This window comes from Ruegeria sp. ABV4_181, assembly GCF_056158465.1.
On the sequence record NZ_JBSWTI010000002.1, the window covers coordinates 3,562,095 to 3,614,459 of the forward strand.

Annotated in this window: 69 protein-coding genes and 1 pseudogene (1 of these 70 cut by a window edge); 36 read left to right on the forward strand and 34 right to left on the reverse strand. The window is 60.4% G+C overall.

Annotated features, from left to right (window positions below; genetic code table 11):
* On the forward strand, positions 1-313 hold the 3' portion of the coding sequence (locus tag ACXAC3_RS17715) for a tetratricopeptide repeat protein (RefSeq protein WP_475162962.1). The gene continues 1,187 nt to the left of window position 1, outside the view; the window shows 313 of its 1,500 coding nt (coding positions 1,188-1,500); the start codon falls outside the window, past its left edge; its stop codon occupies positions 311-313.
* Positions 314-484: 171 nt separating this feature from the next.
* Positions 485-790 carry a hypothetical protein gene (locus ACXAC3_RS17720; RefSeq protein ID WP_475162964.1) on the forward strand — a complete coding sequence of 102 codons (306 nt, stop codon included), beginning with the start codon at positions 485-487 and terminating at the stop codon, positions 788-790.
* Positions 791-792: 2 nt separating this feature from the next.
* On the opposite strand, the gene ACXAC3_RS17725 is transcribed toward ACXAC3_RS17720, so the two are convergent.
* Positions 793-1,122, reverse strand: a complete 330-nt coding sequence (locus ACXAC3_RS17725; RefSeq protein WP_475162966.1) for a DUF1491 family protein — start codon at positions 1,120-1,122, stop codon at positions 793-795.
* Positions 1,123-1,165: 43 nt separating this feature from the next.
* Positions 1,166-2,074, reverse strand: a complete 909-nt coding sequence (gene era, locus ACXAC3_RS17730; protein ID WP_475162969.1) for a GTPase Era — start codon at positions 2,072-2,074, stop codon at positions 1,166-1,168.
* 158 nt (positions 2,075-2,232) lie between these two features.
* On the opposite strand from era, the gene ACXAC3_RS17735 reads away from it, so the two are divergent.
* On the forward strand, positions 2,233-3,609 hold the full coding sequence (locus ACXAC3_RS17735) for a multicopper oxidase family protein (RefSeq protein ID WP_475162973.1): 1,377 nt from the start codon (positions 2,233-2,235) through the stop codon (positions 3,607-3,609).
* Here ACXAC3_RS17735 and rnc read toward each other — a convergent pair.
* From rnc to folK, 9 genes are all read right to left on the reverse strand, one after another.
* Positions 3,602-4,285: a ribonuclease III gene (gene rnc, locus ACXAC3_RS17740; RefSeq protein WP_475162976.1), complete on the reverse strand. Its 684-nt coding sequence runs from the start codon at positions 4,283-4,285 to the stop codon at positions 3,602-3,604. The genes ACXAC3_RS17735 and rnc overlap by 8 nt on opposite strands.
* Positions 4,282-5,121, reverse strand: coding sequence for a signal peptidase I (gene lepB, locus ACXAC3_RS17745; RefSeq protein ID WP_475162977.1), 840 nt, complete (start codon positions 5,119-5,121; stop codon positions 4,282-4,284). The genes rnc and lepB overlap by 4 nt, the downstream gene beginning before the upstream one ends.
* Positions 5,122-5,178: 57 nt before the next feature.
* Entirely contained in the window at positions 5,179-5,598 is a 420-nt protein-coding gene (gene acpS / locus ACXAC3_RS17750) for a holo-ACP synthase (RefSeq protein WP_475162979.1), read from the reverse strand.
* Positions 5,595-6,068 (reverse strand): hypothetical protein, encoded by a 474-nt coding sequence (locus tag ACXAC3_RS17755; protein WP_475162981.1) that lies wholly within the window; start codon positions 6,066-6,068, stop codon positions 5,595-5,597. Before ACXAC3_RS17755 ends, acpS begins: the two co-directional genes overlap by 4 nt.
* On the reverse strand, positions 6,065-6,814 hold the full coding sequence (locus ACXAC3_RS17760) for a pyridoxine 5'-phosphate synthase (protein WP_475162985.1): 750 nt from the start codon (positions 6,812-6,814) through the stop codon (positions 6,065-6,067). Before ACXAC3_RS17760 ends, ACXAC3_RS17755 begins: the two co-directional genes overlap by 4 nt.
* A complete protein-coding gene (locus ACXAC3_RS17765; RefSeq protein WP_475162987.1) occupies positions 6,807-7,505 on the reverse strand; it encodes a DUF2062 domain-containing protein in 699 nt (232 codons plus the stop codon). The genes ACXAC3_RS17760 and ACXAC3_RS17765 overlap by 8 nt, the downstream gene beginning before the upstream one ends.
* Before the next feature lie 16 nt (positions 7,506-7,521).
* Complete coding sequence (locus ACXAC3_RS17770; RefSeq protein ID WP_475162988.1) at positions 7,522-9,654, reverse strand: RelA/SpoT family protein; 2,133 nt, start codon at positions 9,652-9,654, stop codon at positions 7,522-7,524.
* A 26-nt stretch (positions 9,655-9,680) separates the two neighbouring features.
* Positions 9,681-10,034: a DNA-directed RNA polymerase subunit omega gene (gene rpoZ / locus ACXAC3_RS17775; RefSeq protein WP_010437681.1), complete on the reverse strand. Its 354-nt coding sequence runs from the start codon at positions 10,032-10,034 to the stop codon at positions 9,681-9,683.
* Between the two features lie 94 nt (positions 10,035-10,128).
* Positions 10,129-10,698 carry a 2-amino-4-hydroxy-6-hydroxymethyldihydropteridine diphosphokinase gene (folK, locus tag ACXAC3_RS17780; RefSeq protein ID WP_475162990.1) on the reverse strand — a complete coding sequence of 190 codons (570 nt, stop codon included), beginning with the start codon at positions 10,696-10,698 and terminating at the stop codon, positions 10,129-10,131.
* Positions 10,699-10,838: 140 nt separating this feature from the next.
* Between folK and ACXAC3_RS17785 the strand changes: the two genes are divergently transcribed.
* From ACXAC3_RS17785 to ACXAC3_RS17815, 7 genes are all read left to right on the forward strand, one after another.
* Complete coding sequence (locus tag ACXAC3_RS17785; RefSeq protein ID WP_475162992.1) at positions 10,839-11,414, forward strand: LabA-like NYN domain-containing protein; 576 nt, start codon at positions 10,839-10,841, stop codon at positions 11,412-11,414.
* A 190-nt stretch (positions 11,415-11,604) separates the two neighbouring features.
* A complete protein-coding gene (ispH, locus tag ACXAC3_RS17790; protein WP_475162993.1) occupies positions 11,605-12,555 on the forward strand; it encodes a 4-hydroxy-3-methylbut-2-enyl diphosphate reductase in 951 nt (316 codons plus the stop codon).
* Positions 12,552-13,004, forward strand: a complete 453-nt coding sequence (locus tag ACXAC3_RS17795) for a DUF3429 domain-containing protein (protein ID WP_475162995.1) — start codon at positions 12,552-12,554, stop codon at positions 13,002-13,004. The genes ispH and ACXAC3_RS17795 overlap by 4 nt, the downstream gene beginning before the upstream one ends.
* Complete coding sequence (locus ACXAC3_RS17800; RefSeq protein WP_475162998.1) at positions 13,001-13,585, forward strand: class I SAM-dependent DNA methyltransferase; 585 nt, start codon at positions 13,001-13,003, stop codon at positions 13,583-13,585. Before ACXAC3_RS17795 ends, ACXAC3_RS17800 begins: the two co-directional genes overlap by 4 nt.
* Positions 13,578-14,045, forward strand: coding sequence for a ribonuclease HI (gene rnhA, locus ACXAC3_RS17805; protein WP_475163003.1), 468 nt, complete (start codon positions 13,578-13,580; stop codon positions 14,043-14,045). Before ACXAC3_RS17800 ends, rnhA begins: the two co-directional genes overlap by 8 nt.
* Positions 14,042-14,665, forward strand: coding sequence for a trimeric intracellular cation channel family protein (locus tag ACXAC3_RS17810; RefSeq protein WP_475163005.1), 624 nt, complete (start codon positions 14,042-14,044; stop codon positions 14,663-14,665). Before rnhA ends, ACXAC3_RS17810 begins: the two co-directional genes overlap by 4 nt.
* 141 nt (positions 14,666-14,806) lie before the next feature.
* Positions 14,807-15,178 (forward strand): YybH family protein, encoded by a 372-nt coding sequence (locus tag ACXAC3_RS17815; RefSeq protein ID WP_475163008.1) that lies wholly within the window; start codon positions 14,807-14,809, stop codon positions 15,176-15,178.
* Positions 15,179-15,235: 57 nt separating this feature from the next.
* On the opposite strand, the gene ACXAC3_RS17820 is transcribed toward ACXAC3_RS17815, so the two are convergent.
* The 5 genes from ACXAC3_RS17820 to def (ACXAC3_RS17840) are packed head-to-tail and all read right to left on the reverse strand — an operon-like array spanning position 15,236 to position 17,659.
* Positions 15,236-15,472, reverse strand: coding sequence for a GlsB/YeaQ/YmgE family stress response membrane protein (locus tag ACXAC3_RS17820; RefSeq protein ID WP_475163011.1), 237 nt, complete (start codon positions 15,470-15,472; stop codon positions 15,236-15,238).
* 1 nt (position 15,473) lies between these two features.
* Positions 15,474-15,722, reverse strand: coding sequence for a hypothetical protein (locus ACXAC3_RS17825; protein ID WP_475163013.1), 249 nt, complete (start codon positions 15,720-15,722; stop codon positions 15,474-15,476).
* 7 nt (positions 15,723-15,729) lie between these two features.
* Positions 15,730-16,647: a methionyl-tRNA formyltransferase gene (gene fmt / locus ACXAC3_RS17830; RefSeq protein ID WP_475163015.1), complete on the reverse strand. Its 918-nt coding sequence runs from the start codon at positions 16,645-16,647 to the stop codon at positions 15,730-15,732.
* 2 nt (positions 16,648-16,649) lie between these two features.
* A complete protein-coding gene (gene def / locus ACXAC3_RS17835) occupies positions 16,650-17,144 on the reverse strand; it encodes a peptide deformylase (protein WP_475163017.1) in 495 nt (164 codons plus the stop codon).
* Complete coding sequence (def, locus tag ACXAC3_RS17840) at positions 17,141-17,659, reverse strand: peptide deformylase (RefSeq protein ID WP_475163021.1); 519 nt, start codon at positions 17,657-17,659, stop codon at positions 17,141-17,143. The genes def (ACXAC3_RS17835) and def (ACXAC3_RS17840) overlap by 4 nt, the downstream gene beginning before the upstream one ends.
* Before the next feature lie 94 nt (positions 17,660-17,753).
* Between def (ACXAC3_RS17840) and ACXAC3_RS17845 the strand changes: the two genes are divergently transcribed.
* Positions 17,754-18,926 carry a MalY/PatB family protein gene (locus ACXAC3_RS17845; protein WP_475163023.1) on the forward strand — a complete coding sequence of 391 codons (1,173 nt, stop codon included), beginning with the start codon at positions 17,754-17,756 and terminating at the stop codon, positions 18,924-18,926.
* Between the two features lie 3 nt (positions 18,927-18,929).
* Positions 18,930-19,457, forward strand: coding sequence for a L,D-transpeptidase family protein (locus ACXAC3_RS17850; protein WP_475163025.1), 528 nt, complete (start codon positions 18,930-18,932; stop codon positions 19,455-19,457).
* On the opposite strand, the gene ACXAC3_RS17855 is transcribed toward ACXAC3_RS17850, so the two are convergent.
* Positions 19,454-19,807: a hypothetical protein gene (locus tag ACXAC3_RS17855; protein ID WP_475163028.1), complete on the reverse strand. Its 354-nt coding sequence runs from the start codon at positions 19,805-19,807 to the stop codon at positions 19,454-19,456. The genes ACXAC3_RS17850 and ACXAC3_RS17855 overlap by 4 nt on opposite strands.
* A gap of 210 nt (positions 19,808-20,017) precedes the next feature.
* Between ACXAC3_RS17855 and ACXAC3_RS17860 the strand changes: the two genes are divergently transcribed.
* A complete protein-coding gene (locus ACXAC3_RS17860) occupies positions 20,018-21,007 on the forward strand; it encodes a glutathione S-transferase family protein (protein WP_475163029.1) in 990 nt (329 codons plus the stop codon).
* Here the strand turns inward: ACXAC3_RS17860 and ACXAC3_RS17865 are convergent.
* Positions 20,989-21,351, reverse strand: coding sequence for a response regulator transcription factor (locus ACXAC3_RS17865; protein WP_475163031.1), 363 nt, complete (start codon positions 21,349-21,351; stop codon positions 20,989-20,991). The two genes, ACXAC3_RS17860 and ACXAC3_RS17865, sit on opposite strands and share 19 nt — an antisense overlap.
* Positions 21,352-21,534: 183 nt before the next feature.
* On the opposite strand from ACXAC3_RS17865, the gene ACXAC3_RS17870 reads away from it, so the two are divergent.
* The 4 genes from ACXAC3_RS17870 to ACXAC3_RS17885 all read left to right on the forward strand — a co-directional run bounded on the left by ACXAC3_RS17870 (position 21,535) and on the right by ACXAC3_RS17885 (position 26,632).
* On the forward strand, positions 21,535-22,500 hold the full coding sequence (locus tag ACXAC3_RS17870; protein WP_475163035.1) for a threonine-phosphate decarboxylase: 966 nt from the start codon (positions 21,535-21,537) through the stop codon (positions 22,498-22,500).
* The gene (gene cbiB / locus ACXAC3_RS17875) at positions 22,497-23,417 is read left to right on the forward strand and encodes an adenosylcobinamide-phosphate synthase CbiB (protein WP_475163039.1); all 921 of its coding nucleotides are present in this window, start codon (positions 22,497-22,499) and stop codon (positions 23,415-23,417) included. The genes ACXAC3_RS17870 and cbiB overlap by 4 nt, the downstream gene beginning before the upstream one ends.
* A gap of 11 nt (positions 23,418-23,428) precedes the next feature.
* Positions 23,429-24,592: a lytic murein transglycosylase gene (locus ACXAC3_RS17880; RefSeq protein ID WP_475163041.1), complete on the forward strand. Its 1,164-nt coding sequence runs from the start codon at positions 23,429-23,431 to the stop codon at positions 24,590-24,592.
* Between the two features lie 270 nt (positions 24,593-24,862).
* Positions 24,863-26,632 carry a TadE/TadG family type IV pilus assembly protein gene (locus tag ACXAC3_RS17885; RefSeq protein WP_475163044.1) on the forward strand — a complete coding sequence of 590 codons (1,770 nt, stop codon included), beginning with the start codon at positions 24,863-24,865 and terminating at the stop codon, positions 26,630-26,632.
* 21 nt (positions 26,633-26,653) lie between these two features.
* Here ACXAC3_RS17885 and ACXAC3_RS17890 read toward each other — a convergent pair whose 3' ends face one another.
* The 4 genes and pseudogenes from ACXAC3_RS17890 to ACXAC3_RS17905 form a co-directional block, all read right to left on the reverse strand.
* Entirely contained in the window at positions 26,654-27,004 is a 351-nt protein-coding gene (locus ACXAC3_RS17890) for a hypothetical protein (RefSeq protein ID WP_475163045.1), read from the reverse strand.
* Positions 27,005-27,058: 54 nt separating this feature from the next.
* Positions 27,059-30,515: pseudogene (locus ACXAC3_RS17895) on the reverse strand (chromosome segregation SMC family protein).
* Positions 30,516-30,653: 138 nt separating this feature from the next.
* A complete protein-coding gene (locus ACXAC3_RS17900) occupies positions 30,654-31,061 on the reverse strand; it encodes a hypothetical protein (protein ID WP_475163046.1) in 408 nt (135 codons plus the stop codon).
* A gap of 57 nt (positions 31,062-31,118) precedes the next feature.
* A complete protein-coding gene (locus ACXAC3_RS17905) occupies positions 31,119-32,318 on the reverse strand; it encodes an aminotransferase-like domain-containing protein (RefSeq protein ID WP_475163049.1) in 1,200 nt (399 codons plus the stop codon).
* A 153-nt stretch (positions 32,319-32,471) separates the two neighbouring features.
* Between ACXAC3_RS17905 and ACXAC3_RS17910 the strand changes: the two genes are divergently transcribed.
* Entirely contained in the window at positions 32,472-33,242 is a 771-nt protein-coding gene (locus ACXAC3_RS17910) for an FCD domain-containing protein (RefSeq protein WP_475163050.1), read from the forward strand.
* On the forward strand, positions 33,242-33,730 hold the full coding sequence (locus tag ACXAC3_RS17915) for a metal-dependent hydrolase (RefSeq protein WP_475163051.1): 489 nt from the start codon (positions 33,242-33,244) through the stop codon (positions 33,728-33,730). Before ACXAC3_RS17910 ends, ACXAC3_RS17915 begins: the two co-directional genes overlap by 1 nt.
* Before the next feature lie 26 nt (positions 33,731-33,756).
* Here the strand turns inward: ACXAC3_RS17915 and ACXAC3_RS17920 are convergent, their stop codons facing one another.
* The 6 genes from ACXAC3_RS17920 to ACXAC3_RS17945 form a co-directional block, all read right to left on the reverse strand.
* Complete coding sequence (locus tag ACXAC3_RS17920; RefSeq protein WP_475163053.1) at positions 33,757-34,617, reverse strand: glycosyltransferase family 2 protein; 861 nt, start codon at positions 34,615-34,617, stop codon at positions 33,757-33,759.
* 176 nt (positions 34,618-34,793) lie between these two features.
* On the reverse strand, positions 34,794-35,354 hold the full coding sequence (locus ACXAC3_RS17925) for a F0F1 ATP synthase subunit B (protein ID WP_475163055.1): 561 nt from the start codon (positions 35,352-35,354) through the stop codon (positions 34,794-34,796).
* Positions 35,355-35,359: 5 nt separating this feature from the next.
* The gene (locus ACXAC3_RS17930) at positions 35,360-35,911 is read right to left on the reverse strand and encodes a F0F1 ATP synthase subunit B' (protein WP_475163060.1); all 552 of its coding nucleotides are present in this window, start codon (positions 35,909-35,911) and stop codon (positions 35,360-35,362) included.
* 86 nt (positions 35,912-35,997) lie between these two features.
* Positions 35,998-36,222, reverse strand: a complete 225-nt coding sequence (locus ACXAC3_RS17935; RefSeq protein ID WP_005981269.1) for a F0F1 ATP synthase subunit C — start codon at positions 36,220-36,222, stop codon at positions 35,998-36,000.
* A 48-nt stretch (positions 36,223-36,270) separates the two neighbouring features.
* Positions 36,271-37,029, reverse strand: a complete 759-nt coding sequence (locus tag ACXAC3_RS17940) for a F0F1 ATP synthase subunit A (RefSeq protein ID WP_170694641.1) — start codon at positions 37,027-37,029, stop codon at positions 36,271-36,273.
* Positions 37,030-37,031: 2 nt separating this feature from the next.
* Positions 37,032-37,364, reverse strand: coding sequence for an AtpZ/AtpI family protein (locus tag ACXAC3_RS17945; protein ID WP_475163073.1), 333 nt, complete (start codon positions 37,362-37,364; stop codon positions 37,032-37,034).
* A 231-nt stretch (positions 37,365-37,595) separates the two neighbouring features.
* Between ACXAC3_RS17945 and ACXAC3_RS17950 the strand changes: the two genes are divergently transcribed.
* A complete protein-coding gene (locus ACXAC3_RS17950) occupies positions 37,596-37,928 on the forward strand; it encodes an ArsR/SmtB family transcription factor (RefSeq protein WP_475163484.1) in 333 nt (110 codons plus the stop codon).
* 9 nt (positions 37,929-37,937) lie between these two features.
* Here the strand turns inward: ACXAC3_RS17950 and ACXAC3_RS17955 are convergent, their stop codons facing one another.
* From ACXAC3_RS17955 to ACXAC3_RS17970, 4 genes are all read right to left on the reverse strand, one after another.
* A complete protein-coding gene (locus ACXAC3_RS17955; protein WP_475163075.1) occupies positions 37,938-38,351 on the reverse strand; it encodes a universal stress protein in 414 nt (137 codons plus the stop codon).
* A gap of 117 nt (positions 38,352-38,468) precedes the next feature.
* Positions 38,469-38,750, reverse strand: coding sequence for a hypothetical protein (locus ACXAC3_RS17960; RefSeq protein WP_475163078.1), 282 nt, complete (start codon positions 38,748-38,750; stop codon positions 38,469-38,471).
* 61 nt (positions 38,751-38,811) lie between these two features.
* The gene (locus tag ACXAC3_RS17965) at positions 38,812-39,726 is read right to left on the reverse strand and encodes a DMT family transporter (protein WP_475163079.1); all 915 of its coding nucleotides are present in this window, start codon (positions 39,724-39,726) and stop codon (positions 38,812-38,814) included.
* Complete coding sequence (locus tag ACXAC3_RS17970) at positions 39,723-40,601, reverse strand: LysR family transcriptional regulator (protein WP_475163083.1); 879 nt, start codon at positions 40,599-40,601, stop codon at positions 39,723-39,725. Before ACXAC3_RS17970 ends, ACXAC3_RS17965 begins: the two co-directional genes overlap by 4 nt.
* 119 nt (positions 40,602-40,720) lie before the next feature.
* Here ACXAC3_RS17970 and ACXAC3_RS17975 point away from each other — a divergent pair, with 119 nt between their 5' ends.
* Both ACXAC3_RS17975 and ACXAC3_RS17980 read left to right on the forward strand, forming a co-directional pair.
* On the forward strand, positions 40,721-41,302 hold the full coding sequence (locus ACXAC3_RS17975) for an FMN-dependent NADH-azoreductase (protein WP_475163086.1): 582 nt from the start codon (positions 40,721-40,723) through the stop codon (positions 41,300-41,302).
* Between the two features lie 73 nt (positions 41,303-41,375).
* The gene (locus ACXAC3_RS17980; RefSeq protein WP_475163089.1) at positions 41,376-42,116 is read left to right on the forward strand and encodes an aspartate/glutamate racemase family protein; all 741 of its coding nucleotides are present in this window, start codon (positions 41,376-41,378) and stop codon (positions 42,114-42,116) included.
* On the opposite strand, the gene ACXAC3_RS17985 is transcribed toward ACXAC3_RS17980, so the two are convergent.
* Positions 42,117-42,647, reverse strand: coding sequence for a prolyl-tRNA synthetase associated domain-containing protein (locus ACXAC3_RS17985; protein WP_475163094.1), 531 nt, complete (start codon positions 42,645-42,647; stop codon positions 42,117-42,119). It lies immediately after the preceding gene.
* An 89-nt stretch (positions 42,648-42,736) separates the two neighbouring features.
* On the opposite strand from ACXAC3_RS17985, the gene ACXAC3_RS17990 reads away from it, so the two are divergent.
* The 11 genes from ACXAC3_RS17990 (at position 42,737) to trmD (ending at position 49,675) form a co-directional block, all read left to right on the forward strand.
* A complete protein-coding gene (locus tag ACXAC3_RS17990) occupies positions 42,737-43,255 on the forward strand; it encodes a hypothetical protein (RefSeq protein ID WP_475163097.1) in 519 nt (172 codons plus the stop codon).
* Positions 43,256-43,416: 161 nt separating this feature from the next.
* Entirely contained in the window at positions 43,417-44,913 is a 1,497-nt protein-coding gene (gene ffh / locus ACXAC3_RS17995; RefSeq protein WP_475163099.1) for a signal recognition particle protein, read from the forward strand.
* Entirely contained in the window at positions 44,913-45,467 is a 555-nt protein-coding gene (locus ACXAC3_RS18000) for a GNAT family N-acetyltransferase (RefSeq protein WP_475163101.1), read from the forward strand. The genes ffh and ACXAC3_RS18000 overlap by 1 nt, the downstream gene beginning before the upstream one ends.
* Positions 45,464-46,015, forward strand: a complete 552-nt coding sequence (locus tag ACXAC3_RS18005; protein ID WP_475163103.1) for a GNAT family N-acetyltransferase — start codon at positions 45,464-45,466, stop codon at positions 46,013-46,015. The genes ACXAC3_RS18000 and ACXAC3_RS18005 overlap by 4 nt, the downstream gene beginning before the upstream one ends.
* Positions 46,012-46,308 (forward strand): chorismate mutase, encoded by a 297-nt coding sequence (locus ACXAC3_RS18010; RefSeq protein WP_475163106.1) that lies wholly within the window; start codon positions 46,012-46,014, stop codon positions 46,306-46,308. Before ACXAC3_RS18005 ends, ACXAC3_RS18010 begins: the two co-directional genes overlap by 4 nt.
* A gap of 71 nt (positions 46,309-46,379) precedes the next feature.
* The gene (rpsP, locus tag ACXAC3_RS18015) at positions 46,380-46,769 is read left to right on the forward strand and encodes a 30S ribosomal protein S16 (protein WP_170350323.1); all 390 of its coding nucleotides are present in this window, start codon (positions 46,380-46,382) and stop codon (positions 46,767-46,769) included.
* A 12-nt stretch (positions 46,770-46,781) separates the two neighbouring features.
* Positions 46,782-47,417 (forward strand): 5,6-dimethylbenzimidazole synthase, encoded by a 636-nt coding sequence (gene bluB, locus ACXAC3_RS18020; protein ID WP_475163108.1) that lies wholly within the window; start codon positions 46,782-46,784, stop codon positions 47,415-47,417.
* A 3-nt stretch (positions 47,418-47,420) separates the two neighbouring features.
* Positions 47,421-47,570 carry a hypothetical protein gene (locus ACXAC3_RS18025; RefSeq protein ID WP_475163111.1) on the forward strand — a complete coding sequence of 50 codons (150 nt, stop codon included), beginning with the start codon at positions 47,421-47,423 and terminating at the stop codon, positions 47,568-47,570.
* A complete protein-coding gene (rimM, locus tag ACXAC3_RS18030; protein ID WP_475163112.1) occupies positions 47,563-48,066 on the forward strand; it encodes a ribosome maturation factor RimM in 504 nt (167 codons plus the stop codon). The genes ACXAC3_RS18025 and rimM overlap by 8 nt, the downstream gene beginning before the upstream one ends.
* Positions 48,066-48,881 (forward strand): hypothetical protein, encoded by an 816-nt coding sequence (locus ACXAC3_RS18035; protein ID WP_475163114.1) that lies wholly within the window; start codon positions 48,066-48,068, stop codon positions 48,879-48,881. Before rimM ends, ACXAC3_RS18035 begins: the two co-directional genes overlap by 1 nt.
* Entirely contained in the window at positions 48,878-49,675 is a 798-nt protein-coding gene (gene trmD / locus ACXAC3_RS18040) for a tRNA (guanosine(37)-N1)-methyltransferase TrmD (protein WP_475163116.1), read from the forward strand. The genes ACXAC3_RS18035 and trmD overlap by 4 nt, the downstream gene beginning before the upstream one ends.
* Here trmD and ACXAC3_RS18045 read toward each other — a convergent pair.
* Positions 49,672-50,472 (reverse strand): glycoside hydrolase family 25 protein, encoded by an 801-nt coding sequence (locus tag ACXAC3_RS18045; protein WP_475163117.1) that lies wholly within the window; start codon positions 50,470-50,472, stop codon positions 49,672-49,674. The two genes, trmD and ACXAC3_RS18045, sit on opposite strands and share 4 nt — an antisense overlap.
* Positions 50,473-50,854: 382 nt before the next feature.
* Here ACXAC3_RS18045 and rplS point away from each other — a divergent pair, with 382 nt between their 5' ends.
* From rplS to ACXAC3_RS18060, 3 genes are all read left to right on the forward strand, one after another.
* A complete protein-coding gene (rplS, locus tag ACXAC3_RS18050; protein WP_039541573.1) occupies positions 50,855-51,238 on the forward strand; it encodes a 50S ribosomal protein L19 in 384 nt (127 codons plus the stop codon).
* 11 nt (positions 51,239-51,249) lie between these two features.
* Positions 51,250-51,471, forward strand: coding sequence for a 50S ribosomal protein L31 (gene rpmE / locus ACXAC3_RS18055; protein WP_170493714.1), 222 nt, complete (start codon positions 51,250-51,252; stop codon positions 51,469-51,471).
* Between the two features lie 128 nt (positions 51,472-51,599).
* Entirely contained in the window at positions 51,600-52,346 is a 747-nt protein-coding gene (locus ACXAC3_RS18060) for a hypothetical protein (protein ID WP_475163120.1), read from the forward strand.
* Positions 52,347-52,365 lie beyond the last annotated feature (19 nt).

Sequence of the window (52,365 nt, forward strand, 5' to 3'; positions counted from 1 at the left end):
GGACGCGCTGGTCGATTATCAGGAAGCCGTTCGTCTGATTAAGTCGGGTGAAGGTAAGTCACTCCGCCGCGACACGCCGCATCTGAAGGCGCTGTTTGCGCGGGCATCCGTGCTGAATTCGCAGCGCAGCGCCGACGATGCGCGATCTGAATTGGTCACATCGCTTTCGCTTGCCAATAGCCGCGTGATCGAGGTGCTTCAAACCGTGATGCAAGAAACCGGCCACTACGATGGACAGATCACCGGCACATTCGACCCCGCAACCAAAGCTGCGCTAACGGGTTGTATTCAAGACCCGAACTGTCGTCCTTGAAATGACGCGCAGCCTCATCGGCGCGTTGGTGCAGGCCCTAAAATTGATCAACATCGGTCTCTGAAACTGCGCCAACGGATACCGGAGTTGAAATAACCCCCAATAACGGTCGGCTTGACAAAGGGGGCCTGCCGCACATTAATTAACACAATTGTTAAATTGGAGGCCATCATGCGCGGAATCACCATTACCTACAGTTTCGATGGCGACGAAGCCGACTGGAAGGCGACAACCGAGGCTTTCATTGCGGCCATTGATGCCGATCCCGCAGTCGCCGGAAAATTCACCTATCAAGTGGCCGTCGCTGATGACGGAAAGTCCCGCTTCCATTGGGGGCGCTGGGACAGTGCGGAAACACTGGCCCATGTCCAGTCGCAGACCTATTTCAAAAACTTCGCTGCCAAGGTGAAAGAGTTCGCCGGTGGTAATCCCAATGCAACCGGGCATGCGATTTCGGCGAAAACCGGCGGCTGGTAGGGCTATTCCAATCCCTCTTCGCCCAGCAGATGCCGCCCCTGCCGGTCTTCGACCTCGATCACCCAGAGGTCGGGATCGAAACCGCGTTGGCGGGTGACGGCAGCGTCAACATCGGCCTCGGGCCCGCTGGAAAGCTCAACCCATTTGCGTTCACCGCTCATCAGATCAAAGCTGCGCTGGAACGCTGTGGCCTGACCGTCCAGTGTGTTCAGCTTGACCAGCACCGCGCCGGCCGTGTCGTCGCCATGGACCACGACAAAGGCCGGGATTTCCTGAAACCGCAGCCGCGCCAAATAGGCGTGAACCCAAAATTCTGCGGTCAGCCGCGTCATGCCGCGGGTCCCGAGAATTTTCGTCGAAAACTCTTGTCGGATGTCATGCGTTGCCGTCTTTGAATTCCAGACCCATCTCCGAGTAACGCTCGGATTCTTCAAGCCAGTTGGGCCGGACCTTGACCTGAAGGAACAGGTGGATCTTGCGGTCCAGGAACTCTTCCAGCTCTGCTCGGGCCGTCTGACTGACGGCCTTGATGGTTTCGCCACGTTTGCCCAGCACGATGCCCTTGTGACCGTCGCGCATGACATAGATGACCTGATCGATCTTGGCGGAACCGTCCTTGCGTTCCTCCCAGTTCTCGGTTTCGACGGTCAGTTGATAGGGCAGTTCCTGATGCAGACGCAGGGTCAGTTTCTCGCGCGTCATCTCGGCCGCGATCATGCGCAGGGGCAGATCGGCGATCTGGTCCTCGGGGTAGAGCCATGGCCCCTCGGGCAGCTCATCCGCCAGCCATTTACGCAGATCGTCGACACCATAGCCTTTTTCGGCAGATATCATGAAGGTTTCTGCAAAGGGATAGCGCGCATTCAGGTCGCTGGTCAGCGCCAATAGTTTTTCGGACGGCACCTTGTCGATTTTGTTGATCGCCAATGCGACTTTGCGGCCCTGCCCAATCTCTTCCAGACCTTCGAGGATACGTTCCACCCCTTCGGTGATGCCACGATGGGCCTCGACCATCAGAACCACGATATCGGCATCCGCTGCGCCGCCCCAGGCGGCGGCGACCATGGCGCGGTCCAGACGGCGGCGCGGTTTGAACAGACCCGGCGTGTCGACGAAGACCAGTTGCGCGTCGCCTTCCATCGCCACGCCGCGAATGCGGGCGCGGGTGGTCTGCACCTTGTGCGTCACGATTGAGACCTTCGCCCCGACCATGCGGTTCAGAAGGGTGGATTTGCCTGCGTTGGGCTCTCCGATCAGGGCGATAAATCCGGCGCGTGTGCTCATGTGTCCTGCGATCCTGGTTGCAAGTGCGCACCCCTATAGCAGAAAGCCCGGGCGGGCCAGAGGGATTTGTCGCATTGCAGCCATGCGCCAGGGATGTCACCACAGGGGCGTGCCAAGCCACCCACAGCCAGGCGACATTCCCTTTCAACGAGGCAGACATGAAACGACGAGAGTTTCTATTGGGCAGCGCCGCCGCTGCCGGCGCACTGGGTCTGGGCGGGTTTGGTCGCGCGGCCGGCGCATCCGAACTGGTTGTTCAACCGGCCAGTTTTATCCTGCGCGACCAGGTTTCGACGGGAATGGTCAGCCTGTCGCCGGACGCGCCGCCACCCGTGCTTTACGGCAGGCAGGGCGAAGTGATGCGCTTGCCGGTGCGCAACACCCTGCCCGACCAGACCGCGATGCACTGGCACGGGCTGCGGATCGCCAACGCAATGGATGGAGTGCCCTACCTGACACAAATGCCGATCGGACCGGGTGAGGTTTTTGACTATGAATTCACCCCGCCGGATGCGGGTACCTACTGGTACCACCCCCATTGCATGACGATGGAGCAGATGGCCCACGGGCTGACCGGTGTGATGGTCATTGACGAAGCTCAGGACCCCGGGTTCGACAGCGAGCAGGTGATCAACCTGCGCGACTTTCGACTGAATGATGATGGGGCGTTTTTACCGGCCTACACCGCCCGCGGCGCGGCCCGGGCGGGGACATTTGGCAATGTGCAAACGGCGAACTGGCTGAACAAGCCGGTTTATGATCATGCCGCAGGTGGACTGGTGCGTCTTCGCGTGGTCAACACCGACACCACCCGTATCTACAAGGTGCATCTGCAAGGCGGCCAGGCCCGGATCATTGCCTGGGACGGACACCCGGTCGCGGTTGAAGTTCCGTTACCCGACGCGGATCAGCCCCTTCTGGTCGGGCCCGGTCAGCGGGTCGATTTCGCAGTGGCCATGCCGTCAGGTGAAGGGGAAACGGTCGATCTGATGGCCAAGTTTCCCGGCCAGCCGCATCGCGCAATGGCCCGATTGCGCGCCGCAGGGAAGTCAGTGGCACGTGATCTGCGCGAGTTGCGGCCATTGCTCCAGAACCCCATCGCCAAACCCGATCTGAACACCGCCGAACTGCATGAGTTTGTCTTTGGCTGGACACCCGAGGGCGGTGAACCCACCAACGGGTTCTGCGGCTCTCTCGGGTACAATTTCTGGTCGATCAACCGCAAACCATGGCCCGGCGACGCGGCGCAGGACGTTGGTCCTTTGGCGACACTTGAACGCGGCAAAAGTTATGTTCTGCGGTTGCGCAACGAGTCCCCGAACCTGCATCCGATCCATTTGCACGGGCTGGCCTTCGTGCCGCTAAAGTCGAACCTGCGCCACCTGCCGCCGCTGACAACGGATACGATGCTGTTGCTGAAAGACGAAGTGGTCGAGATAGCGCTTGTTGCCGACAATCCCGGCGACTGGGCCTTCCACTGCCATGTGATCGAACACCAGAAGACCGGGCTCACCGGGTTCATCCGGGTTACTTAGCGGGAAGACTGTCCAGCAATGCGCGCGCCGCTGCCTGTTCTGCCTGCCGCTTTGATCCGGCAGTGGCCTGCGCTTCGGCGCCGTCCTGCAGACGGGCAGCAATGGTAAAGACGGGCGCGTGGTCGGGGCCGCTGCGCCTTATTTCGACATATGAGGGCGGCTTCTGTCCCCGTGCCTGCGCCCATTCCTGAAGCGAGGTCTTGGCGTCGCGGGCGTCGGCCTCGACATTGTGGATGCGGTCACCCCAAAGCGCCAGGATCACGTCGCGTGCGGCCTCGAACCCGGCATCGCGGTAGATGGCGGCAATGACAGCCTCCATCGCGTCGCCCAGCAGGGCCTGCTTGCGACGACCACCGGACAGCATCTCGGACCGGCCGAGTTTCAGGACCGCGCCCAGATCGATTTGAAGCGCCACATCGGCGCAGGCCTCTTTGCGGACCAGCGCATTGAAACGGGGCGCAAGCTGTCCTTCGGAGGCTTTCTTGTCGGCCTCCAGCAGTGCGGTTGCCATTACAAGGCCCAGAACCCGGTCGCCCAGAAACTCAAGCCGCTGATTGTCGGGGCGGGTCGGGGACGAGACCGACCCGTGCGTCAGCGCCCGCAGTAGCAATTCTGGGTCGGAGAATTCATACCCCAGACGTTTCTGGAACGCCTTTATCTCGGCTGACAGCTTCAATTGACCGCCTTGAAGAAGCGATCTCCGCGCCAGGTCCAGAAGAACAGCATCGACCGACCTGCGGATGAGAACATGATGCGGTCCGCGCGACCGATCAGGTTTTCGTACGGCACATACCCGACCCCACCGGCAGACTGCGGCAGGCGGCTGTCGCTGGAATTGTCGCGATTGTCGCCCATGAAGAAATAGTGGCCTTCGGGCACCGTGTAGATGCCGGTGTTGTCGGACCCCTGATTGCCGATATTGAGCACATCATACGAGACGCCATTGGGCAGGGTTTCGATCAGGCGCGACTTCTCACACTGTCCCCCACGGCCGACAGGTCCGTTTTCACAGCGCGGGCGCAGACGTTGCGGGCCTTGAGGCTCGGCGATCTCGGTAAAGACCCCATCCGGCTGTTGCGGAACAGGGGTGCCGTTCAGAATGATCTGGCCTTCGCGAATTTGGATGCGGTCGCCCGGCAGGCCGATCAGGCGCTTGATATAATCGCGTCCGGTGACCGGGTGGCGAAACACGATGACGTCGCCGCGCGCCGGCTCGCCGCCCAGAATCCGTGCGTTGTCATCACCCGACAACCAGCCGCAGATATCTTCGGCGTCGATGTTCAGTCCAACGCTGGGGATGATCAGGCTGGGGCACGAGGCATAGGAGTAGCCATAGGCCATCTTGTTGACGAAGAGGAAATCCCCGATCAGCAAGGTCTGCTTCATCGACCCGGACGGAATCCAGAAGGGCTGAAAGAACAGGGTGCGGAAAACACCCGCGATCAGCAGGGCGTAGACGATGGTTTTGATCGTCTCCCAGATGCCACTTCCGGTTTTGGCTTCCTCGGCCATACTGCTCTCCGTTCCTTGCGTTGTTGGGGTGCTACATGCGGGTCGGTCGGGGGCGAGTCAAGGCTGCGCGGTGCCTTCGTGAAGCGGGCGCGCCTCGATCACCACAAAGGCCTGCGCCCACGGGTGATCATCGGTCAGGGTGACGTGAATGATCGCCTCGTGCCCGTCCGGTGTCATTTCCTTCAGACGCTCGGCAGCCCAGCCAGTGACATGCATGACGGGCTGCCCGGTGCGCAGGTTGGAAACCGCCATGTCCTTCCAAGCGATACCCATGCGCAGGCCGGTGCCCAGCGCCTTGGAACACGCCTCTTTCGCGGCCCAGCGCTTGGCATAGGTGCCTGCGGTATCGGCGCGACGCTCGGCCTTGCGCTGTTCGATCTCGGTGAAGACACGGTTGCGGAACCGGTCGCCAAACCGGTCGAGTGTGCCCTGAATGCGGTCGATATTCGCAAGGTCTGTACCGATGCCGAGGATCATGCGCTTCGGTTTTCCTTTTTCAAAAACACCGCATAGCCCCTTTTGGCCCCAAGAGTGAGGGCAAAGCGACACAAGACGATGGACACAAGGGCGAAAACAACTATTTGAGCGCCGAAGAATACCACTACTGATAGATCGGTGATCAGCACCTCAGCACCAACGTCAATTACCTGATACAGAAATAGTGCGAGTACGATATACAGGCCCATCGCAACCATTTTTCGGGCCAATTTCCAGCTTTTTTCAGACAGACCACATTGTCTGCCCTGCATACCGACATTTACCCCATAACAAAAAGCAGCCCAAACCAGCGCGATGGTCATCGGAAAAAGCGGGAAAGGCCACTCAATCTCGAAAAAGCGCTTTATCAAAACCAAAGCAGCCAGGGCCGATAAGGCGAATGCTGCAAACGCTAGCCAGCCCAATCTAACGTGTTCATCAGTCGCGAATATGACCTTTAACGGGCTCATTGTCCCCGCGCCTCATCCATCAATCGGCGCATTTCGGCAATGGCCGGGGTGAGGCCCAGAAAGATCAACTCGCCGATCAGGAAATGGCCGATGTTCAATTCGCGGACTTCAGGAAATTCGGCCACGGGTTTGACGGTGTCATAGGTCAGGCCGTGGCCCGCGTGAACCTCAAGCCCCAGCGAATGCGCATAGGCAGACATTTCGCGCAACGCATCCAGTTCGCGCGCGGCCTCGTCCATGCGGCCTTCGGCATGGGCGTCGCAATAGGCCCCGGTGTGCAGTTCAATCACCTCGGCCCCGATGCGATGGGCGGCTTCGATCTGGCGTTGATCGGCAGCAATAAAGATCGACACGCGGCACCCGGCCTCACGCAGCGGCGCGATGTAATGCGCAAGCTTGTTTTCCTCGCGCGCGACTTCCAGCCCGCCTTCGGTGGTGCGTTCCTCGCGCTTTTCGGGCACGATGCAAACCGCGTGAGGTTTGTGGCGTAGCGCAATTTTCTGCATTTCCGGGGTTGCGGCCATTTCAAAATTCAGCGGCACCGACAGAACCTCCATCAGCCCGTCGATATCGGCATCCGAGATATGGCGGCGGTCTTCGCGCAGATGGGCTGTGATACCATCGGCCCCGGCCTCTTCGGCCAGTTTGGCGGCGCGCAGCGGATCAGGATACGCCCCGCCACGGGCATTGCGCACGGTGGCCACGTGGTCGATATTCACGCCCAGACGCAGGTGGTTGTCAGACATCGCTTGATTCCTTTCCCGAATTCCGACCCGAGCCTAGTGGGTTTGCAACGGGAACGGCAGCCTCGGATTCGGCCAGACGTTTGATTTCTTCGAACTTAGCCTTGATCTTGGCGCGGCGGCGTTGCTGATAGGTGCGGATCAGTGGCAGGCTGAGATAAAAGCAGATCACTCCGGCCAGAATGCCGGGAAGGACGCCGCCGATCATGTAGGGATAAAACACCTCGCGGTAGAAGATGCCCAACCCGTGCCAGTCGGCCACCCGATCGGTAAACACGGCGATCAGGTTGTCCTTCAGGTCCCCTATTGCGTTGGCGAATTTACCCATCAGGCCGTGTGTATCGCCTTCCTGAAACTCGGTTCCCAGCAGGAAATGCCCGGTTTGCAGACAGACGACGCCGATGGGGACATAAGTTAGGGGATTACCGAAGAATGTTCCGCTGAGCGCGGCAAGAATGTTGCCGTTCAGCAGCCGGGCCAGCACAGCGGCGACCAAAAAATGCAGCCCGTAAAACGGCGTGAATGCCGCAAATACACCTGCGCCGATCCCGCGCGCGATGCGTTCAGGGGAATCCGGCAGGCGACGGACGCGGTGTTTGACATAGTGAAAGGCCCGGGTCCATCCGCCACGGGGATAGACGAATTCCGAAGCGATCTGGACAGGCGAGCGTCGATCTCGGCGCTTGAAAACCACTCCTGATCACCCCTTCTCAGCCAGCCGCAACGGCGGTTTTGGTCCTGTCTCTGTACCGCTCGACCGCGGCAACGTCGCTTTCGGCTTCCAACATCAGCATCAGCGAATGCAGCTGTTCCAGGTCGCGCAGTTCGACACTGATCAGAAGGCGGTAAAAATCCGGTTTGCGGTCGACGAATTCCAGGTTCGAGATATTGGCCTTTTTCTCACCGATCAATGTGCAAATACGCCCCAGCACCCCGGCATCGTTGCCAATCGTCACGTCCAGCGTCGCGCCATAGACGGCGGGGTGGGTGCCCGAATGCCAATGCAGATCAACCCAACGGTCGGGTTCGCTTTCGTAATCGGACAGGCGATCGCAGTCGATGGCATGCACGACCACGCCCTTGCCGCGATAGGTGATGCCAACGATACGCTCACCCGGCAAGGGTTGACAGCAGGGCGCACGGTCGAATTTCTGCCCCGGTTCAAGGCCAATCACAGCCCGGCGCAGCGGGATCGCGTCACCTTCGTCCTGTGTCAGTTCAGGATAGACCGCGCTGACAACGTCATGCGCCGTCAGTTCGGCGCTGCCCAGGCGGGCCAGCAGCTCATGCCGGTCTTTCAGGCGCAGGTGTTTGGCAGCCGTGTCCAGGGCCTTGTCGGTCGCCTTGCGGCCCACGTTTTCAAACCCGGACCGCGCCAGTTCCTTGCCCAGCTTGATAAAGCGTTCACGGTCCACCTCGCGCAACGCGCGGCGGATGGCCGTGCGGGCCTTGCCGGTGACCGCAATCTCAAGCCAGGTGACCTGCGGCGTCTGGCCGTCGGCGGTGATGATGTCCACCGATTGCCCGTTCTTGATCCGGGTCCAGAGCGGCACGCGGATACCGTCCACCTTGGCCCCCACGCAGGCATGCCCGATACGGGTATGGATGGCATAGGCAAAGTCGATCGGCGTCGCCCCGCGCGGCAGCTTCACCACGTCGCCCTTGGGCGTGAAGCAGAACACCTGATCCGAGTACATCTCCAGCTTGACCGCTTCGAGGAAATCCTCGTGATCATCCTCGCTGTCGAATTGCTCGGTCAGGTTCGCAATCCACTTGGCCGGGTCCACGGCAAAGGGGTTTTCCGAGCGCACGCCGTCGCGATACGACCAGTGCGCCGCGACGCCGGTTTCGGCCACGTCATGCATCTGGCGGGTGCGGATCTGCACCTCGACCCGTTTGCCGTCACGGCCCGAGACAGTGGTGTGGATCGAGCGATAACCGTTTGATTTCGGCTGGCTGATGTAATCCTTGAAGCGCCCCGGCACCGCGCGCCAGCGCTGGTGGATCGCGCCGAGGGTGCGGTAACAATCCTCTTCGGTCTGGGTGATGATGCGGAACCCATAGATGTCGGAAAGGCGCGAGAAGCCCTGATCCTTTTCCTGCATCTTGCGCCAGATGGAATAGGGTTTCTTGGCGCGGCCGAATACTTCGGCTTCAATACCCGCCTTTTCCAGCTCGTGCCGCATGTCACCGGTGATGCGATGGATCACGTCGCCGGTTTCGCGTTGCAGCGTGATGAAACGGCGGATGATCGACTGACGGCCTTCGGGGTTCAGGACGCGGAAGGCGAGGTCTTCCAGTTCCTCGCGCATCCATTGCATACCCATCCGGCCCGCAAGCGGCGCGTATATATCCATCGTCTCGCGCGCTTTCACCACTTGCTTTTCCGGACGCATCGCCTTGATCGTCCGCATGTTGTGCAGGCGGTCGGCCAGCTTGACCAGAATGACCCGCAGGTCCTTGGACATGGCCATGAACAGTTTGCGGAAATTCTCGGCCTGCTTGGTCTCGCGACTGGAAAGCTGCAGGTTGGTCAGCTTGGTGACGCCGTCGACCAGCTTGGCGACCTCTTCCCCGAACAGCTCGGACACTTTGCCGTAATTGGCCTTGGTATCCTCGATCGTGTCGTGCAGCAGCGCAGTAATAATGGTCGCATCATCCAGACGCTGTTCGGTCAGGATGGCGGCAACGGCAACGGGATGGGTGAAATAGGGCTCGCCGGAGTGGCGGAACTGACCTTCATGCATCTGCTTTCCGAACTCATAGGCCCGGGCGATGCGGTCAGCATTTGTCTTGGGGTTGTAGTTGCGGACCAGCGCAATCAGATCGTCAGCAGAAATCATCCGGTCCGCACCTTCGTGTCTGGGGCTTACCCCTGGCCTTGAGCCTCCATCAGAGCGCGCAGCAGCTTCTCTTCGGACATGTCGTCATCGGCAGGCTTGTCCGATTCCGCACCCATCAGCAGAGCCATCTGGTCCTCTTCAGGCTCATCCACCTCGATCTGAGTTTGGTTGGCCTCGATCAGACGCTCGCGCAGTTCATCGGCGCTCTGGGTTTCGTCGGCAATCTCGCGCAGTGACACGACAGGGTTCTTGTCGTTGTCACGGTCCACGGTGATCGGGCCACCGGCAGAAATCTCGCGCGCACGATGGGCGGCAAGCATCACCAGTTCGAACCGGTTCGGAACCTTGTCTACGCAATCTTCTACCGTCACGCGGGCCATTGGGCGCTCTCCGTTACTGAATCCATGTCAGGAAGCCGTTTATCTAAGCGCGAATCCCTGCCTTGACAAGCAAGAAATGCCATCAAAGCACCAATCACAATGGGGTGACCGCCGCCGTGTCTTCAGCAGGCAGGTCCGAGAGCATTTCCGCGACCGTCCGCCCCAGCACCGGATGGCGCCACCCGGCGGCCACATCCGCCATCGGAACCAGAACAAAAGCACGGTCCTGCAGGCGGGGATGCGGCAGGATCAGCTGATCCGGGGCCTGTTGTTTCTGCGCCTCGGACGGCAAATTCCGCCACCTGTCATATTCGGCCAGGTCCGGCAGAACCAGATCACCGTGGCAGACCAGATCCAGATCAAGCGTCCGCATACCCCAGCGTTGCACCCGTTCGCGGCCAAATTCGTGTTCAACCTCATGCAGCACGCGCAAAAGGTCGGCGGGCGACCGATCCGCCCCGATCAGGGCGGCGGCGTTGACATAATCCGGGCCCGCACCGGCCGGGAAACACGGCGTCCGGTAAAAGCGGCTTGTGGCGCGAATCACCACCCCCTGACGCGAAATCGCGTCCAGGGCCTTCTGAAGTGTCACCTTGGGTTCTGAACCTCTCAAACTGAGATTTGCCCCCAACGCGATCACCGCTTCTGACGAAAAATTGCTCATCCTGCTCCCTATATTCGGCGAATTGCATACTTGCGATACATAATAAAAGCCTTAATTATAGGCGTATCAGCGCGCCGCATATTTCCTAAGCTCACTCACGTAACACCCGGCGTTCTGGTTTGTACCGGAAGGATCTATTTATGTTTTATAAAGACGAACGGCTAGCGCTGTTCATCGACGGCTCGAATCTTTATGCGGCCGCAAAAGCACTGGGGTTTGACATCGACTACAAGCTGCTGCGCCAGGAGTTCATGCGCCGCGGCAAGATGCTCAGGGCTTTTTACTACACAGCGCTGCTGGAAAACGACGAGTATTCGCCGATCCGTCCCCTGGTTGACTGGCTGCATTACAACGGCTTCACCATGGTGACCAAACCAGCTAAGGAATACACCGACAGCATGGGGCGTCGGAAGGTCAAGGGCAACATGGATATCGAACTGACCGTGGATGCCATGGAACTTGCGCCGCGTGTCGATCATATCGTGCTGTTTTCGGGCGATGGGGATTTCCGCCCGCTGATTGCAAGCCTTCAGCGTCAGGGCGTGCGCGTTTCGGTGGTTTCCACCATCCGCAGCCAGCCGCCGATGATCTCGGACGAGCTGCGCCGCCAGGCAGATAACTTCATCGAACTGGAAGACCTGCGCGAAGTAATCGGGCGCCCTCCGCGCGATGTGCCGATGGAACCGCGCAGCGTCGCGGCGGCCGGCGGGCAATAAGCCCCGGCTGCTCATTTCCGGGGAAGAAATCGGCGCGGTCAGGATTTTCCACCCTGACCGCGCTGCTTTAACTAGGAACAGGTGCTGAAACACCTATTGGCTAGCACTGATTCATGTCAGGTAAATGACGCCGTCCTGTCTGGACCAAGGCCGGGAAAAGACTTACCTGTGGCCGTATGGAGACCGTGACATGACAAAGCCCCCGCTGACCCTTTACCTTGCCGCCCCGCGCGGATTCTGCGCCGGTGTGGACCGGGCGATCAAGATCGTTGAAATGGCGCTGCAGAAGTGGGGCGCGCCGGTTTATGTGCGCCATGAAATCGTGCACAACAAATTCGTCGTCGACGGGCTGCGCGCCAAGGGCGCGGTGTTTGTCGAGGAACTGGATGAATGCCCCGATGACCGCCCGGTGATCTTTTCCGCCCATGGTGTGCCCAAATCGGTTCCGGCCACGGCGGCACAGCGCGAGATGATCTATGTCGACGCCACCTGCCCGCTGGTGTCGAAGGTTCACGTCGAGGCCCAGCGCCACGCGGACGCCGGGCTGCAGATGATCATGATCGGCCACAAGGGCCACCCCGAAACCGTCGGCACCATGGGGCAACTGCCCGAAGGCGAGGTTCTGCTGGTCGAAACCGTCGAGGATGTCGCGCGCGTCGCGGTGCGTGATGCCGACAAGCTGGCTTTTGTGACTCAGACCACGCTGTCCGTGGATGACACCAAGGACATCATTTCCGCCCTTCAGGCCCGGTTTCCCGCCATCATCGGACCGCACAAAGAAGACATCTGCTATGCCACCACCAACCGGCAGGAAGCGGTCAAGGCTGTCGCTCCGAAATCGGACGCCCTGCTGGTGGTCGGCGCTCCGAATTCGTCGAATTCGCGCCGTCTGGTCGAGGTCGCAGCGCGCGCCGGCTGCAACTATGCCCAACTGGTGCAACGCGCGACCGATATCGACTGGCGGGCGCTGGAGGGGATTTCCACCATTGCCATCACCGCCGGCGCGTCAGCCCCCGAGGTGTTGGTCAACGAGGTGATCGACGCCTTCCGCGACCATTATGATGTGACCGTCGAAATGGTGGAAACGGCGGTTGAAAATGTCGAATTCAAGGTGCCCCGCGTGCTGAGAGAACCCGCATGAGCGGTATCCCAAGGGCACCGTTTGTCCTCGGGCTGGCGGGGTTGATCCCGTTCATCTGGGGCGCGCTGACGTACCTGAGCGATGATCTGCACGCCTGGGGCACACACGCAATGGGCGCGCGTTTTGTCGGGCCCTATGTGCAGTTGTTCTATGGCTCGGTGATCCTCAGCTTTATGTCCGGTGTGCTCTGGGGCTTTGCCACAAAGACCTCGGGCAGCAAGGCAGCAACCTGCTATACGCTGTCGGTTCTGCCCGCGCTGTGGGCGTTTTTCAAAACCGGCGGCGGACCGGTCAGCACAGGGACCAACCTGATGTATGGTTTTGCCGGGCTGCTGGTGCTGGACGCCATTTTCGCGTACTGGCGGCTGACCCCAACCTGGTGGTTGCGGCTGCGCGTGGTGCTGACAGTCATTGTCCTGGCCTGCCTCGCCGTAGGAGTTTACCTGTGACCGACGAAAGAACGATCAAAGCCTATTCGACCCGCGTGATGGACTATCTGCAGATCCCCCTGCCCCCGGAACAGATTGAGGCCCGCATGGCCTTTGCCGAAGCGGTGGGCACCGGATATGTCCTGGACCTGGGCTCCGGCCCTGGTTCGGACAGCGCCTTTTTCATGCGCGAAGGGCTGACGGTCCGCGCGCTGGACGCCACCCCGGCCTTTGTTGAACATGCCCGCGAAAACGGTGTGGACGCGCATCTGGGCACGTTCGACGATGTAAGTGAAGAGGCCGCGTATGACGGCGTCTATGCCAGTTTTTCGCTGCTGCATTCCTCGCGTGCAGATTTCCCCAAACATCTGGCCGCCATCCACCGTGCCCTGAAACCCGAGGGTGTTTTTTTCCTCGGATTGAAACTGGGCACCGGCGAACACCGCGACGACCTGGACCGCTATTACACCTATTTCTCGCAGACCGAGATCGAAGAAGCGCTGGCGCAGGCCGGGTTCACCATCGACCGGATCACCACCGGGATGGGAAAGGGGCTGGCGGGGTCCTATGACGGGTTTATTCTGGTTCTGGCCCATGCCTGAGCTTTTTGCCTATACCGACGGCGCCTGTTCCGGCAATCCCGGCCCCGGCGGCTGGGGCGTGTTGTTGCGCGCGGTGGACGGCGACAAAGTCCTGAAAGAGCGCGAACTGAACGGTGGCGAGGCCGAGACCACCAACAACCGCATGGAATTGCTGGCCGCGATCAGCGCGCTGGAAACGCTCGATCGGGCGTCGAAGATCACCGTCGTGACCGACAGCGCCTATGTGAAAAACGGCGTAACCGGGTGGATATTCGGGTGGAAGCGGAACGGCTGGAAAACCTCGAACAAGAAGCCGGTCAAGAATGTCGACCTGTGGCAGCGTCTGGATGAGGCGCAGACCCGCCACGACGTGACCTGGGAATGGGTCAAGGGCCATGCGGGGCACCCCGAAAACGAAAAAGCCGATGAGCTTGCCCGTGCGGGCATGGCCCCGTTCAAACCGAAAAAGGCGCAGGCGTGAGCGGGCTTGCCCTGCTCGATTACGCCTCGGTTCTGGTCTTTGCGCTGACAGGTGCGTTGGTGGCCAGCCGGGCGCAACTGGACCTTGTCGGGTTCGCGTTTATCGCATGTCTGACCGCGGTTGGCGGCGGCACGGTGCGCGATTTGCTGCTGAACCGTCACCCGGTGTTCTGGGTGGGGCAGCCTGACTATGTCCTGATTGCGGTCGCGGCCGCCGTTTTGGTGTTCTTCACCGCTCATCTGGTGGAAAGCCGGTACAACTGGCTGGTGTGGCTGGACAGTTTTGCCTTGTCCGTTGCCGTTGCCGCCGGCACGGGTGCGGCTCTGGCGCTGGGTCAGCCGGGCGTGATCGTGGTCCTGATGGGAATAACCACCGGCTGCCTTGGCGGGTTGATGCGCGACGTGGTCTGCAATGAGGTGCCGCTGGTTCTGAAACAGGGCGAGCTGTATGTGTCCTGCGCCTTTGCCGGTGCGCTGACCGCTGTGCCGATCACCCTTCTGGGGTTTGGAGAGTTTGTGGCGCTGTCTGCCTGCGCGCTGATCTGCTGGGCTTTGCGGGCCGGTTCGTTGCTGTTTGGCTGGCAGCTGCCGGTCTACAAAGCCCGCCCACCGCGCCGCTGAAGCGCTGCCCCTCCACGCCTGCCAAGCGCAGTTTGAAAAGCCGGAAGTTGTACCGCCACTTTGCCTTCTTTGGGGATGTCGCAGCCTTGTGGCACGATGGGGCAGACATTTCGCAGGTTCAACGGTCAGTGGGAGGGACCAATGGATATGAAAGAAACACTCGAAAAATTCGACGCCGCCTATAATGACGCATTCAACCGGGGCGACGCGGACGGGTGTGCTGCGTTCTTTACCGAAGACGTCATGCTGATGCCGCCCGGCGAACCCATGACGCGCGGCAGAGCCGCTTTCGTCGAAACCTACCGCTCCCGCATCAGGGAAAATACCGGTGGCACCCACGAGAACGCGTTGATCGACTATGGCGTAGACGGCGATATGGCCTATCAGGTCGGAACTTATGCCATCGCGGATACGGACCCGCCCGAAAAAGGCAAGTTCGTCAACATCCTGAAACGCCAGCCTGACGGCGCATGGAAAGTCGCCATTTCCATATTCAACAGCGATCTACCCTGAACCGGTCGCTTTGGGCGGTAAGTCCTCCCCATTGCCCAATGCCCGGGCGCTGGCGGGCTAGCGGCGCAGATAGGTCTGCCAGATCCAGATCACCAGCAGCGCACCAAGTACGGCGCCGACAAAGCCCGACAGCCAGCCCGCCAGCGTTATGAGGGCGCGCAACAGAAATCCGCCCACCAGGGCCCCGACGATGCCGATCAGCATGGTTGTGGGGATATCCGCCTCGATCCGCATCTGGCGGGTGGCCAGAAAGCCAGCGGCGGCTCCGATCACGATCAGGGCAATGACGGGCATGCTACTTCCTCCAATGGGTGGGTACGATGACCAGCGCACCGACGGAAGACACGATGGCGTTCATCCCCGGCGACCCGATTCCGAAATTGAACCCGAACATTCTGCCAAACATGATCTGCGCGAAGTAAAACAAAAACGCCCCGCCGATACAAATGATGACGGACGGCAGATACCCGTTCCGGGTGAAGCCGGATTTTTCCGAAAGCGCCCCCACCGCAGCAGCAATCAGCACCGTCCCAAACAAAATCATGTACAAGTCACTGTTCCTTCTGAATTCGGCGTCCTTTGGGCACGGGCCAGCCGCGCAGAAACACATCCGCATCCTGTGCCCCCTTGCCTGCCCGTTGCAGACGCAGCAGGTCAACCGCGCCGTTTCCACAGGCCACGCGCAGTGTGTCATTGAGGACCTCACCCGGCGCGCCCTGCCCCTCGGCCAATCGTGAGGCGAGCAGTTTCACGCGTTCGCCGTCCATCTCGGTCCAGGCCCCCGGAAAGGGCGACAGGCCCCGGATCAGGCGATCGACTTCGTGCGCGGGTCGGGTCCAGTCCACCCGCGCCTCGGATTTGTCGATCTTGGTCGCATAGGTCACGCCTTCGTCCGGTTGTGGTTCGGGCGTAAGGTCCGGCAGCCGGTACAGCGCCTCGACAATCAGATCCGCACCCATCAACGCAAGGCGGTCGTGTAACTGGGCCGTAGTTTCCTCGGGCCCGATATCGGTGGCCCTGCGCAGCAGAACCGGGCCGGTGTCCAGCCCGGCCTCCATCTGCATGATGCAAATGCCGGTGCGGGCATCGCCAGCCATGATCGCCCGGTGAATTGGCGCGGCACCCCGCCAACGCGGCAGTAAGCTGGCGTGGATGTTCAGGCATCCCTGCGTTGGCGCGTCCAGAATGGGTTGCGGCAGCAACAGGCCATAGGCCACGACCACGGCCACATCGGCATTCAGCGCGGCAAAGGCCGCCTGGTCTTCCGGTGATTTCAATGACACCGGATGGCGCACGGTCAGGCCCAGAGCCTCGGCGCTGGCATGCACCGACGTCGGACGGTCCTTTTTGCCGCGACCCGCCGGGCGCGGGGGCTGACAATACACCGCAGCAATCTCGTGCCCGGCCTGAATCAGAGCGTCCAGTACAGGAACCGAGAAATCCGGCGTGCCCATGAAAATGACCCGCATTCCTACCCCTGCTTTCTGGCTTTGCGCAACAGCATGTCCCGTTTGACCTTGCTGAGCCGGTCGAAGTACATCCGGCCGTTCAGGTGGTCGATCTGATGCTGGACGCTGGTGGCTTCGATGCCAACAAAATCGCGTCGATCGATCATACCGTGCTCGTTCAGATATCTGACCGTCACAGCGCGCGGACGTTTCACCTTGGCCGAAACACCCGGCAAGTTCGGGCTGGCCTCGTCATGTTCGCGCAGCTCAATCGAACTGTGCAGGATTTCCGGATTTGCCAGACGCACCGCGCGACCACGCTCGGTCGAGCCGTCCACGACAGCCAGTCGCAGCATCACACCGATCTGCGGGGCGGCCAGACCGACGCCGGGCATCGCCTCCATCGTGTCGATCATGTCGTCCCAGATCGCGCGTATCTCATCGGTGATCTCGGTGACGTCCTCGGCCTTGGTCCGCAGGCGTTTGTCCGGCCACGGCAGGCAGGTTCGAACAGTCATGCGCGGGCCCGCTCGCGCTTTAGCTTCTGCATCTTGCGGGTGATCATCTGACGTTTCAGCGGCTTGAGGTAATCGATGAACAGCTTGCCGTTCAGGTGATCAATCTCATGCTGCACACAGGTTGCCCAGAGCCCGTCGAAGGTTTCCTGTTGCAGGTTCCCATCGCGATCCAACCACGTGACATCGACCACTTTGGGGCGCGTCACCTCGGCGAATTGCTCGGGGATCGACAGGCAGCCTTCTTCGTAGACATTGGTTTCTTCCGACGACGCGATGACTTCCGGGTTGAACATGATCAGCGGGCGCGGCGTCTCACCCTCTTCCTTGATGCAATCCAACACGATCAAGCGGTCCAACACCCCAATCTGCGGCGCGGCCAGCCCGATGCCGGGCGCGTCATACATCGTCTCCAGCATGTCATCGGCCAACTGCCGCAAGTCGTCGGTGATGTCGGAAACCGGCGCGCAGACCTTTTTCAGGCGGGGATCGGGATGGATCAGGATATTGCGTTTCATGGGGTTGATTTAGGCCATCCCGCCCCCCGCCGCAACGCCCCCCTTGCGCCCGCAGGAATAGCAGCTAGCTTTCGGCAGGACAGATGGAGAAGACATGACTTTCAACGACCTGATCGACCGCCGGGGAACCAACAGTTCAAAATGGGACAAGATGGAGGTGCTATATGGCGTCTCGCCCGAGGACGGGCTGGCCATGTGGACGGCAGATTCTGATTACGCAACAGCGCCTTGCGTGATCGACGCAGTGCGCAAAGCCGCCGATCATGGTGCCTTCGGATATTCCTGGATTCACCCGGATTACCTGGCCTCGGTCCAGTGGTGGATGAAAAACCGCCACGGCTGGGAGATCGACACCGATTGGGTGCTGACGTCGCAGGGTCTCGGCAACGCAATTGCCCTCTGTCTGGATGTCTGGAGCGAACCGGGTGACGGCGTGGTGATTTTCAGCCCCGTCTATCATGAGTTCGCCCACAAGGTGAACAAATCCGGGCGTCGTGTGGTCGAATGCCCGCTGGTGCAGCACGGCGATTCCTATGTTCTGGGTCTGGACGACGCGCAAACGCGGCTGGACGGGTCGGAAAAACTGTTGCTCTGGTGCTCACCCCAGAATCCGTCGGGCCGGGTCTGGACGCCGGACGAACTGCGCGCGGTGGCCGCCTTCGCTGAACGCAACGGGCTGATCCTGGTCTCTGACGAAATCCACCACGATCTGGTCTATCCCGGCAGCACCTTCGTGCCGATGGATGTGGCCGCCCCTGACGCGCGGCCCTGGACTGTCACCCTGACGGCAGCGTCCAAAACGTTCAACATCGCCGGTCAGCGGACAGGCAATATGATCATTCCCGATCCGAAACTGCGCGCGGCCATGCGCCACCGGATACAAACGCTGGATTACGATCCCAGTGCGCTGGGGGTGGCGATGATCACGGCCGCCTATTCGCCGGAAGGGGCGGAATGGGTCAACGCGCAGATCGCGCATCTGGACAGAAACCGTAAGATCTTTGACGCCGCCATCGCCGAGATTCCCGGTTTGTGGTCCATGCCGCTGCAGGCCACTTACCTGGCATGGGTTGATTTCTCGGGCACCGGAATGAACCACGACGAATTCGTCCGGCGCCTGCGTGAGGGAGCCCGGATCGCCACATCTTCTGGCCCCGGTTTTGGCACTGGGGGGGAGACCTTTGAACGGTTCAATCTGGCCACCCAGCGGGCGCGGGTTGAAGATGCCTGTGAACGGCTGAAGCACGCCTTTGCCGATCTGCAGTAGGGCATGCGGCGGTTTGCGCTCATAACATTGTTGCTGTTTGCGGCAGGCGCGGCGTGGCTTGGCTGGCACCAGTTCGGGCCGCGCCCGCCTGCGCCGCCAATGGCTCCTCACGCCACGCAGATCGACTATATCCTGATCGAAAAGTCTGCCCGTTTGCTGACCGCCACCCTGAACGGTGCGGTTGTCATGCAGGCCGACATCGCACTGGGTTTTGCACCCGATGGCGATAAGCAACAGGAAGGTGACGGGAAAACACCGATTGGCACCTTCAAGATCGACAGGCGCAATCCTCAGAGCGCCTATCACCTGTCTTTGGGGATCAACTATCCGCTGCCCGAAGATGTCACGCGCGCCCAAAGCCTGGGCATCGATCCGGGCGGCGATATCTTCATACACGGGCCACCAAACGGTGTCGTCGGCCTGGCCCTGCCCGGCGACTGGACGGCAGGGTGCATCGCGATCTCAAACGCCGAAATGGCGCAGCTTTGGAGCCTGACGCCAACCGGTACTGTCGTGGAAATCCGCCCCTAGTCCTCGTACCCCAGCAGGGCAATCGGCGCATCGGGCGCGCGGTAGAAATCCAGCGGAGCCTTGTCCGCCGCTGCCGTGCTGCGCTTGAACTCGTACCGCATTTCACCTGCTTCATCTTCATCCGCAATGATCAGGCACTGATACAGGTGACGGGCGCCATCGTAAATATCGACCAGCCCACGCAGCCGAGGCGTCGATGCGGCCTCGACAGTGAAGCCGTCTTTCCACAATCTCAGGATTTTGAAGGCATTGTCGCCAATCTGTACCCGCAGGCGGCTGGTTTTCTTCAGAGCCGCGATTCGCGCCGCATCCAATTCGGCGCTGATTTCCTTTGAAACATAGGTCGTCATAATAAATTTCCCCCGCAATGGTCTCTATTGTGCGGCAGCAATCGTAAAAATCCAATGAAGCCGTTCACACAACAGCCTTTGGCCTTAAATTGTTGCGTGGAAATCCTAATCGACCTGTGCGCAAGCGCAGGTTCGGTGCGCGTCGCCTGTCATAGGAAGGCAGGCAGCGACCCCTTATGTTTACCGAAATCGCATTGCGGAGGACTTGAAATGGGCCTGTTGGTCGACGGCAAATGGCATGACACCTGGTATGACACCAAATCCACCGGCGGCGCGTTCAAACGCAGCGCCGCGCAGTTTCGCAACTGGCTGACCGCCGATGGCAGCGCCGGAACGACCGGCAAAGGCGGGTTCAAGGCAGAGCCCGATCGTTACCATCTGTATGTCAGCCTCGCCTGCCCCTGGGCGCATCGCACGCTTATCTTCCGCGAACTAAAGGGGCTGAGCAACCTGATCTCGGTTTCTGTAGTGCATCCCGACATGCTGGATCACGGCTGGACCTTCGAAACCGACGACCACGGCGCCACGGGTGACGGGCTGTACGGTCTGGACTTTGCACATCAGGTCTATACCAAGGCCGACCCGGCCTATTCAGGCCGCGTGACCGTTCCGATCCTGTGGGACAGAAAGCAGGAAACGATTGTCTCGAACGAAAGTTCGGAAATCATCCGCATGTTCAATTCGGCCTTCGACGGCATCACCGGCAATACCAACGACTACTGGCCCGAGGCGATGCGCGACGCGATCGAAGAGGTCAACGCCCGCATCTATTCCAACGTCAACAACGGCGTTTACAAATCCGGCTTTGCCACCACTCAGCAAGCCTATGATGCCGCCGTTGAGCCGCTTTTCGACACGCTGGACTGGCTTGAGGATCGTCTGGCTTCGAACCGCTATCTGATGGGCGACCGTGTGACCGAGGCCGACTGGCGATTGTTCACCACGCTGATCCGGTTCGATCCGGTCTATCACCTGCATTTCAAATGCAACCGGCGCCGGCTGATCGACTACCCCAACCTGTGGGCCTTCACCCGCGAGTTGTACCAGTGGCCAGGCGTGGCCGGAACGGTGAACATGAACCACATCGTGCGCCACTATCACTACAGCCACGACAGCATCAATCCGCACCGGATCATCCCGGTGAACCCGGCACTGAACTATACCGAGCCTCATGGCCGCGGTCAGCGACCCGCCGCGTAATGCTCCACCATCGCCGCCAGATCCTCTGGCGGCGTCCCGCTTTGCACATAGGCGCAGGCGTTCGGGCTGTGTGCGAAAATCGAACCATCCGAAAAGAATGTGGTGTTGGTGACAAAGATCACCCGTGCCTCGGGGCGGCGGTAGCTGGCGAAATCCGCCACCGCCAGCGCGCTGCCTGTTTCCAGAACCAGATCCAGCACGATAATGTCGAAATCCGCGCCATAAAGCGCAAGGATCGCGGCCTCCTGCCCGGTGACAAGCGTCACCTCGGCATTTTGCCGTTCCAGATGCCTTTTCCAGACCCGACCAAGATCGGGGTTACTCTCAACAATCAGAACATTCATTTGCAACAACCTCGGCACTAGGTATGGTGAGTGGTGCCGACCCCCGTGGTTTGTGATCACGCTATTTCCTTAACAAACTGTTAACGACGCCCCTCCCAGCCACCGGTCACGCGGATTTGCTTGTGTAAATGGCGAAAATCCGCTTGAAGCAGGCCGAAACAGGCGATTCAGGCGAGGCACCCGATGGCAGGCCATGACGATACCTTGAACCCACGCGCCGCACGCGATCACGGCGGCGGACTGGATGCAGCCATCGCCGCCTATGGCGGAACGCGCGCGGACTGGATCGACCTGTCCACCGGCATCAACCCGCACCCGTACGACATTTCGGGGCTGGTTCCGTCGGACTGGACCGGATTGCCGGATCACGGCGCCTTTACGCTTCTGACCCACGCGGCACGCCGGTTCTGGTCGGTCCCCGAAAACGCTGCTATCCTGCCTGCGCCGGGTGCCTCGGCCATCATCGCGCGCCTTCCCGCGCTGGCGGCCAGGGGCCATGTCCAGATCACCATGCCAACCTATAACGAGCACGCTGCGGCATTTTCGGCGCAGGGCTGGACTGTGGCCGAGTACGGCCCCGCGCAGGCCCGCGTCCTTGTGCATCCGAACAACCCTGATGGCCGGGTCTGGTCAGCGGCCGATGTTGACGCGCCGCTGACCGTGATCGACGAAAGCTTTTGCGACGTCTGCCCAGACGCGTCGCTGATACATCTGGCAGATCGGCCCGGCGTCATTGTCCTTAAAAGCTTTGGCAAATTCTGGGGCCTGGCGGGGATGCGGCTGGGCTTCGCCATTGGTCACCCGGATCTGATCGCCCGGCTGAACGATTTGACCGGCCCCTGGGCAGTCTCCGGTCCTGCACTGCGGATCGGGGCGCGGGCGTTGTCTGATTTCGGCTGGGCCGCCGCGACCCGACAGGTACTGAGTACCGAGGCCGCCCGGTTGGACCGGTTGCTGATCCGCAATGAGGCCGAACTTGTCGGTGGAACAACCCTGTTCCGCCTCTACCAAGTCGTCGATGCCGCAAACTGGCAGGATCGGCTGGCCCGCGCCCATATCTGGAGCCGTGTTTTCCCCTATTCCAGTACCCTTCTGCGGCTGGGGTTGCCGCCATCAGACGGGTGGGACAGGCTGGAGGCCGCATTGTGAGCACCGCGTTTCTGCTGGTGTGCGCCATGTGCCTCGATGCAGCACTGGGAGAGCCCGACTGGCTGTGGTCCCGCGTCCGCCACCCCGCGGTTGCCATCGGCAACATCATCGGCTGGCTGGACAATCGGCTGAACCGGGGCGACATGCGGCGACTGAAAGGGTGTGCCATAGTTGCGGCGCTGACCGTCGGCGCGTTGATGACCGGGTATGCGCTGACGTTGCTGGGGCCTTTGGCCGAGGTCATCTTCTGCGCCATCCTGCTGGCGCAGAAGTCACTGGTTACGCATGTGCGTGACGTTGGCGAGGGGCTGCGCAACTCATTGTCGGAGGGGCGCGCGAAAGTGGCCATGATCGTCTCGCGCGACACGCGCGACATGAACGAGGCACAGGTCGCCCGGTCAGCCATCGAAAGCGCGGCCGAGAACCTCAGCGACGGGGTGATAGCACCGGCTTTCTGGTTTCTGGTCGCAGGGCTGCCGGGCCTGTTGGTTTACAAGGCCGTCAACACCGCCGACAGCATGATCGGCTACAGGAACGAGAAATACCGCGCCTTTGGCTGGGCTGCGGCCCGGTTCGACGACGTGTTGAACCTGATCCCAGCCCGCCTGACCTGTTTGATCATCGTGGCGCTGTCCGGCCAGTGGGGTCGGTGGCCCGAGATCGTCGCAGATGCCCGACGCCACATTTCGCCCAATGCCGGTTGGCCCGAGGCTGCGATGGCCCGCGCGCTCAACGTGGCTCTGGCCGGACCACGAAGTTATGACGGGCAAGTGCGTGATCTGGCCTGGGTCAACGGCAACGCTCCGCGCGAAATCGGCGCGCCGGAAGTTTTCCGCGCATGTGACATGCTGTGGCGGGTTTGGGGGCTTGCGCTTGGTCTTCTGTCAGTGTGGGTTGGGGTCAGCTTTTTCTTGTGACGGACCTGTTCATGCGCATTCTTTCCGGCCTGGTGGCCGCCGCTTTCATCGCCTCGCCCGCTTTTGCCCAATGCGGCGGCGGGTTCAATTCCTTTGTGCGGGGCATGAAGGCCGAGGCTGCGCAACAGGGGTTTGACGACGCCACCGTAAACGCGTTCTTTCAGGGCGTGCAGCAGGACAGCGCAGTGCTGAAGGCCGACCGCGCGCAGGGCGTGTTCCAAAAGCCGTTCATCGAATTTTCCCGACGTCTGATCTCACAAAACCGGATTGAGCGCGGCCAGGCCATGTCCCGCAAATACGACGCGGTTTTTGACCGGATCGAACGTGAATACGGCGTCTCGCGGGGGGTTTTGCTGGCGTTTTGGGCCTTCGAAACGGATTACGGGGCGTTTCAGGGCGACTTCAACACACGCAACGCGCTGGTCACTCTGGCTCATGACTGCCGCCGGCCCGAATTGTTCCGACCGCAGGTCTTTGCCGCAATTGAACTGTTCCAACAAGGGAGCTTTGAGCCCAACCGGACAACCGGCGCCTGGGCCGGTGAGATCGGCATGGTACAGATGCTGCCCCGCGACATTCTGGAAAACGGTGTCGACGGGGATGGAGACGGCAACGTCTCGCTGAAAAGCTCGGCGCCGGATGCGCTGATGTCGGGCGGCAAGATGCTGTCGCATCTGGGCTGGCAGGCGGGCAAGCCCTGGCTGCAGGAAGTAACGGTGCCCGCACAGATGGACTGGTCGCTGTCCGGCCCCGGCAAGCCGCGCCCGGTGTCCGAGTGGCAGGCGATGGGCGTTCAGGCACGCAGCGGATCGCTGACCAACCTGCCCGCCTCGCTGATCCTGCCGCAGGGGCATAAGGGTCCCGCCTTTCTGGCCTATCCGAATTTCGACGTCTATTTCGAATGGAACCAGAGCTTTGTCTATGTCCTGACAGCCGCCTATTTCGGCACCCGTCTGGAAGGCGGGCAGGTCTATGACGCAGGCAACCCGGCGCAGGGTCTGTCAGGCGCGCAAATGAAGCAGTTGCAGAGCAAACTGCAGGCACGCGGTTACGACGTGGGCAAGATCGACGGGATTCTCGGGGCCGGAACCCGCGCGGCGGTGCAGGCCGAGCAATCAAGGCTGGGGCTGCCAGCAGATGCGTGGCCGACAGTGGATCTATTGAACAAGTTGTAAGGTGGCAGGTCTGCCACATTTCCCAAGTTGTCGGTGTTCATCCTTCTGTCCGGATGGCGCCGGCTATCATCGGTCAACCCATTGACTTTAATTGATTTTATTAGAAAATTTTTTGCCGACACCCGGATTTTTAACCAAGGCAAAACGGCTCATTCACATTGAGTTCATTCTGAGTTCATTTTGAGTAATTTTATCTCCAATTTTGCGGCAAAAATCGGACAACATCACTTCGTATGATCATTCGGAAATCTGAATACAACGGAGTTTCCCATGTTCAAACGACAGCCTCAGAAGGCTTCGAACATTGTGCGCCCGAGTAAAGGTTTTAAAGAGTTTCAGAGTTTTGTTTCCAAGGAAGATGGCGCGCTAACAATTTTCACGCTTTTTGTCTTTCTGTGCATTCTGGCTGCTACCGGAATGGCCGTAGACTTGATGAACTACGAGAGAGACCGCGTAAGATTGCAATGGGCGTTAGATAACGCCGTGCTGGCCGCCGCAAACCTTGAACAGGAAATGCCGCCGGCTGATGTGGTGAATGCCCATTTCGCAGCCCAGGGCCTTGGTGACTACGAAAAAGACATCGACGTTCAGGATGCCTATCTGGATCGGACGGTCACTGCCGGCGTCTCATCAGAGTTCACGACAAATTTCATGCGCCTAAGCGGCATTCCGACCCTTCAAATGGGAGTTGTCGCCGCTGCAAACGAGGCAGCACCGCATACCGAGATTTCCATGGTCCTGGATATTTCAGGAAGCATGGGAACCGGCAACCGTGTCGCACTTATGCAGGCAGCTGCCAAGGCGTTTGTGACAAAAAGCCTGAGCCGTAATGCTGATCCCACCTCCGGAGCAAAATCCGAGACACAAACCTCGATCAACATTATTCCTTTCGCAGGTCAGACAAACCCGGGTTCCACGATGTTTGAATACCTGGGCGGTGAACGCTTCGGCACGACCACGGAAGAAGACTATTTTGATGAATGGACACAGGATGTCTCGAACGTTGTTTTCTGGTTCGATACCGACAATGACAACGACGTCGATTTTTCGGCAAAGATCGAAGGGTATCCGGGCCGCGATGTCGAACTATTCAACAAGGATGACGTCGACACATATTACCACTATGTCAAAGACTTCATCATAACCAAGACGTCCGAACTGCCTGAATCCGCCGAAATGCTGGGCGCGTCCATCAAGGGCGGCAAGCAGACCACAACCTTTTTCAGCATAACCGGGGAAACGATTACCGGATCGACAAAGTTCAACAATGTCGACCTGGAATACCAGTTTGACGAGTTCTATTCCTATGTCGAGACCATTCCGAACAACGTCTCTTCCTGCCTTGAACTGACCTATTCGGACTTTCTGAATTCCGACTTGCCGTCAGGCTCGACGGAACAGGTGCCGTACTTCGTGAACTGGGACTATGACGAAACAACCCAGAACTGGGGCTGGTGCCCGGATGACGAAATGAGCATCCAATACGCGCAGAACGATGAAACCATTCTGCACAACTTCATAGATGGTCTGCGGTTGTTCGACGGCACCGGCACCAATTACAGTCTGAAATACGCATTGGCTTTGCTGGACCCTGCTGCCCGAGACGCGTTCGCTTATCTTAGTCAGGTCGGAGAGATTCCAGCGGAGTTTGCAAGCCGTCCGCTTGATTGGGATGCCCGGGACACCTCCAAGTACATTGTTATCATGACGGATGGCCGGACCAGCCCGCAGGTACGTCCGTCCGATGAGATGGAAGAGGAAAACGGCACTACAGAGCTTGTCGCCAGACCGTCAGAGGACACTACTGTAACCTCTTCGCAACTGACCAACCTTCAGCTGTTCAAAAAGCAATGTGAACTGGCCAAGGAGAATGGTGTAACCATCTATGCAGTTGCCTTTGAGACCTCGGAAGTGGCCGCGGCCGAGATCAAGGCCTGCGCATCCTCTCCGTCGCACTACTACGAAGTGACCGGTGAAGAGATCATCGACTCATTTGTGTCGATCGCCGGTTCCATCCAAAAATTGAGATTGATCCAATAGTGAAAGGCGGGATTGCGGCTTTCACTCCGGTCTGACCGGATAGCGATCCCCCTTTTCATCGATCAGGATCAGCCGTTGGCCGCTGCGCACATAAAGGTCGCAGCGGCTGAACCCGTTTCGATAGGCGATACAGACGCTGCCATCCTCGGCGATTGAGTAGGTTCCAAAAGCGGATTCTCCGCTGGCATAGGTATAGGAATAGGCACCGCCGGCCGAAAACCGGGACTGGCCGTCATCGAAGAAGGTGAGGGTTTGCCCAGCCAGAGAGTCCAGCTCCTCGGGCGTCAGTGGGACGTCGCCGGGTTTGGTGGGCCATTCTGCGGCCCATGCAGGGCCTGCGATCAGCAGGGCAAGGATCGGAATACGGGTCATGCGGCCAGCTTACCCTGATCGCCCGCAACATGGTCATAACGTTGCGGTGAACGGTCAGGCCACCATCTGCTCGGCCTTTTTCAGATCGACCGAGACCAACTGGCTGACGCCCTGTTCCTGCATGGTCACGCCAAACAGCCGGTCCATCCGCGCCATGGTGACTGCGTGGTGGGTGATGATCAGGAACCGTGTGTCGGTCTGGCGGCACATTTCGTCCAGCAGGTCGCAGAACCGGGTGACATTGGCATCGTCCAGCGGGGCGTCAACCTCGTCCAGCACACAGATCGGCGCAGGGTTGGCCAGAAACACGCCGAAGATCAGCGCCGTTGCGGTCAGGGTCTGTTCACCCCCCGAGAGCAGGCTGAGGGTCGACAGTTTCTTGCCCGGCGGCTGGCACATGATCTCAAGCCCGGCATCCAGCGGATCGTCGCTTTCGACCATGACCAGATTGGCCTCGCCACCGCCGAACAGATGCTTGAACAGCATGGCGAAGTTTGAATTCACCTGTTCAAACGCGGTCAGCAGGCGTTCCCGCCCCTCGCGGTTAAGGCTGGCGATGCCGCTGCGCAGGGCCTTGATCGCTTCTTCCAGATCGGCCTTTTCCGTGTTGAGCGTATCGAACTCTTCCTGAACGTCCTTGGAATCCTCCTCGGCCCGCAGGTTCACCGCGCCCATCGCGTCGCGCTGGCGTTTGTGGCGGTTCACTTCCGCCTCCAGCGCGTCGGCCGCGGGCATCTGGTCGGGGTTCACGTCCAACTGGTTCAGCAACTGGTTCGGGGTCAGTTGCTGATCCTCGGCGATGCGTTCGGCTGCGGCCGTCACGCTTTCCTTTGCGGCGTCACACCGGGCCTCAGCCGCCGCACGCGCCTCGCGCGCTTCCGAGGCCAGACGTTCGGCTTCGCGCTCGGCCAGCACGACCTCGCGTTGCTGCGTCTCCGCCTGGGCCAGCTTGTCCGCGGCTTCCGCCCGGCGGGCCTCGGCGGTTTCGATCAGTTCATTCAGTTCTTCGCGGGCCTCAGCGATTTCACCCGGCGCCGCCATGGCCTCGGACAGTTCCTCTTCGGAGCTTTCCTTGCGTTCGGCCAATTCCGAAATCCGCTTTCCGGCGCTGTCCAGGCGGTGCCGCCAGCCGCTGAGATCCTTGGTCACCTCCTGCGTCCGGCGGGTGCGGGCCTCGCCCTCGCGGCGCAGTTCGTCATGAGTTCGAGCGGTGGGTCAACATGGTGATCCGGGCCGCCTCGACCGTCTGTTTGATGTCTTCGACCTGCGCGCGAGCGCTGTCGAGATCGCCCAGCCCGGTCAGCGCGCCCTCGGCCTCGCGCAGTTGCGCGCGGGCGGACATGGCGTCTTCCTTGTGGCGATCGACGGCCAGTGTCAGGGTTTCCAGCCGACCCTGCGCCAGATTGCGGTCAGCCTCGGCCCGGCTGAGCTGGCGGGCCGTTTCCGCCATGCGCTGATCGGCTGCACGACGCGCCTCCCGCGCCCTGCGGTCGGCTTCGGTGACGTCGGCCAGTTGCTGCGAGAGCGCCTCGTGCGCAGCGCGCGCTCCATCGGCCTGCGCCTCAGTGCGGGCCAGCTCCTGTTTCAGCGCTTCCAGCTTGTTCAACTGTTCCAGCCGCAGCGCCGCAGCGCTTGGCGCATCCTCGGCCCAGGCCCGGAACCCGTCCCAGCGCCACAGATCCCCGGAGCGCGACACCAGCCGCTGACCGGGTTTGAGGGACGCCTGCAGCCGGGCACCCTGGTCCGCGTCGACCAGCCCGATCTGCGCGATCCGGCGGCTCAGTCGATCCGGGCCCGAAACATGCAGAGCCAGCGGTTCGGCCCCGTCCGGCAGGGGTTGATCGCTGTCATACCCCGCCACCTGCACCCAGCCCGAAGGCCCGTCGCCCTCAACCAGCGGCGCGCGCAGGTCGTCGGCCAGCGCTGCCCCAAGGGCCTTTTCATAGCCCGGCTCCACACGCAGCAGATCCAGCACCTGCCCACCCTCGGCCGTGTCACGCTCGACAAGTTTGGCCAGCGCCGTTGTCTCGGCACGAATGGCGCCAAGTTCGCCTTCGGCCTCGGACCGCTGGGCGCGGGCCTCGGCCTCGCGCGCCTGTGTCTCGTTGCGCAGTTCGTCCGCCGCGGCCAGTGCTTCCTCGGCGGCCTCGGCGGCCTCACGGGCTTCTTCCTCGCCTTCCTGAGCGGCTTCGAAGGCCTCGCTGGTGCGGGACAAGGCACCGCGCGCTTCTTCCACAGCGGACCGGGCCTTTTCTTCCTCGGCTTCGGACCGGGCCAATGTCTTGCGGCTGTCTTCGACCAGACGCTGCGCCGATTGGTGGCGGGCGACCAGACGGGCCATATCCTCGGTCTGTTGCGACAGGGTCTCTTCGCGGTCCTGCAACACGGCGGCGGCGTCATGGGCGATCTCGGCTGCTTCGGCCAGCTTGTCTTCATGCCCTTCAGCGGCCTTGGCCAGTTCGCGCGCTTCCCATTCCAGACGCTCAATCATCTGACCGGCATCCCGGTTCAGCCCGGTCTCGCGTTCGATATCGTTGCCCAGTTGCTGAATGCGATTGCTCAGCGTTTCGATGGTCTGGCGGGCGCGGGTTTCCTGATCGGCCAACGCGTCGCGCTGCACCTGCTGGCGTTGCAGGACGGCGGCGGCGATGGCCTCTTCTTCGCGCAGGGGCGGCAGGGTTTCTTCGATCTCGGCGCGTCTGGCACCTGCGGCACGGGCTTCGGCCTCGGCACGCGAGGCTTCGGTGATGCGGTCGCGCAGCTTGTCTTCGGCCAGCTGGCGGGCGATGTCCGCCTCTTTCCAGCGGCGATAAAGCAGCATGCCCTCGGCCTGCCGCAGCAACTCTCCGATTTCGCGATACCGGGCGGCCTGACGGGCCTGACGGGCCAGTTGTGCTAGTTGCGTGCCCAGTTGTTCCAGCACGTCATCCACGCGCGTCAGGTTGGCTTCGGTCCCTTTCAACTTCAACTCGGCCTCATGCCGGCGCTGATAAAGACCCGATATCCCGGCGGCCTCTTCCAGAATACGGCGACGGGCGCGGGGTTTGGCATTGATCAGTTCGGCGATGCGATTCTGACCCACCAGCGCGGGCGAGTGCGCCCCGGTCGAGGCATCGGCAAACAGCATCTGAACATCCCGCGCGCGCACATCTTTGCCATTGGTCTTATAGGCGCTGCCGACATCGCGGGTGATGCGGCGTACGATCTCCAACTGATCGCTGTCATTAAAGCCTGACGGTGCCAGCCGTTCCGAGTTGTCCATGGTCAGGACGACCTCGGCAAAGTTGCGGGCGGGGCGCGTGGCGGCACCGGCAAAGATCACGTCCTCCATCGCGCCACCGCGCATGGATTTCGGGCGGTTTTCCCCCATCACCCAGCGCAACGCTTCCAACAGGTTTGATTTGCCGCAGCCATTGGGACCCACCACACCGGTCAACCCATCCGCAATGATCAGGTCCGTCGGATCGACAAAGCTTTTGAAGCCGGTGAGTTTGAGTTTGCTGAAACGCAAAGGCAGGGGTCCTGTGATTCCTATATCTAGAAGTTTGCGCAACTGATTGGGGCTGAGTCAACGAGGTTGCGCAGGATATGGGATATCAGCCGGAGTTATCCACAACATCTTGCCGAAATGCGCAGAAAAACGCGTATCTCAATAGGGCGTACACTCGAACACCTGATAGCCGTGGTCAGAGCCCACATCTTCGTAGACACCGTAATCGACGCATTCGTAATTCGGCGTCGAAACAGCCGTCAGTAGCAGACGTTCACCCGCCGCCCTGTCACAGCCAAGAACGCCGACAGTCACCGCCGCGTCGCCCAGCACATCCAGAATAGGACAGCCCGAAACCTGCGCCATGGCCAACCCGGCCCGGTCGCGGATCGGGCCCAATCGCGGGGCGTACTGCATGTTGATCCGAACCGCCTCGGCAAGATTGCCCCGTACGCGCACGTCAAAAACGCTGCCGTTCACCGCAACGCGGGTGGCGGGCACATCGCGAAAATGAGGGGTGCCGGCCGAACAGGCGGCCAGCATCAGCAGGCACAGATAGCGGATCATGCCGCCAGTCTTGGCGCAATAGGGTTAACAGAACCTTTCCACGACCTTTGCCTGCGGTCAGGCGCGCAGAACCGTACCCAACCGGCGGATGCCTTCGCGGATCGTCGGCTCATCCGAGTTTGAAAAGCTCAACCGGATCGTATTGCCGCCCGTTCCGTCCGGGAAAAAGGCGCGCCCCGGAACAAAGGCCAGTTTCACGCTTTCCAGCGACCGTTCCAGCAATTCGGCCCCATCGTACGCGGCGGGCAGAGTCAGCCAGACAAACATCCCGCCCTCGGGCCGGGTCCAGGTTACGCCATCCGGCATGTGTTCTTTCAGTGCGGACAGCATGGCATCGCGACGTGCGGCATAGGTTCGGCGCAACATGGGAATGTGGGTGTCGAAACAGGCTTGCGCCACCTGATGCACCGCCATTTGATTGACCGTAGCCGAATGCAGGTCGGCCGCCTGTTTCAACAGCACGATCTGGGAAATCACCGGCTTTGCGGCAACAACCCACCCGACCCGGAGCCCCGGTGAAAGTGTTTTCGAGAAACTGCCGCAATAGATCGTCCGGCAACGCTCGATCGAGCCCTTCCGCGCCAGTTCCAGCGCCAGCACCGGCGGGATCGCCTCGCCGTCATAGCGCAGCGCCTGATACGCGCCGTCTTCGATCACGGCGCAATTCAGGTCCTCCGCAAGATCCAGCAACGCCTCTCTGCCGCGCAGGTCTACGGTCTCGCCCGTTGGGTTGGCAAAATCCGGAGACAGGTACGCGAATTTGACCCGGCCCTCACCTGCCGCTGCGGCGTATTCCGCCGCGCCCAGATTGCCATCGACGCTGAGGCGGTCAAAACGCGGCTCATAGGCGTCGAACGCGTTTATCGCACCCAGATAAGTGGGCCAGCCGACCAACGCGGTGTCGCCGGGTGATAGATAGAGTTTACCCAGGTAATCCAGCGCCTGTTGCGACCCGGAGGTGATCAGGATGTTGCCGATGTCACACTCGATCCCGATCTGACGCATGTGATCGACCAGCCATTCGCGCAGAGGCACATATCCCTCGCTGATCGAATATTGCAGCGCCTGCGCCCGCTGTTCCGGCGACAGCGCCGCCTGAAAAGCCTGCTGAAACGCGTCGCCGGGAAACAATGCCGGGTCAGGAATTCCACCCGCGAACGAGATGATGCCCGGTTGATCCAGAAGCTTGAGCAACTCGCGTATCTCGGACGCCTTCATCCGGGCCGTCCTTGTGGCAAACAGGTCTTTGGTCAACATGAGTTTCCTCCACTCTCACGTGGGGTCAGCCTAGGTATCGCAACGTTAATGTCAACACTTCTGACCTAATAATTCGGAGCGTCAGAATGGCGTTCTTGAACAAGTCTGAGATACGTGGTCATATGATTTGACCAATCCCAAATCACTAGCAGCATGCCCTTTCAAAAAGTTCAGACCGAAAAGCTGTCCATCGCGGTGGTCAAACAGATTGAGTTGCTGATTTTGCGAGGCATCCTGCGCCCCGGCGAACGCCTTCCGCCCGAGCGTGAACTGGCAGACCGGATGGGCGTTTCACGCCCATCCCTGCGCGACGCGATCGCGGAACTGCAGGATCAGGGACTGCTGACCGCCAAAGCGGGTTCCGGCATTTACGTGGCCGAGGTTTTGGGTTCGGCCTTTTCTCCGGCGCTCGTCCGGTTGTTTGGCAGTCACGAGGAAGCCGTTTTCGACTATCTTTCGTTCCGGCGAGACATGGAAGGGCTTGCCGCCGAGCGTACCGCCCGGCTGGGATCGGTCAGTGATCTGAAAGTCATCCAGGCGATATTCGACAAGATGGAAGCCGCGCACGCCCGCAACGCCACCGAAGACGAGGCCCATCTGGACGCGCAGTTCCATATGGCCATCATCGAAGCCAGCCACAATGTCGTGATGCTGCATATGATGCGGTCCATGTATGACCTGCTGCAACAAGGCGTGTTCTATAACCGCCAGATGATGTTTCAGCAGCGCGCCACACGCGAAGCGATTCTGGACCAGCATCGTGCAATCAACACCGCGCTACAGGCGCGTGACCCGGAGGGCGCGCGCGACGCTGTGCACCGTCATCTGAGCTTTGTCCGACGCTGCATGGAAGATCATCAGAAAGCCGCCCGGAACGAAACCATCGCGCAGCAGCGGCTGGAGCATGAGACAGGGCAGACCTGATGTTCATCGGACATTTGCCGGGTGCCTATCTGGTCTTTCGCGCTGCGACACCAAACATTGGGAAACTGGCGTTTGCAGCCGCACTGGTGGGCGCGGTTGCACCAGATCTGGACATGTTCTGGTTCTATTTCGTCGACGGGCGCGCGCATCACCACCATGCCTACCTGACGCATCGCCCGATTTTGTGGGCGGGATTTTTGCTGGCGGGATTTCTGTTGGGGTTGCACTGGCCTCGAATGGGCCGCGTTCTGACCTTTTTTGGTGCCGGTGGGCTTTTGCATATGGTTCTGGACTCGGTCGTCGGAGAGATCGCCTGGGCCTGGCCCTTATCAGACGCTTCGCGCCCCCTGGTGACCGTACAGGCGACGCATTCGCACTGGATTCTGTCTTTTCTCAATCATTGGACCTTCGCGGTCGAGATCGCGATAACCGTCCTTGCCCTGATCGTGTGGTTTCGGACCCGAAGACAGCCCGCCTCCCCGGGTTAACATGGGACCCACCTGTTATTGGGGCGTCAAATCCCGTGCAAAATCCGCATGACGCCGTGCTTCCAAAGCTGCAGGCGCTTCAGTGGTTGAGGATCCACCGCGGGCAGTGATGGAAAGCTGCCTTCTGCTTCATCGCGGCTGCGCAGCGTGACGGGTGTATCAAGAATGGATCGGATCAATTTATCAGCGCTGCTCTCCAGCCGCCGCTCGCGTCGGATCGCTTCCAACATTTCGCCATGATACGTCTCCATGGCTTCGGATCGCTGACCTTCGCGGAAGCGAAACGCTCCGATCTGAGCGTGAACTGGAACCAGATTAGCGTGTCGCGAGAAACGCAGCCACAATTCACCGTCTACAGCAAGCTTTAGCGTCTCGTCGAACTGACCACCTGCGCACTCCCACAAACTGCGGCGCCAATATGTCAATTCCTGCTGTACCCATTGGTAATCGCCCGCCAACAATCTGGCCCGAGACACTGGCTTGGGTCGGCGAACGCTTAGTACGTTGTCCTCTTCGTCGATACAGGTGACGCGACCGGTCAGCCATTCGATTTCCTTGTTCAGAGCAAAAAGAGAACCAACGACGGAAAGTCCGCCTGGCATCAGGACATCATCTGAGTTGATCCAGCCCATCACCTCACCGCGCGACGCCGCAAAGCCCTTGTTCAAGGCGTTCGCCTGGCCTGTATCGGGCTCAGAAATGATATGCGAAAACGCATCGCGGTAACGATCGGCGACTTCAAGGGATCCGTCGGTACTGCCGCCATCTGCGAGAATCAGGTCCAGATTGGGATAATCCTGATCCAACACGGATCTGATTGTGCGCTCCAAAAAGTCAGCACAATTCAGATTCGGAATCACGACGCTGATCAACGGCAGCTCAGTCATGGTATTCTCGCATTAAATCAACCCTGCCGGGAATAGGTCAGCAGGTAGCAAATATCGCTTTAGGTTATCTTATTTCGTGCTTCAGGCAAATAGCAGACACCAACTGGGTGTTCGCACGGGCCGGGAAAATCCCGGTACAACGCCGACCCGGCGGCAATCCGCCGGGTCGCACGAGGTTAATGAAGCTTGTCTCCGACGTCGGCAATTGCCGCGTCGATCAGCTTGTTCGCTTGCGTCGCAGTCATCTGCTTGGCCAGCACTGCGTTGGCAGCCGAAACCGCCACGGTGATGGCCTGGTCGCGAACTTCCTTGACCGCCGAAGCCTCGGCCGATGCGATCTGATCCTGTGCGGCGGCCAGACGCCGTGCGATGGATTTCTCCAGATCAACCTTGGCTTGTTCCGCCGCCAGTGCCGCGTCCTCTTTCGCCGCAGCCACAATGGCATCTGCCTGACCCTGCACTTCGCGCTGCTTGCGCTCGTACGAGGCCAGCAGGCTGCGGGCTTCTTCGTGCAGGGCGCGGGCTTCGTCCAGTTCGGACTTGATGCCTTCGGCGCGGTTGTCCAACGCGCCACCGATCATGCCTGGCACCTTGAAGTAGAACAGGACCGCGATGAAGACGATGAAGCCCAGAAGGACGACAAAGTCGGTATTGCCAAGCGAGAAGAACGGGCCGCTTGCGGCCAGCGCGGGGCTGGCGGCACCAACAGTCAGGATAACGGCAAGAGTGTTCCGCATGTCACTTATCCTTTCGTCTGTGCATCTACGGCACTGTTAATGGCATCGGCATCCGCCTCGCCGCCCAGTGCTGTGACCAGTTCAGCCGCCGTATCCTTGGCAACCACTTGAATGCTTTCCAGCGCACCGGCACGGATGTCGGCAATTGCCTTTTCCGATTCAGCCGCTTTTGCAGCGATATCCGCATCTGCCTTGGCAATCGCGTCATCCAGACCGGACTGGATTTCGGCGCGGGCTTCCGCTGCGATACGCTGTGCCTCAGAACGGGCATCGGCCAGCGCCTTGTTATAGGCCTCTTCAGCCTCGACCGCCTTGGCCTTCAGATCTTCGGCCGCAGCCAGGTCGTTTGTAATGGTCCCCTGACGTTCCGCCAGGATTGCCGCGATGCGCGGCAAGGCCACGCGGGACAGGACCAGAAAGATGACGACCAGCGTAATGACCAGCCAGAAAATCTGGTTGGGGAACCAATCGAAGCAGAGCTGCGGCATCCCGATGGCAGAGCCATGCGAGTCGACGCACGAGCCAACCACTTCTTCGCTAATGGGTTCAGTCGCCATGATGTCCTCCGTCGGAACGTTGTCTTTACAACAGGTGGGCCGCTATGGCTTGGGCCCACCTGCGCGTAAGGATCAGGTTCCGCAGATTAGACGGCGAACATCAGCAGCAGCGAGACCAGGAATGCAAAGATGCCCAGCGCTTCTGCGAATGCGATACCGATGAACAGGGTTGCGGTCTGCGAAGCAGCCGCCGAAGGGTTGCGCAGGGCGCCGGCCAGGAAGTTGCCTGCAACGTTGCCCACCCCGATTGCGGCTGCGCCGGAACCGATTGCTGCTAGGCCTGCGCCGATGTGTGCGAGATCGCCTTCCATGATGTATCTCCTTACGAATTGGAAGTTTCGATGTTGGGGTATCGGACCTTAGTGCGAAGGATGCAGCGCATCTTTCAGATAAACACAGGTCAGAATGGTGAAAACGTAGGCCTGAATGAAGGACACGAGGACCTCAAGACCATACATTGCGGTGATCGCCAGAACCGACACGGGTGAAATCACGGCAATCGCGGCAAAACCTGCGAACACCTTGATCACCGCGTGGCCTGCCATGACGTTACCGGCAAGACGAATAGAGTGGCTGACAGGGCGCACGAAGTACGAGATCAGCTCGATGATCGCCAGAACCGGACGCAGCGCCAGCGGCGCGCTGGAGACCCAGAACAGGCCCAGAAATGCGGCTCCGTTCTTGACGAAACCCAGAACGGTCACGGTCAGAAACACGGCCAGCGCCAGCGGGATGGTTACGGCGAAATGCGATGTGGTTGTGAAGGATGTGGGGATCATCCCAAGGAAGTTCGCGCAGACAATGAACATGAACAGGGTCATGACATAGGGGAAGTACTTGACGCCTTCCTTGCCGCAGATGTCTTCCAGCATCTTGTAGATGAAACCATAGGCCAGTTCGGCGATCGACTGCATCCGGGTCGGGACAATCGCTCGCTTCGAGGTGCTGAGCACCAGCAGGCCAAAGATCGCCGCAATCGCCAGGAACATCCACAGGGTCACGTTGGTGGGCGTGTACCATGCAATTGCACCGTCGCCGAACAACGGCTTGACGATGAACTGATCCATCGGATGGAAAACCAGGCTGCTGCCTTCTGCTGCGGTGGTCTCGGTCGCCACGTTCAGTCCCTCTCGTCCTTCTCGGCCACGCTTGCAGCCGCTTGTTTCTCTTGAACCTCTTTCGCGCTGCGGAGCATAACCTTCACACCCGCGACAAGGCCCAGCAATGTGAACAGCACCAGAAATATCGGGATTGTCCCGAGCAGGCTGTCCAGCCCGTATCCGATGCCAAATCCGATCCCCAGACCGGATACCATTTCGATGACCATCCTCCAGGCAAGTTCGCCCCCGGACACGTCAGCATCTGCACGAGGCTTCGGCGCTTTCGCCTTTTTCGCCGCTTCGATCTTGGCCTCAAGCTGCGCCATACGCTGCTTTTGGTCGTCATCGGTCACGGGCGTTTTCCTCGCACAATCTTGGGCACGGTGCTAAGGGGCCGGGCGCACAGAGTCAACGCCGTTGAATCCCCGAATTTTCGCGGGTTAAGTCTTTGTAAAATATTGATTTTAACAAGTCACCCGACCCGTGCCGACAGCCTGCGCCGGCACTGTCTGTCAAAAATGCGCTAAATCCGCATATTCAACCAAATGGTTGACCAATCCCTGGCGCTGTGGTTCAGCCAGAGCATGTCCAACGATCTCGATACCGTTTTCGCAGCCCTTGCCGACCCCACGCGCCGCGCCATTCTGGCGATGCTGCTTGAGGATGATATGGCGGTCACAGACGTGGCCGAACCGTTCGAGATGTCGCTGGCCGCGATTTCGAAACATCTGATCATTCTGACCAGAGCCGGGTTGATTTCGCAGGAAAAGCGCGGGCGCGTGAAATGGTGCAAGCTGGAACCGGACGCCCTTCGCGCGTCCTCGGTCTGGATGCAGGGTTTCGGACAGTTCGAGCCGGTCAATCTGGATGCGTTCGAACGGTTTCTTGAGGTCGAGCTGCCCGCGACCGAAGACTGAAGCCCGGTATCAACGCACGACGAAAACCGAAACCTTCGCGTGATTGGCCAGATACCCTGCATGGCTGGAAAAGATATAGTCGGTGATCCTCGGCGCATGGGTGCCAACAACGATCAGGTCTGCGCCGATGTCTTCGGCCGCGCGCATCAGGTCACCATCGACTTCAGCCGCGACATCGACCGAGTGTATGTTTCGAAAACCAACCTTGGTGCCACTGTTACTGGCCAGTTGTTCGGCAAAACTGCCAAGGTCACGTTCAATCGTCTCGTCGGTCTGCACGGGATCGCCCGGTTGTGTCCCCGTAACGCTGACAACCGTAATGTCAGCGCCCTGCCATTTGGCAATTTGCGCAGCGACATCGGCGGCCTTGCGGACCTCGGGCGGTAAATGCAGATCAACGGGTATCATGATGTGGCTGAACATGGCTTCCTCCTCTAACCGGCTCATAGGGTAAAGCGTTTGGGCCACCAAAGCCTTGATCTGCCTCAATGGTGGAGTTGCGGGCATCCGGCGCACAGGCAGGCGCCGCTGGACCTGGCCTCAGCCCATGGGGCTGACCTCAACCCCCGTGATCACACCAAACGGGTCTGCGGCGCACAACCACGGTGTCTGCGCCCCTGCAACTGAGACCGTGGTTACAGAACCGGTCGGTCCGGTCTGCGTGGAAACGGCCGTCACGTCGTCGGGGCGGATGCCGGTCTCTGCGGACACCAGCGCCGCGCAACTGCCCTGCAGATCCGCTTCGCTGACGGTGTTGCCGGTGCCGGGCTGTGTGCAGGCTGTCAGGGTCGCGGCTGCGATCAGGTGTAGGGCGTGCTTCATTGATGTTTACCTTCATTAAGCCTGCGATCATTGCAGGCATGAACTGAGACATGCACAAGTGTCATTCGCGAACCGGGTCCGGCGCATTGACGGGCTGATCTTCTGCCTTCAGCAGCATTACAAGCGCCAGGATCGTCAAGACCGCTCCGACAAAAACCAGCGCGGCTGGCGCGTGCTGGCCCAAGGCGACCTCCCACAGGATCACCCAGCTGGGCGTCAGGTAAGTATAGGCCATCACCTTGGCCGAAGGCAGGCGCAATGTGGCGAACTGCACCAGCACAAAGCTGGCCGCCGTGGCAAAGATCGAGACATAGAGAAGCCCGATCCAGACAATCAACGGTAGGTTGGCCCAATCGGTCGTCCGGATGTCGGACCAGCCGTAGAGGGTCAGCAAAATAAATCCGGCCACCAGCGTGCCAAAAGTGAACACCACCGCCGGTTCGCCCCGGTTCAGCTTGCGCACCATGGGCGTATAGATCGCGTGCGCCACGCAGCCCCAGAAATAGATGATTTCGCCACCGCCAATCTCGAAAGCCGCAAACGCCTGCCAGTCCGCCCGAAAAATGACCCAGAGCGCCCCCGCTGCCCCAACGGCCAGCGCCAGCGCCATTCGGGGCGTTGTGATCTGTCGCAGCAGCACCCAGCCGGCCAGGGCCGACATAACCGGGGTCAGGGTGAACACTGCGGCGGCACTGACGGGGGGCGCGGTTTTCAACCCATGAAACATCAGCACGAAATAACTGGCGAATAACCCGCCCAGCACCAGATAGCGCCAAGGCGCCTGTGCGGCGCTGCGCGGCAGACCCGTGGTCATCAACGCCGCAACGCCAATCACTACAGAAGCGATGGCGAACCGGGCCGCAGTAATGGCTTCGGGGGCAATCTGATTGGCGATCAGCGCGCCCAGAGAAAAGCTGCCCGCAACCAGCGCCGAAAAAACAAGCATGGCCAGATGACCGCTGGCCTGCGGGGTCATGGCAGCCAGCCTTTGGATTGCTCTTTCAGGTAGGTCAGGAATGCCTGAACCTTGGTGGTTCTGTGCAGATCGACATGGGTGACCAGCCACAGATTTCCGAACCATTCAGGCAAGGGGTCGATCACCTCGATCAGATTGCGGTCGCGCGCGGCCTCCCACCGGGCCATAAAACCGATGCCGGCACCTGCCAGAACGGCCTCGCGGATGCAGAAATTGTTGGTGCAGCGAAAGGTGATCCGCTCATCCGGAACATTCGCCCGCAACCAGCGGGAAAACGGGGCGCGGCTGTTTTCATCATCGGTGCTGACAAAGAAATGGTTGCCGAAATCTTCGATACCGGTCGGTCTGCCGTGACGCTCGATATAGCTGGAACTGGCGTAGAGGCCGACCTCTTGCGTGATGAAGGGTTGCACCACATTGTCCGGCTGATCCGGGGCCGAGCCCGCACGAATGGCCACATGCGCCTCGCCATATTCTAGGCGAAACAGACGGTCCCCGGTCAGATAGCGCACGATCAGCCCCGGATGGGTCCGCTGAAACTCGCTGAGCGCAGGCACCACCAGCGGCGCGAACGAGGCCAGAGAAGTTACGACCAGTTCGCCCGAAACATCATCGCCCCGCCCTTTCATCCGTCCCACCAGCTGGTTGAACTGATCTTCGGTGGCCTGCGCGACGCGCAGCAGGTCCTCGCCAGCCTCGGTGGGCGTGTAGCCGCGCGCGTGGCGCTGGAACAGCTTGACGGCCAGCCGCGACTCGATTGCGTCGATATGGCGGATCACCGTGGCATGGTGCACGCCCAGAACCTCGGCCGCGCCGCTGACCGTACCCATACGCGCCACCTGATAGGCGGTTCTCACTTCGTCCCAATTGTCCATTGCATCTGTTCCACTGTGCAAATTTTAACAGCACTTGTTGACTTATCAGAGTTTTGTTCATCCACGCAACATTCATATTTGCAACAGACGCGAATTCCACACTCCAGGGACACTTAGACATGACCAAAACTATTCTGCATATCGACGCCTCGGCCCGCCGCGACGGGTCTGCTACCCGCGACCTGTCCGACCGGATCGTCAAGCATCTGAAACCCGGGCGCATCATCCGCCGGGATCTGGCGACACCGCTGCCGATGCTGACCGAAGGCTGGATCAATGCCAACTTCACCCCCGCCGATCAACGTGACGACGCTCAGCGCAGTCTGCTGTCGCAGTCCGACGATCTGGTGGCTGAGTTGCAGCAGGCCGACACGATCGTCATCGGCCTGCCGATCTATAACTACTCGGTCCCCGCCGCCTTTAAAGCCTGGATCGATCTGGTCGCACGCGTCGGCCTGACGTTTTACCACACAGAAAGCGGACCTGTTGGTCTGCTGAGCGGCAAACGGGCCGTTCTGGCCGTAGCATCCGGCGGCACCGTTGTCGGCTCGGACGTCGACTTTGCCACAAGCTACGCAAGGCATTTTCTGGGTTTCATCGGCATTCAGGACGTTGACGTTGTCGCCGCCGATCAATTGGCGCTGGACCCCGACACCTCGATCAATAACGCCCGCAGGGCAGTCACAGAGCTGGCCGCCTGATTGGCCTCTGGCAATCGGCTGACGAAACGTCCAGTCTGCGCCTGAATGATATTCGGCAGACTGGGCGTTTCTCATGAAGAAGATTGGAATTCTGGGCGGTGTCGGCTGGGCGTCGACCGTGGATTATTACCGCGCGATTGCGGAAGGTGCCGGTCGGTATTTTGCGGAACGCGGCCATGGCTCGCCCCTGCCCATTCCGGCGATGACCATCGAATCCGTCACACAGGCCAGAACCCGTGCTTTGCGGGGCGAACCCGGTAACGAAGAAAGCTGGGCCGCTTTTGACGCCGTGTTTCGCGAGGCGCTGATGACACTGGAACACGCGGGCTGCGATTTCGGTATCATCGCATCCAACACCCCGCACGCCCGGCTGCACGCAATTCGACGGGGCGTTTCGATGCCCATTCTCAGCATTTTCGACGCCGCAGCCGGGGTCACCGCCAAAACAGGAGCAACCAGCGCCCTGGTTCTGGGAACAACCGTCACAATGCAGGCCGGCAATTACGCCGACCACCTTGCCGATGTGGGCGTCACCGCGACCCCACGCCTGCCCGAGCCTGAAATCGCCGAAATGCAGGCCATGATCGACACCGACTTTTACGGTGGCGCATCCAATGCGGCCCGCGACCGGCTGCTGGCCTTCTGCGACAGGCACGCTGAACCGGGAACCGCCATCCTGCTGGCCTGTACCGAGCTACCGCTGGCCTTTCCCGACCATCTGGACGATCCGGTGTTCCGGGCGGACGGGCACCTGTTCGTCAACCCGTCGGCTGCACATGTGGCCGCTGCATTGAAGGAAGCGCTGGAAGGCTGATCACGGCAACCAGGTCACCTCACACCCGATCCGGTTAAAAAACGCCATCAGATCGTCACGCGGCATCGCCACCGTGCGATCGTTGACCAGCGGGTGCATGAAGATAACGTCGGCTTGCCGCGCAGCCCCATCCATAAAGAACCGCACATTGTTTTCAGCCCCGGTGATCATCGCCAGAGGGCTGACCGCGCCGGGACGGATGCCGAGGTTCTGCATCAGCCGGTCGGCGGACCCGAAAGACAGGTTTCGCGCGTCGATCTCGGCCCCCAGAGCCTTGAGATCAATTTCACGGCTCTGCTCCAGCGTCACCAGGTAATTCCGCTTTTTCTTGTCGCGCAGATACAAATTCTTAAGCCGCAGCGCGTTTTCCCCCGGTACCATAAACTGGTGTTCCACGCCCTTGGCATCCTCGACCGTGTGCAAAGGGATGTGGGTGTGCAGGCGATAGCGCAGACCCCATTCGTCCAGTTGCGCCAAAAGGGCGTCTGAACTCAGCGGCAATGTATCCTGAAAGGCGGATGATGCGTCCATGGGAACCTCCTCGTGTGATGCGCTCATCGCGCAACGGACCGGTAAATTCAAGCGGCGACAGCCCGGACGATCGGTGTTAGCTTGCCGCCATGAAAGTGACGCGCAATACCTCCGATCAGCTTATCCTTGCCGACACGCCCTGGTTTATCGGTGTCATGCTGATCATATTCATTCTGGCATTTGTCGGTCCCGGCATTTTGTTGATGAGCACCGGCGGCGAAAACATCTGGTTCGGCCTGATCTTTGCCCTGGGCGGTGGTGGTCTGGGATTTGGCGCCTTTTGCGTGTTCGTCCGCCGGGTGCAGGTCATTCTGGATCGCGGCAAAGACCGCATTCTGATCCGGCGTCAGTCGGTTTTTGGCTATGACAGTGTGGCGCATATATTGTCGAACCTGTCCCACGCCGAGTTGGAGCGCACGACTTCTACCCGCGAAGGGCGCACATCGACGCTGTATCGCCCGGTTCTAATTCTCGACAAAGGCATGAGCGCGGGCCGTCACCCCATTGTGGACGCGTTTTCCAACGGTCGCGGGTCGCAACGACTGGTTGACGCGGTCAATGAATGGCTGCCCGCGCGCAAGGTTGACTCTGCCAGCCAATCGGCCTAAAGCCCACGCAAACATCCGGAAGAGACCAACCTTCCGGTCCCTTAAGTCGTTCAGGGATCGCCCCCCACCAGCGAGTTTCGCCCGTGGGGGCGTTTGTGCATTTAACCGACGCATCCTATCTAGGATGCGCCACGAGATAACCGGCATAGGAGGCCGAAGGCATGTTTGAAAATCTATCCGAACGCCTTTCCGGCGTCTTTGACCGGCTGACCAAACAGGGCGCCCTGTCGGAAGAAGACGTCAAAACCGCCCTGCGCGAGGTCCGCGTGGCGCTGCTTGAGGCTGACGTCTCGCTGCAGGTGGCCCGCGCATTCGTCAAGAAAGTGCAGGAACAGGCGACCGGTCAGGCCGTCACAAAATCGATCACCCCCGGCCAGCAGGTCGTCAAGATCGTGCATGACGCGCTGGTCGATACCCTGCGCGGCGAGGAAGACCCCGGCGCGCTGAAAATCGACAACCCGCCTGCCCCGATCCTGATGGTCGGTCTGCAGGGCTCGGGTAAGACGACCACCACCGGCAAGCTGGCCAAGCGCCTGAAGAAGAAAGAGGGCAAAAAGGTCCTGATGGCCTCGCTCGACGTCTACCGCCCGGCGGCGATGGATCAGCTGGCGGTGCTGGGCACGCAGGTCGGCGTCGATACACTGCCGATCGTTCCCGGCCAGAAACCCGTCGACATTGCCAAACGTGCCAAGCAGCAGGCGACACTGGGCGGTTACGACGTCTATATGCTCGACACCGCGGGCCGTTTGCATATCGACGAAGTCCTGATGGACGAGGTCGAACAGGTCCGCAATGTGGTCGACCCGCGCGAAACCCTGCTGGTCGTTGACGGTCTGACCGGTCAGGTCGCTGTCGAAGTCGCCGAAGAGTTCGACGCCAAGGTCGGTATCTCGGGCGTGGTCCTGACCCGGATGGACGGCGACGGCCGCGGCGGCGCGGCGCTGTCGATGCGCGCGGTCACCGGCAAGCCGATCCGCTTTGTCGGCCTGGGTGAGAAGATGGATGCGCTCGAAACCTTCGAGCCGGACCGGATCGCCGGTCGCATTCTGGGCATGGGCGACATCGTTGCTCTGGTCGAAAAAGCCCAGGAAACGATGGAGATCGAACAGACCGAGCGCATGATGAAGCGCATGGTCAAAGGTCAGTTCAATATGAACGACCTGAAAATGCAGCTGGAACAGATGATCCAGATGGGCGGCATGCAGGGCATGATGGGCATGATGCCGGGCATGGGCAAGATGGCCAAGCAGATGGATCAGGCCGGTCTGGACGACAAGATCCTGCGCCAGCAGATCGCCATGATCCAGTCGATGACCAAACGCGAACGGGCCAACCCGCAGCTTCTGCAAGCCAGCCGCAAGAAGCGCATTGCCGCCGGTTCGGGGATGGAGGTCAGCGACCTCAACAAGCTGCTCAAGATGCACCGGCAAATGTCGGACATGATGAAGAAGATGGGCAAGATGGGCAAAGGCAAGATGCTGAAACAGGCCATGAAAGGCATGTTCGGCAAAGGCAGCCCCTCGCCCGAGGACATGGCCGCGGGCATGGACCCCAAGGCGCTGGAACAGGCGGCCAGGGCGATGGGCGGCAAGATGCCCGGCATGGGTGGCGGCATGGCCCTGCCGCCGGGGCTCAGCGGCTTTGGGAAGAAGAAGTAATGCACGCCTTTGCGCATCATATCCCCCGGCTTGAGACGGAGCGCCTGATCATGCGCGCGCCGTCCGAGGCGGATTTTGAAGCAGAGGCCGAGTTTTTCGCGTCGGACGCTTCAAAATTCGTCGGTGGACCATTGCGCCCGGACGAAACCTGGCGGGCGATTGCCATGCTGCTGGGGCATTGGGCGATGCGCGGGTATGGCTTTTGGGGCGTCGAGGAAAAGGATACCGGCGCTTATGTCGGCCATGTCGGCCTGTGGTGCCCGCACAGCTGGCCCGAACCCGAAATTGGCTGGACGCTGATGAACGGCGCTACCGGCAAGGGTTATGCGACCGAAGCTGCGCTGGCTGCCCGCACCCATGCCTATGACGTGCTGGGCTGGGAAACAGCCATTTCTCTGATCGACCCGGACAACGAGGGCAGCAAGGCGGTTGCCACCCGTCTGGGTGCACGGTTCGATTCCCTGTTCGAACACCCCGGCTTCGGAACCATGCAGATCTGGCGTCACCCTGCCCCCTCTGATCTGGTGAATGGCGGAATGGAGGCCTACGCATGACCTCATACACCATTCCGACCGTTGAAACCGAACGTCTGATCCTGCGCGCGCCACGGCAGGACGATCTGCCCGCGATGACTGCGTTTTTCGCGTCCGAACGCAGCCATATGGTTGGCGGTCCGAAAACCGCAATGGAAAGCTGGCGGTCTCTGATGGGGCGTTTCGGACACTGGGCCGTGATGGGCTATGGCGGCTGGCATATCTCTGACAAGGCCAGCGGCGGTTTTGCGGGTTGGGTCGGGATCATCAACGCCCCGGGCTGGGACGAGCCCGAGCTTGGCTGGACAATCATGGAAACATTCGAGGGTAAGGGTATCGCCTATGAGGCCGCCTTGGCCGCACGCACCTATTCCGCGCAGCATCTGGGTGTGAACGGACCGATTTCCTATATCGCCCACGAAAACGATCGATCGCGCGCATTGGCTGAACGGCTTGGTGCCACCTATGAACGCGAAGGCGAAGTCATGGGTACGCCCTGCCAGGTCTGGCGTCACCCCCGGATCGACACCGCGGCACCCGCCCTGACCCCCGAAAGGACCGGCCAATGACCAACCCCGTGACCCAGGCCGCCGCGCTGTTGAAGGACCATCGCGAAAGCATCGACCGGCTGGACGCGATCCTTGTCTACACGCTGGGCGAGCGCTTCAAGCACACGCAGGCTGTTGGCAAGCTCAAGGCCGCACACGACCTTCCCCCGTCCGATCCCTCGCGCGAGGCTGCGCAGATCGCACGGTTAGAAGACCTGGCGAAAGAGGCCGATCTGGACCCCGATTTCGCCAAGGCTTTTCTGAATTTCATCATTCAGGAAGTCATCCGACACCACCGGAAACATCAAAAGTGAACCTCCGGTTCAACAAACACCAGAACTAAACCGGCCTTTTGCCGGATACGCCATTCAAAGGAGATACCACCATGGCAATGAAAATTCGTCTCGCCCGCGGCGGCTCGAAAAAGCGTCCCTTCTACCGCATCGTGGCTGCTGACAGCCGCATGCCCCGCGACGGCCGTTTCATCGAAAAGCTGGGCACCTACAACCCGCTGCTGCCGAAAGACAGCGAAGAGCGCGTGAAAATGAACATGGAGCGCATCCAGTACTGGCTGGATCAGGGCGCACAGCCCACTGACCGGATCGCGCGTATGCTGGAAGCTGCCGGCACCCGTGACAAGGCCGAGCGCAACAACCCCAACAAGGGTACCCCGGGCAAGAAAGCTCAGGAACGCGCGGAAGAGAAAGCTGCAAAGGCGGCTGAAGCTGCCGAGGCGGCGGCTGCACCTGCTGAAGAAGCAGCCGCAGAAGAATAAGCAGGCGGACGCGTGCAGGATCAGGCCTTCACCGACGATTTCCGCACGCAGTTCGATCTGTTGATGCGGCTCCGGCGCGACGTGCGCCGGTTCCGCACCGACGCGGTAGACGAGGCAGTGCTGATGCGCTGCCTCGACACATTTCGGCTGGCCCCTTCTGTGGGGCTGAGCGAACCCTGGCGTGTGATCCGCGTCGAAAGCGCTGCTGCACGTGCGGCCGCGCTCAACAACTTTCAAACCGCCAATAACGCCGCTTTGGCCGGATATTCCGGTGAAAAGGCCCAGCTCTACAGCCGCCTGAAACTGTCCGGGATGCAGGATGCCCCGGTGCAGCTGGCGGTGTTCTGCGACGATGCGACCGACAAGGGTCTGGGTCTGGGCGCGGGCACCATGCCCGAGATGCGGCGCTATTCGGTGGTATCGGCCGTCACCCTGTTCTGGCTGACCCTGCGGGCCCAAGGGCTGGGGCTGGGCTGGGTGTCCATTCTGGACCCCGACCGTATCGCGCAGGATCTGGGCGTACCGGAAAGCTGGCGTCTGATCGGCTATTTCTGCATCGGCTGGCCAGAGGAAATGTCTGACACCCCAGAGTTGGAGCGCGCCGGCTGGGAATGTCGCGACGGCACCCTTCCGGTTGAGGTGCGATAAGAAATGTTCGGACTTATTCGACTTCCCATCCTGCTGCTGATCGCCTTTATTGTCGGCGTGTTCTTTGAACGCAGCAATCAGCGCGAAGCCTGCGCCGACCGCGGGCAGTGGCGCGACGGAATATGTATGACGACGGATGGGCCAAATGAGTGATCTGATCTGCGTGGGCAGCATTGCGGGCTCTTACGGGGTGCGGGGCGAAGTGCGCCTGAAAAGCTATTGCGCCGTGCCCGAGGACATCGAAGCCTATTCGCCGCTGACCGATGAAAGCGGGGCTGAACGCTATCCTTTGGTCCTGACACGCACGATCAAGAACGGTTTTGCCGCCCGGCTGGGCGGGATCGAAACCAAGGAAGAGGCCGACGCCATCAAGGGCCTGCGCCTGTTTGCGCGGCGCGATCAGTTGCCGTCGCTGCCTGATGATGAGTTCTATCACACCGACCTGATCGGGTTGGAGGTCTATGACACTGGTGGCACGTTGCTGGGCCGGGTCAAAGCCGTTCAGAACCACGGTGCGGCGGACCTACTGGAATTGCATGGCCCGGGTCTGAAATCGACTGTCCTGCTGCCCTTCACGCTTGAAGTCGTGCCGACGGTTGATCTGGACAAGGGCCGCATCATCGTCGATCCGCCTGAGGGCCTGATCTGATGCGGCGTGTGTTGCTGCATCTAGGCCTGCACAAGACCGGGACCACAGCGGCGCAGTCGTTCCTCTATGAAAACCGCGAGTTGATCTGGCCCCATTTCGCATTGATTCTGCCGTATCGCACGCGCAATTCCGGCCTGTCGCGGGCGGCCACCAACCATTCCGTATACGGCACCATTGGCACGCTGTCCGAGTTTGGCAACCAGATGCGCGCATTTCTGGACACGCTGGATTTCGGCGACAAGCGCGGATTGATCATCAGCGAGGAAAACTTCGCCGGCCTGCGCCCCAGCCGCAATGTCGAACAGGGCTATGCGGCGGCGCCGGAACTGGCGGCCTGTCTGGTGGATGCGGTCCGGCACCGGTTTTCCGGACAAGAGGTCCGGATTACAATCTATCTGTCCCTGCGCCAGCGCGGCGGCTGGCTGCGCAGCCTTTGGGCCCATGATCTGGAACGCATGCGGCAGGTGCAGGATTTCGAATCTTTCCGGGCCGGCATGGACCATTTGCCGCCGCTTGAGGACACCGTGAACCGGATTCGCGACAGGTTGCCTGCGGTCGAAGTAACCTCGGACTGGTTGGAAGAGCTGCGGCTGCGGCGCTTTGGGCCCGGTACGCCATTTGCAGAGTTTCTGGACCTGCCCCGGGACAAGGCAAACCTGCTGGTGCCGCCCGCCCGGGTCAACAACCGCCTGCCCGAAGATGTCCTGGCCGAATTGCTTGACCTGAACCGCTCGCGGCTGGACGAGGCGGCGTTGACCAGGCAGAAAGACGCCCTGATAGACCGCGCGAAGACCGCGCTGATCGGTACGACATGACAGACAAGCCCAGCAAATCCCACGGCCGCAAGGCGATCCGGCCCACCCTGAAGCCACGCGAGCTGTTAACCCCCACTCCCGATTTGCATGGGGTGTGGAAGACCAAGATCATCACTCTGTTTCCGTCGGCATTTCCCGGTGTGTTGGGCGAAAGCCTGACGGGCAAGGCGTTGCAGGACGGGCTGTGGCAACTGGAAACCGTCGACCTGCGCCAGTTCGGCATCGGCAAGCACCGTAATGTCGACGACACCCCGGCCGGGGGCGGCGCGGGCATGGTGCTGCGCGCCGATGTGCTGGGCGAGGCGATTGAGCACACGATGGCGGGCATTCAGGGCAACTGGCCGCTGATCTACCTCAGCCCGCGCGGCCGCCGGATGGATCAGACGATGATGCAAAACCTGGCCCGCTGCGACGGCATGACCCTGCTGTGCGGGCGTTTCGAAGGCGTCGATGAACGGGTTCTGGAGCATTACGGCGTTCAGGAGGTTTCCTTGGGCGATTTCGTCATGACCGGCGGCGAAATCGCAGCGCAGGCTCTGATCGATGCGACCGTGCGACTGATCCCCGGCGTGCTGGGCAATCAGGCCTCGGCCGAGGAAGAAAGCTTTTCCTCGGGCCTGCTGGAGCATCCGCAATACACCCGGCCGGCGGAATGGAAAGGGCGGCCGATCCCCGACATCCTGATGTCAGGCCATCACGGCCGGATCGCCGAATGGCGTCACGACATGTCGGAACAGATCACGCGCGAGAGGCGGCCTGATCTTTGGGACAGCTATCAGAAGAAGGGGGATTAACTCCCCGTTTTCCAGCGTGCCCAGATGTCGGGCTGACCGTTGAAAGTGTTGATATCCACCGGCCCCTGTACGCCCGGCACCAGCCCGGTGCCGGTATATTGCCAGAACCGCCAGACCGCTCTGGGGTAGACATTCCGCGGATGTCCCGCCACCGAGCGCAGCCAGAATTCAGTCTTGGGCAGGCGGCCGATATTCGTATCGCCATAAAAATCCACCGTCGTATAGACAATGGGGCGGCGGCCATAGTGGCGTTCCAGAATATCGAGAAACCGCTGCGCTTCGGCCCGGACGGTCGCGCCGTCCGGGCGCAGCCGGCAGGTCTTGGAATGCGGCGTCCATTCCATATCCAGCACATGCGGCAGGTCAGCCCCTCTGGGGACGTTGCGGATGAACCAGCGCGCCTGCTCATGGGCCGGGCGGCAGAAATAATAGTAGTGATACGCCCCCCAGGGCACGCCCGCCGACTGCGCACCACGTCGGTGCGCGTCAAACATCGGATCGGCCACGTCACCGCCCTCGGTCGCCTTGATGAAGACGAAGCTGACCCCGGACGCCTTGGCGCGACGCCAGTCGATCGGCCCCTGCCAGCGTGACACGTCCAGCCCGTGCACCGGATATTGGCCGGGATGCCGCCCGTCCCAGTCATGCGGATCGGCATCGCCAAAGGCCGGATAAATGACCGAAGGCGAGGTGGTGTCCAGAAAGGACTTTGCCTCAACCTCTTGCGGCCTGGGGCCATTGCGACCGCAGGACATGATCGCCAGAGCCATAACGGCCAGCATCAACGCTTTGCGCATGATCCATTCCTGTTTTAAATTTCTGCTCGTATAATTGTTCCCAGAATGCCTGATCGTCGGCACAAGGCAACGGTACGGTTGCCGGACGGCGAAATCCCACCGTCCGACCCTGAAATCTTTGGCGATTTAGGCTTGATCCCCGCGCGCAAAGCCCTTAAACGACCGCAATCCGGTGCCGCAATCGCGCGACTCCGGTGTTTTGGTTTGCATCATGGCGCAACACCCGGCTTTCTTCGGCTGCGGCGCTGCCTGGGCGGACCGGACCAAAGGAACATTCGATCTGACCTCTGGCGGGCTGTTCGCAGAACCCGGTGAAGACCAAGAGCTCTCAGGCCGTGCCCAAACTTCGTGGACCAACCGCGAGCAGATAGGAGTAACTGCGATGGACCTGATCGCACAGCTTGAGGCGGAACAGATTGCCGCCCTGGGGAAAGACATCCCCGATTTCAAAGCCGGTGACACCATCCGTGTCGGCTTTAAAGTGACCGAAGGGTCGCGCACCCGTGTGCAGAACTACGAAGGCGTCTGCATCGCGCGCAAAGGTGGCAGCGGCATCGCCGGTTCGTTCACCGTCCGTAAGATTTCGTTTGGCGAAGGCGTGGAGCGTGTGTTCCCGCTGCATTCGACCAACATCGACAGCATCACCGTTGTCCGCCGTGGCCGCGTCCGTCGCGCCAAACTGTACTATCTGCGCACCCGTCGCGGTAAATCCGCCCGTATCGCAGAGGTCACCAACTACAAGCCTAAGGCTGGCGCCGAGGCGTAAGGAGCGGAAAGATGAAAAAAGACATCCATCCCGATTATCACGTCATCAACGTCAAAATGACCGATGGCACCGTGGTTCAGATGAAATCCACCTGGGGCAGCGAAGGCGACCAGCTGGCTCTGGAAATCGACCCCTCCTCGCACCCTGCGTGGACCGGTGGCTCGTCGCGCCTGATGGACGCCGGCGGCCGCGTGTCGAAGTTCAAGAAGAAATACGAAGGTCTGGGCTTCTAAGCCATTCCCTTTTGTGTTGCGAAGGGCCGTCCCGGTTGGGGCGGCCTTTTTTATTTGGCTTCAGGTCGGTTTGGCACTCGCCCGCTAATTCTATTGCAGCCAACAGTGCGCAATGACATTTAGCTTCTATGTTCCCTTCTGTTGTCGTTCACACTCTGATCATTCTGGTTTTGACACTTCTGACACAGATTGGCGGGCTTGCCTGGATCGTCGCGCTTTTCTTCAAGAGAAGACTGGTTTCATTTGTAGTGGCGTATGTTGCGCTCCTTGTCGCTGCGATTTGGATCGCTCCGCTTTTCGGGCGCGTCGCGTTGAGTTGTTCAGAGAGCGGCCCGTTGCAGGTTCAAAGCTGGGTGTATTGTGCCCTGAACAGAAACTACGTTTCTCCGGAACTCGCGGATGTATTGCAACAGACCGCTGAAGAAATGGACAGGCGTCATCCGGGAACAATAACCTTGGTTCTTGATGCCAACTTTCCGTTTCTGGATGGGTTCCCCTTACTGCCGCATCTTTCACACGACGACGGAGAAAAAGCCGACCTTGCGTTCTATTATGCAGATGAAAATGGCTACCTGAGCGGGGCCACCCGATCGCCGGTCGGGTATTTCGCATTTGAACAAGGTACGAGCACCTGTTCTGAGCGTTGGCCCACCCTAAGATGGAATCTGGATTTCTTACAGCGCCTTTGGAAAGGGTTCGGTATCGACCAGGAACGCATGCGTTCGTTGCTGCGAATACTGTCCGATGATGCGCGTGTGTCCAAGATTTTCATTGAACCACATCTGGCCCAAAGCCTGAAAGTTTCTCATCCCAATATCCGTTTCCAAGGATGCCGGGCGGCGCGCCATGATGACCACATACACTTTCAGCTGTAGCAGACGGCACAAGTCGCTG

Excerpts from the sequence above, each read along its gene's own strand:
- ACXAC3_RS18060 (WP_475163120.1), top strand. The coding sequence starts at position 51,600 with ATGTTCCCTTCTGTTGTCGTTCACACTCTGATCATTCTGGTTTTGACA.
- ACXAC3_RS17795 (WP_475162995.1), top strand. The coding sequence starts at position 12,552 with ATGAGCGGTATCCCAAGGGCACCGTTTGTCCTCGGGCTGGCGGGGTTG.
- ACXAC3_RS17900 (WP_475163046.1), bottom strand. The coding sequence starts at position 31,061 with ATGATCCGCTATCTGTGCCTGCTGATGCTGGCCGCCTGTTCGGCCGGC.
- ACXAC3_RS17760 (WP_475162985.1), bottom strand. The coding sequence starts at position 6,814 with ATGTCTGACAACCACCTGCGTCTGGGCGTGAATATCGACCACGTGGCC.
- ACXAC3_RS17850 (WP_475163025.1), top strand. The coding sequence starts at position 18,930 with ATGCGGCGGTTTGCGCTCATAACATTGTTGCTGTTTGCGGCAGGCGCG.
- ACXAC3_RS17890 (WP_475163045.1), bottom strand. The coding sequence starts at position 27,004 with ATGACCCGTATTCCGATCCTTGCCCTGCTGATCGCAGGCCCTGCATGG.
- ispH (WP_475162993.1), top strand. The coding sequence starts at position 11,605 with ATGACAAAGCCCCCGCTGACCCTTTACCTTGCCGCCCCGCGCGGATTC.
- ACXAC3_RS17980 (WP_475163089.1), top strand. The coding sequence starts at position 41,376 with ATGAAGAAGATTGGAATTCTGGGCGGTGTCGGCTGGGCGTCGACCGTG.
- ACXAC3_RS17880 (WP_475163041.1), top strand. The coding sequence starts at position 23,429 with ATGCGCATTCTTTCCGGCCTGGTGGCCGCCGCTTTCATCGCCTCGCCC.
- ACXAC3_RS17905 (WP_475163049.1), bottom strand. The coding sequence starts at position 32,318 with ATGTTGACCAAAGACCTGTTTGCCACAAGGACGGCCCGGATGAAGGCG.
- ACXAC3_RS17720 (WP_475162964.1), top strand. The coding sequence starts at position 485 with ATGCGCGGAATCACCATTACCTACAGTTTCGATGGCGACGAAGCCGAC.
- era (WP_475162969.1), bottom strand. The coding sequence starts at position 2,074 with ATGAGCACACGCGCCGGATTTATCGCCCTGATCGGAGAGCCCAACGCA.
- ACXAC3_RS17915 (WP_475163051.1), top strand. The coding sequence starts at position 33,242 with ATGTTCATCGGACATTTGCCGGGTGCCTATCTGGTCTTTCGCGCTGCG.
- acpS (WP_475162979.1), bottom strand. The coding sequence starts at position 5,598 with ATGATCCTCGGCATCGGTACAGACCTTGCGAATATCGACCGCATTCAG.
- rnhA (WP_475163003.1), top strand. The coding sequence starts at position 13,578 with ATGCCTGAGCTTTTTGCCTATACCGACGGCGCCTGTTCCGGCAATCCC.
- rpmE (WP_170493714.1), top strand. The coding sequence starts at position 51,250 with ATGAAAAAAGACATCCATCCCGATTATCACGTCATCAACGTCAAAATG.
- folK (WP_475162990.1), bottom strand. The coding sequence starts at position 10,698 with ATGAGCAATTTTTCGTCAGAAGCGGTGATCGCGTTGGGGGCAAATCTC.
- ACXAC3_RS17925 (WP_475163055.1), bottom strand. The coding sequence starts at position 35,354 with ATGCGGAACACTCTTGCCGTTATCCTGACTGTTGGTGCCGCCAGCCCC.
- ACXAC3_RS17935 (WP_005981269.1), bottom strand. The coding sequence starts at position 36,222 with ATGGAAGGCGATCTCGCACACATCGGCGCAGGCCTAGCAGCAATCGGT.
- ACXAC3_RS17865 (WP_475163031.1), bottom strand. The coding sequence starts at position 21,351 with ATGAATGTTCTGATTGTTGAGAGTAACCCCGATCTTGGTCGGGTCTGG.
- trmD (WP_475163116.1), top strand. The coding sequence starts at position 48,878 with ATGACAGACAAGCCCAGCAAATCCCACGGCCGCAAGGCGATCCGGCCC.
- ACXAC3_RS17870 (WP_475163035.1), top strand. The coding sequence starts at position 21,535 with ATGGCAGGCCATGACGATACCTTGAACCCACGCGCCGCACGCGATCAC.
- ACXAC3_RS17965 (WP_475163079.1), bottom strand. The coding sequence starts at position 39,726 with ATGACCCCGCAGGCCAGCGGTCATCTGGCCATGCTTGTTTTTTCGGCG.
- ACXAC3_RS17985 (WP_475163094.1), bottom strand. The coding sequence starts at position 42,647 with ATGGACGCATCATCCGCCTTTCAGGATACATTGCCGCTGAGTTCAGAC.
- ACXAC3_RS17910 (WP_475163050.1), top strand. The coding sequence starts at position 32,472 with ATGCCCTTTCAAAAAGTTCAGACCGAAAAGCTGTCCATCGCGGTGGTC.
- ACXAC3_RS17735 (WP_475162973.1), top strand. The coding sequence starts at position 2,233 with ATGAAACGACGAGAGTTTCTATTGGGCAGCGCCGCCGCTGCCGGCGCA.
- ACXAC3_RS18035 (WP_475163114.1), top strand. The coding sequence starts at position 48,066 with ATGCGGCGTGTGTTGCTGCATCTAGGCCTGCACAAGACCGGGACCACA.
- ACXAC3_RS17855 (WP_475163028.1), bottom strand. The coding sequence starts at position 19,807 with ATGACGACCTATGTTTCAAAGGAAATCAGCGCCGAATTGGATGCGGCG.
- ACXAC3_RS17920 (WP_475163053.1), bottom strand. The coding sequence starts at position 34,617 with ATGACTGAGCTGCCGTTGATCAGCGTCGTGATTCCGAATCTGAATTGT.
- ACXAC3_RS18010 (WP_475163106.1), top strand. The coding sequence starts at position 46,012 with ATGACCAACCCCGTGACCCAGGCCGCCGCGCTGTTGAAGGACCATCGC.
- fmt (WP_475163015.1), bottom strand. The coding sequence starts at position 16,647 with ATGCGGGTCATTTTCATGGGCACGCCGGATTTCTCGGTTCCTGTACTG.
- ACXAC3_RS17885 (WP_475163044.1), top strand. The coding sequence starts at position 24,863 with ATGTTCAAACGACAGCCTCAGAAGGCTTCGAACATTGTGCGCCCGAGT.
- ACXAC3_RS17960 (WP_475163078.1), bottom strand. The coding sequence starts at position 38,750 with ATGAAGCACGCCCTACACCTGATCGCAGCCGCGACCCTGACAGCCTGC.
- ACXAC3_RS17725 (WP_475162966.1), bottom strand. The coding sequence starts at position 1,122 with ATGACGCGGCTGACCGCAGAATTTTGGGTTCACGCCTATTTGGCGCGG.
- ffh (WP_475163099.1), top strand. The coding sequence starts at position 43,417 with ATGTTTGAAAATCTATCCGAACGCCTTTCCGGCGTCTTTGACCGGCTG.
- def (WP_475163017.1), bottom strand. The coding sequence starts at position 17,144 with ATGACTGTTCGAACCTGCCTGCCGTGGCCGGACAAACGCCTGCGGACC.
- def (WP_475163021.1), bottom strand. The coding sequence starts at position 17,659 with ATGAAACGCAATATCCTGATCCATCCCGATCCCCGCCTGAAAAAGGTC.
- ACXAC3_RS17950 (WP_475163484.1), top strand. The coding sequence starts at position 37,596 with ATGTCCAACGATCTCGATACCGTTTTCGCAGCCCTTGCCGACCCCACG.
- ACXAC3_RS17770 (WP_475162988.1), bottom strand. The coding sequence starts at position 9,654 with ATGATTTCTGCTGACGATCTGATTGCGCTGGTCCGCAACTACAACCCC.
- ACXAC3_RS17990 (WP_475163097.1), top strand. The coding sequence starts at position 42,737 with ATGAAAGTGACGCGCAATACCTCCGATCAGCTTATCCTTGCCGACACG.
- ACXAC3_RS17815 (WP_475163008.1), top strand. The coding sequence starts at position 14,807 with ATGGATATGAAAGAAACACTCGAAAAATTCGACGCCGCCTATAATGAC.
- ACXAC3_RS18000 (WP_475163101.1), top strand. The coding sequence starts at position 44,913 with ATGCACGCCTTTGCGCATCATATCCCCCGGCTTGAGACGGAGCGCCTG.
- rpsP (WP_170350323.1), top strand. The coding sequence starts at position 46,380 with ATGGCAATGAAAATTCGTCTCGCCCGCGGCGGCTCGAAAAAGCGTCCC.
- ACXAC3_RS18025 (WP_475163111.1), top strand. The coding sequence starts at position 47,421 with ATGTTCGGACTTATTCGACTTCCCATCCTGCTGCTGATCGCCTTTATT.
- ACXAC3_RS18005 (WP_475163103.1), top strand. The coding sequence starts at position 45,464 with ATGACCTCATACACCATTCCGACCGTTGAAACCGAACGTCTGATCCTG.
- ACXAC3_RS17755 (WP_475162981.1), bottom strand. The coding sequence starts at position 6,068 with ATGAGCCCGTTAAAGGTCATATTCGCGACTGATGAACACGTTAGATTG.
- ACXAC3_RS17970 (WP_475163083.1), bottom strand. The coding sequence starts at position 40,601 with ATGGACAATTGGGACGAAGTGAGAACCGCCTATCAGGTGGCGCGTATG.
- ACXAC3_RS17930 (WP_475163060.1), bottom strand. The coding sequence starts at position 35,911 with ATGGCGACTGAACCCATTAGCGAAGAAGTGGTTGGCTCGTGCGTCGAC.
- rpoZ (WP_010437681.1), bottom strand. The coding sequence starts at position 10,034 with ATGGCCCGCGTGACGGTAGAAGATTGCGTAGACAAGGTTCCGAACCGG.
- ACXAC3_RS18045 (WP_475163117.1), bottom strand. The coding sequence starts at position 50,472 with ATGCGCAAAGCGTTGATGCTGGCCGTTATGGCTCTGGCGATCATGTCC.
- rplS (WP_039541573.1), top strand. The coding sequence starts at position 50,855 with ATGGACCTGATCGCACAGCTTGAGGCGGAACAGATTGCCGCCCTGGGG.
- ACXAC3_RS17825 (WP_475163013.1), bottom strand. The coding sequence starts at position 15,722 with ATGATTTTGTTTGGGACGGTGCTGATTGCTGCTGCGGTGGGGGCGCTT.
- ACXAC3_RS17785 (WP_475162992.1), top strand. The coding sequence starts at position 10,839 with ATGTTTTATAAAGACGAACGGCTAGCGCTGTTCATCGACGGCTCGAAT.
- rimM (WP_475163112.1), top strand. The coding sequence starts at position 47,563 with ATGAGTGATCTGATCTGCGTGGGCAGCATTGCGGGCTCTTACGGGGTG.
- lepB (WP_475162977.1), bottom strand. The coding sequence starts at position 5,121 with ATGGCCGAGGAAGCCAAAACCGGAAGTGGCATCTGGGAGACGATCAAA.
- ACXAC3_RS17820 (WP_475163011.1), bottom strand. The coding sequence starts at position 15,472 with ATGCCCGTCATTGCCCTGATCGTGATCGGAGCCGCCGCTGGCTTTCTG.
- ACXAC3_RS17845 (WP_475163023.1), top strand. The coding sequence starts at position 17,754 with ATGACTTTCAACGACCTGATCGACCGCCGGGGAACCAACAGTTCAAAA.
- ACXAC3_RS17975 (WP_475163086.1), top strand. The coding sequence starts at position 40,721 with ATGACCAAAACTATTCTGCATATCGACGCCTCGGCCCGCCGCGACGGG.
- ACXAC3_RS17860 (WP_475163029.1), top strand. The coding sequence starts at position 20,018 with ATGGGCCTGTTGGTCGACGGCAAATGGCATGACACCTGGTATGACACC.
- ACXAC3_RS17955 (WP_475163075.1), bottom strand. The coding sequence starts at position 38,351 with ATGTTCAGCCACATCATGATACCCGTTGATCTGCATTTACCGCCCGAG.